Source organism: Pseudomonas jilinensis, assembly GCF_003586265.1.
Lineage (GTDB): Bacteria > Pseudomonadota > Gammaproteobacteria > Pseudomonadales > Pseudomonadaceae > Halopseudomonas > Halopseudomonas phragmitis.
Map to the genome: position 1 here is coordinate 1 of NZ_QJSA01000015.1, position 57671 is coordinate 57671.

Below are 57671 nucleotides of genomic sequence, written 5' to 3' on the forward strand. Positions count from 1 at the left end.
GATGAAGGCCTGACCTTGAATCTGCCAGGCGCGGGCCCGTTGTTCCCAGGTTTCACGAGTAATGCCGGTCATGCAGTCAACCTCTGAGGAGTGGCTAAGGCGTTAGAAACGCTCAAGAAAGTCCGCCAGCAGGCGCCGGCAGTTGTCCTTATTGTCCGCCGCACGTAGACCGATTTCGGCCCGCATGCGCTCGGGCAGATCACCGGCGGTGGCGAGAAACTGCTGGCCTTGCGGACTACTTCGCCAGTAATTGGTCCAGGTATCGAACATCGACACAGTGATTTCCGGGTGGAACTGCACACCCAGCGCCCGTCCCTGGCGGAATGCCTGCGGGGCCAGATCGGTTTCAGCCAGCAAGCTGGCGGTCGCCGGCAGCCGGAAGGTATCGAAGTGAAAATTCAGCCATGGCCCAGGATGTTGCCACTCGTCGCGGACCAGACACTGCAAAGGAGTCCAGCCGATCTCAGCTTGGCGATTGCGCACAGCTTGCCCGCCCAGAGCCCGGGCCAGGATCTGACTACCAAAACAGATCCCTAGAGTAGGCACTCCGTATCCCTGGACCCGTTTCAACCAGGCCAGCTCTGCAGCAAGCCAAGGCAAACTCTGATCGTAAGCCGACTCAGGACTGCCCAGCACCAGCAGCAGATCGAGGGTTTCCGGGGCCGGCAATGGATCAGTGACCTGGAGCAGTTCCAGATCAATTCCCTGCTCAGCCAACAGCTCGGGAAGCGTCCCGGCAACGTCACCGGGGGCGTGGAGAATGGCTACAGCACGAGAGGTTTTCATGGAATGGCTCCGGCATCGAATAAAACTTATGAAACCATATCTTATATTTCAAACCATGCCAATAGTGATGCGCATTTCTTAACAGACTCCAGCCGGTCACTACCTCTGTCTTGGTAAAAAGCCGCAAAAATCCTTGTAAAAAGCAAAACAGCTATTGAAAGATATAAAACCATATTTTAAATTGAAATCACTTTCTGGTGCCTGAACCAGCCTCGGCACCACCCCTAAACCTACGGTCAGCCACACCAAACAACCAGGCTGAACCCGTTAACGGAGGTGTTGAATGTCTACCGCTACCCCGTCGTCAACCGATGATGCACCCTATCTGGATGTGGCCAACCCGGCATTCTCTATGCGTTCGCCTGAGGTGCTGGCCGCTCGGGAAAAGAGCTGGTACGCCCGCACACCCTACGGCATTGCAGTACTGCGCTATGACGAGGTTAACAAGCTGCTACGCGACCAACGTCTGCGCCAGGGCAGTTATGCTTGGCCTGCTCACAATAACGCCACCGGCAGCTTTTCCGACTGGTGGATGCGCATGCTGTTGAGCAAGGAAGGTGCCGATCATTCGCGCCTGCGGCGTCTGGCCAACCCGGCCTTTTCTCCAAAACTGGTCAAGGCCCTGACCCCAGCATTTCAGGAAATCGCCAACGAGCTGATCGGCGATTTCATAGCCGACGGTCAATGTGAGTTCGTTTCACAGTTCTCAGAGCCCTACGCCACCCAGGTCATCTGCACCCTGCTCGGACTACCACGTAGTGAATGGAAGGCTCTTGCCAAGCTTGCCTCGGATATGGGCCTGGCGCTGGGAGTGACCTTCAAGCGTGACGAAGCCATTATCAACGCCGCCACTGACCGCCTGTTTGGTTATGCCGAACAGGCGGTAGCCAACCTCAAGCGCCAAGGCCTGGGCGAGGACTTTCTCAGCAGCCTGGTACGTGCCAATGAGGAAGACAAAAATGCGCTCAGCGATCAGGAGCTGTACGACATGATCGTGTTGGCTATCTTCGGCGGCATCGATACCACCCGCAACCAGATCGCACTGGCCATGGATACCTTCATCCAGCACCCCGAACAATGGCGTTTGCTAGGCGATGACCCCGAACTGGCCCGGGCGGCGGTCGAAGAAGTCATGCGGATACGCCCGACCGTAACCTGGGTAACCCGAGAGGCTCTGGAGGATTTCAGTTATCAGGGCCTGGGAATCAAACAGGGCACCACCGTGCATCTGTTCAGCCAGGCCGCAGGCACCGACCCACGAGCATTCGATAATCCCGAGTTCGACATCACTGCCAAGCGTTGCCCGCACTTCGGTTTTGGAGCCGGCGCTCACCATTGTATCGGCCACTTCATCGCCCGCGGCGACATGACAGTGGCCTTGGCGTTGCTGGCGCAACGGATGAAGAGTCCGCGCTACAAGGGAACCCCCGAATGGTTGCCGGACAGCGGCAACACCGGCCCAATCAGCCTGCCGATTCAGTTTGATCCGGTACCGCAGCCATGAGCTCGCCCAGCATTGCCATTGTGGGCAGTGGTCCCTCTGGCTGCTATCTGGCTCAGGCGCTGCGCAAGCACTGGCCAGCCAGCCAGGTATGTCTGCTCGACCGCCTGCCCGTCCCCTACGGCCTGGTACGCTATGGGGTGGCGCCCGACCACCCCGGCACTAAAGCAGTAACTCGCCAGTTCGACCGGTTGTTCGAGCGTGAAGGAGTTCACTTTATTGGCAACCTCGAGGTTGGTCAGCATCTGCCGCTCGCCACACTGCGCGCCGCCTTCGATATCGTAGTCTTGGCTACGGGCCTGTATGCCGACCGCCAGTTGGGGATTCCCGGTGAGCATCTGCCCGGTGTCTACGGTGCCGGACGCCTGACCCGACGCTTCAACGACCACCCGGATGAAGTCGGCTTCCAACCCGAACTGGGCCAGCGCTGCCTGATCATCGGTAACGGCAATGTCGCCATCGACGTCCTGCGTCTGCTCAGCAAAACGGCAGAGGAATTCGGCGGCTCTGAGGTTTCTGCCCGCACGCTGGCCCACTTTCAGCGCCAACCGCTGGCGCGGATCGATATCGTTGGCCGCTCCGCGCCTGATCAGGCCAAGTTCGACCCGGTCATGCTGCGTGAACTCGCTCAGTTACAGCAGGTACGTTTTGAAATTCAGACCAAGTATCTGCACTGCGACAGTGACGACAGGCTGGCCCAGGCCAAGATCGAAGCCTTGCGTTTGCTGGCTGAGCACAACCCCAGCCAGCCACCGCGCCGCACAATCGCCTTTCACTTCGGCTGGAGTCCTGAGCAGATCGACGGTGAGCAACGGGTTCAAGGTATGCGCTTTCGGGCCAGCGCCAGCCGTGACGAGACCCTGCAGCTAGCCGCCGACAGCATTATCACTGCAATCGGATTTGCCGAACATGATGGTCAGGCCTTGAGTCAGCAACACCTGGCTGGCCAGCATGCTAATCCAGCTCACGGCCGGCTTGAACCTGGACTGTATTGCGCCGGCTGGTTCAAGCGTGGCCCACACGGCACCATTCCGGACAACCGGCTCGACTCCCGGCAAGTTGCCGACACCATCATCAGTGACGCTGAACAACTACCAATGGGCAAACCCGGGCTTGATGCCCTACCCAGAGAACTGTTGCAGCACTGTACCGATTACGCCGGTTGGAAACGCCTGGATGCCGAGGAGACCACCAAGGCTCCGGCCAACCGTCTGCGTCAAAAAATCAGCGACCTGGCACTCATGCTGGAGATTGCCCGCCCCACAATGACTGGAGAACAGCAGCCATGAAGATACTGGTGATTTACGGAACCGAAACCGGCAACGCAGAAATGGTCGCCGATGATCTGGTCGATGCCCTGAGCCAGGACTTTGAATCCAGCGGCCATGACATGGCGCACTTTGATCCGGCTACAATAGCCACCGATGACGTGCTGATCGTGGTCTGCTCAACCTACGGCGATGGCGAATTGCCCAATTCTGCACAACCTTTTTTCCAGCATCTGGACAGCCAGGCTCCGGACTTGACTGGAGTGCGTTTTGCTACGTTCGGGCTGGGCGACAGTTTCTATGAAACCTTCAATCGGGGAAGTCAGATCATTGCCGACAAGCTGGCCACATTAGGTGCCTGCGAATTCGGTCAACGAGGCGTACATGATGCCTCCAGCGGTGAGTTGCCCGGCGAGATAGCCCTGAGCTGGCTCAAGCAGACGCTGGCGGAACTTTGACCACGTAAAGCCGCGTCCGTCTTTTTCTACCAGAGGCTTGAGCTACTATGAGTCACACCGAAAATCGCCCCTTGCAGCTATGCATTATCGAAAACGGCTTGGTACCGGAGGAATTGCAAACCCGCTTTGCTTCCTACCCAACCATGATCGAGCAGTGGTTGTCCCCGGCCCTGCCCGAGGCCCGTTTCAGCCAGGTATCGGTAGTGCGTGGAGAGCCGCTGCCAGCTCCCGAGGCCTTCGATGGCTATCTGCTGACCGGTTCCAAACACAGTGTTTACGAGCAGGCTAACTGGATGCAGCGGCTGATCACCTTCCTGCAACAGCTGAAAACCCTACGTAAACCAGTGTTCGGTATCTGCTTTGGTCACCAGATAATGGCCGACGCCTTCGGCGGTCACACCCGCAAGGCCGAACAGGGCTGGGGGGTCGGAGCTCAAGCATACCGGGACAATGGGCACGGGCCAGGAGCTGGTGCCAACCTGATCTTCCATCAGGACCAGGTTGTCGAACTGCCTCCCGCAGCCCAGGTGCTGGGCGGCTCAGATCATTGCCCAAACGGCGTATTGGGTTACTGTTTTCCAGCGTTATCGGTGCAATACCATCCCGAATTCAACCCGGACTATGTCAGCGCTCTAGCCGAGCGCTATAGCGGCAATCTGATCAGTGCCGAGGTTGCCGATCATGCTTTGACGTCTTTGCAACAACTGTGCATCGACAACCAGCGCGTTGCTCGCTGGGCCGCGCAGTTCTTCCGCCAGCATGCACCTCAACCCTAGATTAAACCTATTAGACAGAATCTTTAAATAGCTCAAATTATTCTCCTTGGCCGGCCTCCCGCTTCATCGGGGCCGGCTTTTTTATCTCTGCTGCGCACCCACCTCTTTTAGATCCCATATAAATCAATCCATTCTGCGGACATCCAGAAGAAAATCGACAAAACCCGAAATTTATATTGAAAACTATAAACCCATATTTTAAATTTAAATTGTTCCTGCCGCACATCACTGCTCACAGCCGCGCAGGACCCACAACATGATTCGCCGCATTCGCCTTGCCCATGCCGGCGTCAAAGGAGAGTTCACATGACAGCGTTAGATCTGCATCGAGAACACAACACCAGCTCGGGAGTTGCCGAAGACCTGGCCGCGCGTATTCGTGATGCTGGTGTCGAGTATCTGTACTATCAGGTGGTCACACTGACCGGCCGGGTCATCGCCAAAGTAGTTCCAGCCAAGCATCTGCTGCGCAATCTGGACAAAGGTGTCCAGTTCCACCGCACCGCGATCTCCGACCTGCAAAGTACCCGTGAAGGGGTCCTGCTCGGCGGCGGCGCCCAGGCGGCCGAATTCACCGCCATGCCCGACGCAGGCAGCTTCAATGTACTGCCCTGGGATCGTTCACTCGGCGCGTTCTTCTGCCGCCTGTACGAACCGGAGCACCGCCCGGAGATCGGCGGCCAGACCCTGGCCACCGACCCGCGGAGCCTGCTGATCGACAGCCATCGGCGCTTTACCCAGGATACCGGACTGACCCTGAAAACCGGGTTGGAGCCGGAAATGTCCTGGCTGGGCAAGGATCTGGAAGTACACGTCCGCCCAGGTGCAAGCCCGGCCTACCATCTGGGCAACCTGGAACTGATGCGACCAATCTTCAAGAAGGTCATGGAATACGCCAGCGCCATGGGGCTGGACATGATCGAAGGTGATTACGAGGATCCCGGGCAACTGGAATTGAACTGGATGTTCGATGACTGCGAACTGACCGCCGACCGAATGATGACCTATCGTCTGATCTGCCGTCAGGTCGCTCGCGAGATGGGCGTTCAGGCCAGCTTCATGCCCAAGCCGACCACTGGCAGCATGGGTAACGGCTGTCACCACAACTTCAGCCTCTGGCGCGGTAACCAGAACGTGCTGGCTGAGTCTGGCCGGCGCGACCTGCACCTGACCGATACCGGCCTGCATGCACTCGGTGGCGTACTCAAGCACGCCCCCGGCTCGATGATGATCATGGCCTCGACGGTCAACTCCTACAAACGCTACTGGGATGCCGGGCTGTTCGCCCCCAATTGCGTCAACTGGGGTATGGACAACAAGACCTGCACCGTTCGGCTGTCGGCCAACGGCCGACTGGAATACAAGATCCCCGACGCCAGTGTAAACCCCTATCTGTCGCATGCCCTGTTGCTGGCCGCCATGCGCGATGGCCTGGAAAACCGAATCGAGCCCGGCGCTCCAGACAACAGCAACAGCATCCCCAGCGCCCCTGACCCTGCACGGATCCTGCCGAAAACCCTGGGTGACGCAATTCAGGCCTTCGACCAGGACCCAGTGATCCGCACTGCCCTGCCCGCCGATATGGCTCAGCTCTATCGTGACCTCAAGGCTGATGAGTGGGCCCGGTTCTGTTCCTATGTCACCGACTGGGAACGCAAGATGTATGTGGAGTACCTGCCATGAGCCCTCCCTTCCGTGTGATTTGCGCCGACCTGCCCGCTCCGCCGCTGTTCTGGAAGGACGCCGACGGCTACCGGCATGGCTACGAGTCCGATGTCGCCCGCTTGCTGGGCACCAAGCTCGGCCAGGAAACCCGCTTTGTCTACCAGAACTGGGCCGATTTCTATCCGGCCCTGGAAGCCGAGACCGGCGACATTCTGCTCTGCGGTCAGGGAATCTCCGAGTACCGCAAAAGCCTGGCCGATTTCAGCGAGCCCTACGCTGTTTTTGATGAAGCCGTCATGGTGCTGCGCGGCAGCCCGATCAGCAGTCCCACGGATCTGATCGGCAAGCGCGTCGGAGCCATCGCCAACAGCCTCAATATGGCGCTGGCAGAAACCTTCAACGGCTGCATTACGGTGCCGTTCGCCGGTGACTCCGAGGACGTCTTGGGCGATATGGTCAAGGCTCTGCGGGCCGGCAGCATCGATGCCTTCGTCGATGATGACGTCGCGCTAGTGCCACTGGCCGAAGAGGTCGATCTGGCCATTGCATTCACCGTGCCCAGCAACAACGCCTGGGGCATTGCGGTCCGCAAGGGGGCCCCCGAGCGCTTGACGGCGGTCAACCAGGCCCTGGCCGAGGTCAAGCGCAGCGGTGAGCTGCAGGCCCTCTGGCACAAATGGATGCCCAGCCTGAGTTATCCGTTCTGATGCTCATTCCGGCCTGCCGCCCGGCAGGCCTTACTGTCACGCGCCGGGCCTGACCGGCGCGCCCACTCGCGAGGAGAGACCATGAAAAAAACAACAACCTGCCTGTGCTCCGCCTTCATCTTCGGCACCGCTCTCACGGCTAGTGCAGAGTCCTTTGACACCCCACTTGGCAGCATTGATGCCAGCATGAGTGTGACCCTGGCCAGCGACTATATCTGGCGCGGCCAGTCACAGACCGCCGGAGCTGGCGCGATTCAGGGCAGCCTCGACTTTGCCCATGAGTCAGGGCTCTACATCGGGGCCTGGGCCTCGAATGTCGATGCCGACACCTTCGGCGCCAGCATCGAGATCGACTACTACCTGGGTTTCGCCGGCCAGCTCAGCGACAACCTCAGCTATGACCTGGCCTGGGCGACCTATACCTATCCCAAGGCTGGCGGTGCCGCCAGTGTCGATGAGATTCTGGCCAGCTTCAGCTTTCAGGGCCTGACCATCGGCAGCAAGTACGCTTATGAGCCCCAGAGCGCTCTGTATACCTATGTCAGCTATGCCTTCGAGCTGCCCTATGATCTAGGCCTTGAGCTGCATATGGGACACACAGACACCAAGGATCCGCTCAATCCGCCGGCCGACAATGGCAAAACCTACCGTGACTGGGCCGTAACCCTGGGCAAAACCCTGCTGGGACTGGAGTGGGCTCTGATGTACTCGGACACCAATCTCAAAGGTTCGACCTGTGCCGCCTGGTACGGCAAGAGCCGCTATTGCAACGGCAATCTGACCTTGTCGGTATCCAAGGGCCTCTAAACCAGCAGTGCCTGTGGTCCGCCGCACCAGGGCGGACCATAAGCGTGCAGCCCTGGTGCGGCAACTCTGATAGACTGCATTCCATCCGAAGACACAGATGGATCTGTCTGAGCCCTTCGGGCAGGATGATCACACAAGGCTGCACGCACCATGAACGGAAAATCCACTCCCAACGCTGGCTCCTTCATGCGCCTTCGTCAGGAAGGTCGAACTGAAGAAGTTGTTCGACGCCTGATGGAAGCCATTGATCTGGGCCTGTATTCCGAAGGCCAGCAACTGCCCAGCGAAAGCGAGCTGGCCATGCAGTTCGGCGTCGCCACAGTCACCCTGCGCGAGGCCTTAGCCTATCTGCGGCAACGCGGTGTGATAGAAACCCGACGCGGCCGCAACGGCGGCAGCTTCGTCTGTAATTCGGTAGAAATTCCCGCCGACATACTGCTCGACCAACTCAACGAACTCAGCACCATCGAACTGCGCGACCTCGGTGATGAACACGTTGCCATCGCCGGTACCGCCGCACGCCTGGCAGCCAAACGCGGCACCGAAGAGCACCACCAACACCTGGCTCACTACATCGCGGCCTTGGGCGAAGCCCAAAGCCGGCGCGAGCGGCGCCGGGCCGATGCTCGCTTTCATATTGAGGTGGCTGCAGCCTCGCAATCGGTGCGCCTGACCCATGCGGAAATTCGCCTACAGGCGGAAGTCGGTGAGCTTCTGTGGCTGCCATCAGCTTCAACACCAAACCCCGAAACAGTGCAACAGGAACATCAGGCCATTCTGGATGCCATCATCAGCGGCGATTCAACGCTGGCTGGAGCCTTGGCTGAAGCACACGTCAACCGGGGCATCAAGCGCCTGATCAGCCTCAAACTGGAGCTTTTATCCTCTGAGACTGAATGATTGGCATAACCCTTGCCTGCTATTTTTTGACCAACATCAAAAATCTCCCGCCTGATCCCGTTATTTCCTCGGGAAACCTCACTAGGTCAGGCACAGCGAGGGTTAAGGCCATGGCCGAAGACGCACTCAACCGCGAACTGCAGGACTGCATCTCACGGATCGACGTTTCCATCAGTAACATCTTCGCCCAGATCGACATCCTGGCCCGAGAAGTCTGTGCCATCTGGCAGCAGCAAGGCTCACCCGGCAAGGCACCTGCTGCACGCGACCTGAAGTCCCTGCGACCACTGATCGATAGCCATCTGGCAGCCCCCAGAAGTTGCCTGCAAGGTACAGGAGTGGTGCTTGAACCTAACGTGCTACAGGATCAGGAGATGTACTGCGAGTGGCGACACCTGACCACCAACGGTCGCATCGCCCCACTGGATCTGAACTTCAACCGCAGCAGTGACAGCTACTACAATTACCGCGACATGCCCTGGTTCACCCGCCCGCGCAGTACTGGCCAGCGGGTTGTCATCGGCCCCTATATCGACCTCTACGGGCAGGACACCTATATTCTTACCTTCGCCCAGCCGCTGAATGTCGACGGGCGCTTCATCGGCATTGCCGGGGCCGATATCGCCCTCGGTCGCTTCGAGCGCATTCTGGTCTCTGGGCTGCTGAAAATGAGCCATGAAGCCTTCATTGTCACCGATGAAGGCCGGGTAGTAGCAGCCAACACTGCAAACTGGACTGCCGGCGAGCTGGCCCGGCATGCCATGTCGCGTAGCGAAAATCACTGCACGGTCGTTGACCTGGGTGAGCAGGCTTCACACTGGGCACTGGTCCAGCGTCCCTGTATCCGTCAGTTAGCGGGCGCCGCCTGAGTTCCTCACCGGCCAATCAACGGTAGCTTAGTGCTACCGTTGTTACCATAAAGTATTACATTAGCTTATTAAGGTTACACTCTGTAACAACCGCTTCTGCCGCCTCTGACCCCATCGTGGGGCAAACCCATACCATCACGCACAAACCCGGGGCAGTATCTCCCCACGCCAGAGGGCTTAGAAGCGCATTAGAGTCACAAAAACAAATACATTTAAACTCATATGAAATATGGCACGAGCCGTGCTTGTAATAAAGCAGACCCACGCGGACCGCCTCAGGCCGGCACGGGTTCACACCACCGATAGGCCAGACCACAGAAGACAAAACCGCCTATGGAGCGCGCCAACAGGCGCAGGAAAACCGGTACCGCAGCTCGGATCGAGTACTGGTTATGCCTGCCCAGCGCCCTTCAGGACCATTGCTTGAGAGGACTTCCCATGAAAAATCTGCGTCACTTTATGCCAGAAAGCTGGAGCCTGGTGTTTTCCGCCTTCGCCGCCGCTTACGGGGTCGGCCTGCTGGCCTTGCTAGCCTTGCCGTTTCTGATCAGCGCCGTGATGAGCGACCTGGGTCTGGATGAAGCCCAGGCAGGCTTTCTATTGTCGGCCGAATTCATCTTCACCATGCTCGCCTCACTATTCATAGCCCCAATCATGGGTCGAGCACCACGCAAGACCATTGCCCTGATTGGCGCCAGCATTGCTATTACCGCCAATCTGATCTCGGCAAGCATCACCGATGCCTATCTGCTCACCGCTTTGCGTTGCGTTGCCGGTATTGGCGCCGGCTTGGCACTAGCCTGCGGCAACGCTTGCGTCTCCAGCGCCCGCGACCCGGACAACGTTGCAGGCTACATGAACGTTCTGTTCGTTGCTTTGATGATTGTAGTAATGCTGGCCTTTGCCAGCGCTATGGCCAGCAGCGGTCTGGCTGGACTGTACTACGCAATGGCCATAACCCAGGGAGTGATGGCTGTGCTGATCCTGAAGATGCCGCAACGGGCCAGTGTCGAGCATCACACTCATCACCATCACGCCCCCAACAGCAAGCTGCTGTCCACCGTAGCAATCTGCATGATGGCCGCCATGTTTTTGTTCTCAACCCGTGACACCATGGGCTGGGCGTTCGTCGAGCAGGTCGGTGTACGGGTCGGCTACGACGGTGAAACCCTGGGCATGCTGTTCTCGCTGCAGGCTTTTGTCGGCCTGATCGGGCCGCTGCTGGCGGCAATCATCGGCAAGCGCTTCGGCATGAGTACCCCGGTGATCATCGGTATCCTGCTGTGTGGCGCCTCAAGTCTCGGCTATGTTCTGGGTGAAGCCTCGAAAACCATGTACACCATTGCGGTGATGATGATTGCGGCCACCTATTTCTACACCCTGGCCTACCTGACCGCACTGGCCGCCTCGCTCGATCGAGAAGGCCGGGTGGTCGCCGCCTGCGGCAGCTTCCTAACCCTGGGTATCGCGGTAGGCCCGGCTATCTCCGGCATGCTGATCTCGATTGGCGGCTATACCCTGACCGGTTGGGCTATTGCTGTTACGGTCATCCTCACTCTGCTGGCTGTCTCGGTGCCACTGGCCCGCGCCAAGGAGCGCCACAGCGCTGCTCTGGCCGCTGCAGCAGGCTGAGCCAACAAAGCTCGGTGCCTTCCCCGGCACCGAGCTACCGGCTAATAGCGCCGGGCCTGTCCCCACAACACCAAACCAATCCCGCCCAGAGTCATGGCCGATACCAGCAGCAAACGCAGGCTGAGGCTTTCCGCCAGCAGCAGACTGCCAAGCAACGCGGCGATGACCGGCACGCTGAGCTGTACACTGGCGCCCTGGATGGCACTCAGGCCCTTGAGCGCGGCATACCACAGCGCATAACCCAGCCCCGAGGTCAGCGCCCCTGACAACAGCGCGTACAACAGCCCCAGCCCATCGACCTGCCAACTCCCGGCAAAGGCCAACAGCATCAACACCCCTAACGGAGTGGCGCGGAGAAAGTTACCGGCGGTGCTCGCCAGCGGATCGCCAGCGCGCCGACCAATCAATGAGTAGCAGGCCCAGGCCAGCCCGGCCAGTACCATCAGCAGGGTGCCCGACAGCGCCGGCGCACTGCTGCCAGGCAACAGCCACAACCCGAGTCCCAGCGCCGCCAACGTCAATCCCGCGGCCTGCAATCGAGTCAGCCGCTCCCCCTTGAGCAGCCCCCAGCCACTCATGCCAAGCTGTACCGAACCGAACAGAATCAGCGCACCGACCCCGGCATCCAGATGCAGATAGGCCAACGAGAACGCCCCAGCATAGACGAACAAGGCCAAGGCCCCAGACCAGTTGCCCTGGAGCGCCATCCGGCCGCTGCCAAAACGCAGCAACAGCAGCAAAATCACGGCCCCGGAAGCCAGTCGCAGGGCGGTAAAACTGGCGGGATCGATGGCCGTATCACGTAGTGCCAGGCGGCACAGCAGCGAGTTGCCGGCAAACGCCAGCATGGCCAGGGCGGTCAACAGCAGGGTGCGATAGGACAAGACAGGCATTGGCTACTCCGGCCAGCAAAGCCCCGACCCTAACCAGTCGGTCAGCAGCGCTCAATCCCTCTTTAGGCTAAGACCAGATGCCCGCCTCAGTCATGAGTTGCTCCAACGCCTGACAGCGCTCTGCATCGGACATAACTTCCACCCGTCGCGCCTGCTCGCCACTGGCAAAGCCGCACAACATAGGGGCACCAGCTACATCACTGACATCCACCAGCGAGTCAAACACTGGAGGCTCTTCGGCAGCCAGCATGAACCCCCGTCCTGCCGGCCAGGCTTGACGTTCGCAATGAAAGAAGGTCTTACTGACACAGCCCGAACCGATCCGCCTCAGCGCCTGGCGTACCGGGGCCGGCAACTCCGGCTGAATGCGCAGGCGCTGGTCCCGCACCGGGCCCACTGCCGTGGCGACAATCACCGCATCGGCCGACCAAACCTCACCCTGCTCGCAATGGACCAGCCATTGCCGCTGAGCCGACTCCAACTGCAGTGCCCGCTGGCCGAAGCGAATATCCAGCCCTGCGGCCAGCTCGCTGACAAACTCGGACAGCCCACCGGTAATCAGTTGGTTGCTCCCCGCCAAATGGAAATCCTCGGCCCGGTGCCGGGTACTCAGATCAGCCAAGGGGGCCGAAACCAGGCTGGCATATTCCAGACGCAACCAACTGTTCAACACCAGCCGCTCGACCCGATCACAATCGGCCAGATCAATGGCCGTCAGACTGTCTCGCAAACAGGTATCCGCCGCTGACGGCTGTTGATCCAGTTGCTGCTCAATGCCAGCCAACCGTGCCTGCAAGCGCTCGTACAGGAGAGGCTCCAGCCGGCCCTGGCCCAGGATATAGGTATTGGCATAATCCCAGGATCCAGAAGCGATATAGCTCACCCGCTCTGCCAGGGGGTGACCCTGCTCGCCATGCAACCAGGCGCCGCCCAACGGCAGCGGCATGCCCAGACGGCTATCACAGCGGGCCCGCCCTCCGGCGTGCGGGCCAGCCTCCAGCAGGCGAACCGCCACACCAGCCCGGTGCAAGCTGCGCGCCGCCGCCAGCCCAGCCAGACCGGCACCGATAACCAGCACCGAAGCAGGCCCGGCCAGACCACTGGCAAGCACCTGCCGGGCCGCCCGCTCGCCACTGAAGAAAGCGCCATGCAAGGTGCCCGGCCCGGCCGCCCATGTGTATTCACCGGCCAGCCAGAGCCGCGGCGCGATCTCGCCAGCCAGCCGCTCCCGATCAGCCGGCGTGCCGCCGGGACGCAGGTACGAATACACCCCGGCAAAATCCGGGTTACGGTTCCAATCGGTACTCAGCACCCCGAGAATCCGTGGTCGAGGGAACCTGGGCTCAGAATAATTCACGTTGCATCAACCAGTTATCGCCCCGCCAGGCCTGAAATTGCTCCATAACCTGCCAGCCGCGCCGGACGTAATAGTCGCGCAGGTCATGGGTGTGCAGGTAAATCCGTTGATAGCCCTGGCGGCGTGCCTCGGCCATGATCGCCTCGATCAGCCGTTCGGCCAGGCCCTGACCTCGAACCTGAGGCTGCACATAGACGCATGCCAACCAAGGCCCCAGCTCTGGCCGCTCGGGCAGATCATCCCGCGCCAAGGCCGCGCCACCCAGCAACCGCTCGCCCTCAAGCGCCACCAGTGCTGGCCAGTCACCGTTGAGCTGGCCGGCGGCGAACTCCTGCTGCCAGTCCGTCAGGCTCTGGCTGGCAAACTCATAATCAAACTGTGCATGCAGCCAGGCGGCCAGCGTCGGGCAGTGCTGCATATGCTCGCGCAACCAGTGCAGTTCAATCATCGACACCCCCAATCAGTTCCAGCAACTGCGGCAGCCAGTGCCCCGCCGGTCCCTGCAGTGACCGCTCGCGCTCGGCCCGCGGCGCGATTGAGTCAGGGTTAACGTGCACCAGCCAGGCACCGGAGGCCAGGGCGTGCTGGGGAATATGAGCTGCCGGATAGACCTGCCCGGAAGTGCCGACCGCCAGCAGCAGGTCGCATTTGCCAGCAGCATCCAGCGCCTGCTCGAAGGCGCCGTCCGGCAGCATCTCGCCAAACCACACCACCCCGGGACGAATCCAGCCCCCACAGAACCCGCACTGTGGCGGACTGATCCGCTGCCCTTCCACCACCTCGGCCAGCACGTCATTCGACAACGGATGAGGCCGGGCACAGTCGAAGCAGCGGGTAGCACTGAGGCTGCCATGCAGATGAATAACATCGCGGCTGCCGGCCCGTTCATGCAGATCATCGACATTCTGGGTCACCACAGTCAACTGCTCGACCCGCGTCGCCAGTGCTGCAATCGCCCGATGGGCCGGGTTGGGCTGGGCCTCGGCGACCTGTCGCAGGCGCCACTGGTACCAGCCCCAGACCAGATCCGGCTCAGCGGCAAAGGCCTCGGCCGTAGCCATGCTGGCTGGATCGTAACGCGCCCACAGTCCGCTCAGCGCATCTCGAAAGGTTGCGATCCCACTTTCAGCCGAAACCCCTGCTCCAGTGAACACCACCGCTCGACGCACCCGACGCATGGCCGCCAGCCAATCCGGGTCCATTGCCTGCCCCATCATCCGTTCACCTCGCTGCTGGCCGGTTTAAGCCGACGACCAATAACCATTACACTGTACGAGCATACCGCAGAGCCGCCGGGAGAACCCATGCAGGTTGAACTGATCGAGATCCGCGACCACATCAGCCGTTTCCCTCCGTTCGATGAACTGCCATCCGACACCCTTGACGAAATCGCGCGTCAGGTCGAGATCGGCTACTTCAAGGCTGATAGCGATATTCTGGTCTACGACCAGAGCATTCACGACCTGTACTTCATCCGCAGCGGCGCCGTCGAAGTGCACCGACGTAACGGTGAACTCTACAACCGCCTGGGTGAGGGTGACTTCTTCGGCCACTTCGGCCTGCTGCGTGGCCACCGGGTCCGTTACCCGGTACGCGCGATCGAGGATACCCTGATTTATTTCATCCCCGACCGGCTGTTCCGTGAACTGTGCGAGCAGTTCGACAATTTCTCCGACTTTGTCGAACTGGAGGGCGAGTCACGGCTTAAGTCGGCGGTGGCGCTGCAGGGCAAGGCCAGCGAACTGATGAAGGTCAAGGTTCGCAAGCTGATCAACCGGCTACCGGTTACCCTGTCGCGCAATGCCAGCATCCGCCAGGCCGCGCAACTTATGAGCGAACAATCCGTTTCTTCACTGGTAGTGATCGACCCGGATGCCGGCTGGCCCGATCCAGAGCGGGTGCCAGTGGCTGATCAGCAGCATCAGGTGATGGTCGGCATTCTCACCGACCGCGACTTTCGTACCCGGGTAGTTGCCCAAGCCCTGCCACCTGAAACCCCGCTGAGTGCGGTCATGTCACCCAACCCGATCACCGTACAAGCCGACGATTCAGTGTTCGAGGCCATGCTGTGCATGCTGCGCAACAACATCCACCACCTGCCGATCTTGCACCGGCGTCGGCCGATCGGAGTGATCAATCTATCAGACATCATCCGCTACGAATCGCAGAGTAGCCTGTATCTGGTCAGCAACATCTTCAACAAGCAATCAGTCGACGAACTGCAAAACCTATTGCCGGATGTGCGCGCCACCTTCGTGCGAATGGTCGGTGACGAGGCCAACGCCCACATGATCGGCTGCGCGATGTCGAGCATCGGCCGCGGCTTCATTCAGCGCCTGGTTGAGTTGGCCGAGGACCAGCTTGGCCCGCCGCCAGTGCCTTACTGCTTCCTCGCTCTCGGCTCGATGGCCCGCGACGAGCAACTGATAGTCACCGACCAGGACAACGCCCTGATCCTTGACGACAGTTTCGACCCGGTCGAACATGACGCCTACTTTTTCAAGCTCGCCAGTTTCGTCAGCGATGGTCTGGCCGCCTGCGGTTACAGCTACTGCAAGGGCGGCATCATGGCCACCAACCCCAAATGGCGCCAACCGCTGGCAGTGTGGAAACAGTATTTCAGCGACTGGATCGAGCGGCCGAACCCGCAGACCCTGCTCAACAGCAACATCTTCTTTGACTTGGACAGCGTCTGGGGCGAGGCAGAACTGGCCGAACAGCTCAAGGACCTGATCGCGGAAAAGGCCAGTCGCAACGAACCGTTCATTGCCCTGATGGCACGCAATGCCCTGAACCGGACCCCACCCTTGGGTCTGTTCCGAACCTTCGTGATGGAAAAGGATGGCGAACAAAACAACATCATCAACCTCAAGCGTCGCGGCACCGCCCCCTTGACCGACCTGATCCGGGTCCATGCACTGGCCTGCGGCTCCAAGGCGCAGAACTCGTTCGAGCGTTTAGACGCCATCGCCGCCACCAAACTGATGCCGCCCGAGGCCCTCGATAAACTGCGCTATGCCCTGGAGTTTCTGTCGATCGTGCGCATCCGCCATCAGGCCATGGATATCGAAGCCGGGCGCGAGCCGGACAACAACATCGAACCGGAGAAAGTCTCCACCGCCGAACGTCACAGCCTCAAGGAAGCCTTCCAGGTGCTGAGCAACGCCCAGAAATTCCTTCGCTTCCGCTACCCGGCCCTGCAGGCAACCCGACCGTTATGAGCGCCCAGCCAGAGCAACTGCTCGATTGGCCCAGGCGCCTGGCCAACCTGGCCGCCAGCAGCCGCGATCCACGCCTGGCCTCCTTCTATCGAGCCGGCTGCCCGGCCGCCGACTGCCCACTGGAGCAGCTACCGATGGTCGCCCTGGACATCGAAACCACTGGCCTGGACCCCAAGCGCCACGCCATTGTCAGCCTGGGCCTGGTGCCCTTCGACCTGCAGCGCATCCGTTGCAGTCAGAGCTGGTATCAGGTGGTGCGCCCCAGCACTTCGCTACATCCCGAATCGATTGCCTTCCATCGCATCACCCACTCGGAAATCGAGCAGGCACCGCCACTAAAGGCGGTACTGAGCGAGTTACTGGAACGCCTGGCTGGCAAGCTGGTAGTAGTGCACTACCGCCCTATAGAGCGCGGTTTTCTCGATCAAGCCCTGCGCCGCGAACTGGGCGAAGGCTGGCAGTTTCCGCTGATTGACACTATGGCTATCGAGGCTGAACTGCACCCGCAGCGCCAACCCGGCTGGCTGCTGCGCCTGCTGGGCAAGCAGCCGATCTCGATCCGCCTGGCAGACAGCCGCAGCCGTTATGCCCTGCCGCTATATCAGTCCCACCATGCCCTGACCGACGCTATCGCTACCGCCGAACTGTTTCAGGCGCAGATAGCCACCCATTTCGACCCGCAGCTGCCCGTCAGCCGGCTTTGGTGCTAACCCACGCCCTGTCCAGCAGGGCGTGGGGATCCTTCAGCGCCTTGGCTCGCTCAATAGTCCCTTGATAATGGCAATACAGCCAACCAGCAGCACCAGAGTAAACGGCAAACCAGTAGATACCGCCATCGCCTGCAATGCCACCAGGCCGCCGCCCAGCAGCAGGGCAATGGCCAGCACCCCCTCGATCACAACCCAGAATACCCGTTGCGGCACCGGCGCATTGACCTTGCCACCAGCCGTGATGGTGTCGATCACCAATGAGCCGGAATCAGACGAAGTGATGAAGAACACGATGACCAGCACGATACCGATAAACGAGGTCAATTCGGTCAACGGCAGTTGACTAAGCATGGCGAACAACTGCAACTCCAACGCTGCCTCCTGTACACCAGTGAAGCCATCGCCCATCAACTGACTGATCGCCGTGCCGCCAAAGGCGGTCATCCACAGTACCGACACCAGCGACGGCACCAGCAGTACAGCAATCAGAAACTCACGCACGGTCCGGCCACGGCTGACCCGCGCGATGAACATGCCGACAAACGGTGACCAACTGATCCACCAAGCCCAGTAGAAGGCGGTCCAGCCCTGACTGAAGTTGGCATCTTCGCGTCCAATCGGATTGGACAGCGCCGGCAGGTTGACCAGATAGGCCCCAAGGTTGCTGAAGAACCCGCTCAAAATCGCCAGTGTCGGCCCCACCACAATCACGAACAGCAGCAACAACACCGCCAGTCCCATATTGATTTTCGACAGCCGCTGCACTCCCTTTTCCAGGCCTGCCAATACTGAGAGCAATGCTATCGCTGTGATGCCGATGATCAGCAACACCATGGTCAGATCACCGCTCGGAATACCGAACAGATGACTCAGACCCGCCGCCGCCTGCTGGGCACCCAATCCCAGCGAGGTGACCAGGCCAAACAGAGTGGCAAATACCGCAAGAATATCTACCACATGACCAGGCCAGCCCCAGACCCGCTCACCCAGCACCGGGTAAAAGATCGAGCGCACGCTCAACGGCAAACCCTTGTTGAACGAAAACAACGCCAGCGCCAGCGCCACCACCGCATAAATTGCCCAGGGGTGCAGGCCCCAGTGGAAGATAGTCGCCGCCATACCAAGCCTTAGGGCCTCTTCACTATCGCCGGCCGCAGCGGCCAGTGGTGCCCAGTCGCTACGCAGTCCATCAGCGCCAACCGACACTCCACCGACGGCAGCGGAGTAATGCGACATCGGCTCGGATACGCCATAGAACATCAGGCCAATGCCCATACCGGCAGCAAACAGCATCGAGAACCAGCCCAGATAAGAGTAATCCGGCCGTGCATCCAGCCCGCCCAGACGCACCTTGCCTAGCGGTGAAACAATCAACGCCAGACACAGAATCACGAAAATGTTCGCCGCCCCCAGGAAAAACCAGGCCAGCTTGCTGGTCAGCCAGCCACGCAGGCTGGTAAACAATTCTGCCGCTTCGCTTTGCAAAGCCAGCGTCAAAACCACGAACAGCAGCACCGTCAGGGCCGAGATCAGAAAGACCTTGCCGTGGATATCGAGCGCAATGGTGATCTTGCCGGAGAAGTTGTCCTGACCCACCACATAGTCGGTGTCGATCAGATTGGCATCCCCGCTCGGGGCCGGAATGCCATCGAGACTGGGCGTCTCGTTGACAGCAGCGGTTTCATTCAAGGGTTGGCTTCCCATCTGAATTACTCCATTGAGGTCCGTGGCCACACAGGCACACACAAACAACGCGGCATCGCCTGACGGCGGCGCCCTGAGCGCCCATATGGGCATTGAGGTGCAGACTTCGGGATACCCAGGCCAAAGCCATGGTGTTTTCCTAGCGTCGCATTTTGATAATATTTTTCAATCAACGTGCAATGATAACCCGAAAAACGTAATCAAGGGAAATCAAGGCCTTTTTGACAATCAAGCAGAGCGCCGAAATTCAAAGCCAATCGACGCTGTTGGTATCCAGTATAGCCAAACTCACTCATGGCTCTGGCACAAGACATAGCTACGCCGCCCCGCCCTAACAACACAACAGGTTGGTTTGCCGATAAAACAGATAAAGCTATCGCAGATCAGGACGCGCGCAGAATCTCCAGCACGTCGCGCGCGGACATGCCATAGGCTTTCATCAGAGCCTTGAGTTCATCATTAAAGGCCAGTTCCTGCTTCAAACCCGCATCCTGCTTCATGGCTTCAAGCTGGGCCAGTTGCTGGGCCAGCTTGCGCTCTGCCGCACGGAATTCCGAGAGCTTGCTCATGGTTGTAAATCACCTCGACATGGACGTGAAAAGAGAATCAAATAGGGAGAAAGCCCAAGATTCTACACCAACTCGCAGGCATTGGACCTGTTCGTTATTGACGGCTAGCCTATCAGCCATGAGTCGAGCGTTTTTAACCGGACTGGCCCTGCTACTGATCCTGGGCGGCTGCGGCCCCGTCGACCCGGTCAGTCCTCAGCCATCAAGACAAACCGAGAGCGAGCGCAGCGCCAAGCGCTTTATGGTCTCAGCCGCCCACCCGTTGGCGGTCGAGGCCGGACTTGAGGTTCTGCGCCGCGGCGGTCATGCGGTCGATGCCGCGGTGGCGGTCAGCATGGTACTCGGCTTTATCGAAGCTCCAGAAACAGGCATCGGCGGCGGCGGCTTTCTGCTGCTGCACGAGCCTGCCAGCGCCACCACCCGGTTCTATGATGGCCGAGAAACCGCACCGCTGACCGCAACCCCGGAACGCTTTCAGCGCCTGGGCATCCCGTTGCCGCTGGCTCTTGCGATACCCAGCCCTGAAGCCGTTGGCGTACCCGGACTAGTCGCCCTGCTGGGCGAGGCACATGCCCGCCATGGCCGGCTACCCTGGGCTGAACTGCTGCAGCCGGCTATCGAGCTGGCCGAGACCGGTGTGCCGATGCCTCCACGCCTGCGCCAGCAGATCAACGACGACTGGTCATTACGGCTGTTTGCCGATACCCGCCACCATTTTCGCGCCCAGGCCCAGAGCGATCCCCCGCATCTGCGCAACCCGGAACTGGCGGCCACCCTGCGCCAGTTGGCCAAACACGGGCCGCATGCTTTCTATCAGGGGGCCATCGCCGAGCAGATCGTCGAGCGGCTTGAGCACCGGGCCTGGGGGCGTACCGACCTGACCCTGCAGGATCTGGCCAGCTACCAGGTGGTCGAGCGCGCGCCACTCTGCGGTCGTTATCGGCAATGGACCCTGTGTGGTGCACCACCACCCTCCTCCGGCGGCCTGACCGTGCTACAGGCGCTGGGGATACTCGAGCACTTCCCGCTACCCGACATGCCTGCGGATACGGCCGAAACCCTGCATCTGATCGCCGAAGCCAGCCGACTGGCCTTCGCCGACCGCAACCACTATGTCGGCGACCCAGCCTTCGTCAGCGTTCCAGTCCAGGCACTGCTGGATGCCGACTACCTGCGCCAGCGCGCCGACCTGATCGATCCACAGCGCGCCCTGGCCGAGATCAAACCGGGCGCCCCCGGCGTCCAGCCCTGGCTTGAGCAGGCCCAGGCCCGACCCGAGCCCGGTGGCTCCGGCACCTCGCATATCAGCATTGTCGACGGCGAGGGCAACTTGCTGGCCCTGACCAGCTCCATTGAGGCACCATTCGGCGCGCGCATGCTCAGTCAGGGCTTCGTCCTCAACAACCAGTTGACCGACTTCAGCTTCAGCCCCGAACAGGACGGCCAGCCACATCCCAACGCCGTCGGCCCCGGCAAGCGCCCCCGCAGCTCCATGGCCCCATTCATTGTCTTCGACGCCAGCGGCACACCGCGCCTGGTGATCGGCTCACGCGGCGGCAGCCGGATTATTGGCCATGTACTCAAGACCCTGATCGGCGTGCTGGACTGGGACATGGATATTCAGCAAGCAATTGCCTTACCAGCCATGGTCGAGCGCGGTCGCGGTATCGAGCTGGAAGCCGGCACCGCACTGGAGCAACTGCAACGCCCGCTGGAAGAACTTGGCCATCAGGTGCGGGTCGAAACCATGACCAGTGGCCTGCATGGCATCGAGTGGCTGGACGATCGCTGGCGCGGAGGTGCCGACCCCCGACTGGACGGTCTGGCCAGCGGCGACTGACACACACGAGTCACCAGGCACGTGCCATGCTCAAGGACAAACAGCAACATTTCCCGGAGGAGCACCTCAATGGCCACAGCAGCACCAGCATTCCCCTGGCCACCACGTAGCCAGCGACTTGACGGAGCACTGCGGCGGGTCGGTGTCGAGCTTGAGATGAACGGTCTGAGCCTTGACCATCTGACCCATCTGAGTGCCGAGTTTCTCGGTTGCGAGATACAGCGCAGCAGCCGCTATGAGCGCACCCTGCACGGTGATCCAGCTGGCGATTGGGTGGTGGAGCTGGACTTCAGCCTGTTGAAAAAGCTCGGTCGCGAGCAACGCCGGGCCAATGATCTGGGCGATGAACTGATGAACTCAGCCGAAGAAGCCCTCAAATGGCTCTCTGAAGCCCTGGTCCCTCTCGAGCTGGTCAGCCCTCCGCTGCCGCTGGATCGCCTGCACAGCGTCGACGCTTTGATCGAGCACCTGCGCCGGGCTGGCGCCAAGGGTACTGGTGATCGCCTGACCAACGCCTTTGGCATGCAGTTCAACCCCGAAGTGCCGGACACTAAACCCGCCACCCTGCTCGCCTATCTGCAAGCCTTCCTGTGCCTGCACGACTGGCTGCGTGAGCGGGCCAACATCAACTTTACCCGACGCCTGACCAGTTACGTCGACCCGTTCCCGCTGGACTATGTGCGCCAGATCATCGCTGCCGACTACCAGCCCGGGCTCACGAGCCTGATCGACGATTACCTGACCGCCAATCCAACCCGTAACCGCGCCCTGGACCTGCTACCGCTGTTCAAACATCTGGATCCACAACGGGTTCTGGCCCGTGCGGACGACGAACTGATCAAGCCCCGACCAACCTTTCACTACCGCCTGCCCGACTGCCTGATCGACCAGCCCGGCTGGGGCCTTCATCTGGCCTGGGGCGACTGGCTGGAAGTCGAACGCCTGGCCTGCGACCCGGCGCGCCTGAAGGCCTGCTGCCGGGCCTATGCCCGCCATCTGGATCAGGGCCTGGCGCGCCTGCTCGACAACTGGCCCGAGCAGATCAGCCACCACTGGCTGAGTGATACGCAATGAATCGGCCAATCGTCGCCATTACCGGCCCACGGCGCGGTGCGTTCGGCCCACGCGTACTGGTCGCCGCGGCTATCCGCCTATATGGCGGCCAGCCCGTACAAGTACGTCCCGGAGATGCCTGGGAACAACTCAGCTATCAGGCCGTGGTGATCACTGGAGGCCACGACATCGACCCGGTACTGTATGCCGCCGAGCCCGAAGTCCACCCCAAGTACGACCCCGAACGTGACGCGCTGGAAGCGGCGGTGATCGATGACGCCCTGGATCGCGGTCTGCCGCTGCTGGGTATCTGCCGTGGCGCGCAGTTGCTCAATGCCAGACTGGGCGGCAACCTGTTCCAGGAGCTGAAATCCCATCGCAAGATGACCTCAAACCGCTGGACCGTCCTGCCGCTGAAAACCCTGCAGGTTCAGGAAGGCTCGGGGCTGGCCGAACACCTGGGCACCCAGCGCTGCCGGATCAACAGCCTGCATAATCAGGCCATTGACCGCGTTGGGGCGGGTCTACAGGTAGTAGGTCGGGATCTGGACGGTATTGTCCAGGCGGTCGAGGACCCGCGCGAGGATTTTCTCATCGGGGTACAATGGCACCCGGAATTTCTGCTGTTCAGTACCCGTCAGCGACGGCTGTTTGCCGAGCTATTACGTGTCGCACGCACCCGAACAGTCTGCCAACAAGATTAAGGACATCCTATGCAACAGATCAGCCAGGAACGCTTCACCCAGCACCAGGGCAGCCAGTTCGAAGTCCTTGCTGCTCCTGACTACCCGCTTCAGCTCGAGGCGGTGAATAGCTCTACGCCCCCAAGCCCAGAGTTCGAGGCCTTTTCACTGAATTTCAGCGGACCACGGCCACACCTGCCGCAGGCCACCTATGTCCTGCAGCATGCCGAACTGGGTGAGTTGACCCTTTTCATCACCCCGGTAGCCGAGCGCGGTGGCCGTATCGAGTACGAGTCGGTGTTCGTGCGCCAGCGGGTGGCGTAAGACTCAACCGCGCGGCTGACGCTCCAGCATCAGATAGATACCCTTGTCTTCGCATAGTTGAAACCCCAGGCGCTGATACAGACGCAGCGCCGGGTTATGACGCTCGACATGAATACTTGTCACCTGCGCGCGGCTGTCAGCCTCGGCCAGTAGCTGAGCCAGCAACTGCCCACCGATGCCGCGTCCGCGCCAGTCCGGCAACAGACTGATGTCGATGACATGAAGACGCTGCGATGTGCGCTCGACATACAATCGCCCAATCACCGCTTGCTCGAGCAGAAGCAGATCGTGCCGGGCATCGGGATAGTACGTGCTGTAGTGGCGTTGCTGGGCGGTAAACTGCTGACGCAAAAAAGCATCGATCTGCGCCTGCGGCCAGCCAGTCACCGCCAGCTCCTGCTGGCGGGTACTGGCATAGATCTGCGCCAACTGTTCCTCATCGTCCGGCTGTACCGGACGAAGTTGCACGGACAGGCTCATGAACGTGGCGGGAAAATCCCCTGCAGGGCAATACAGAAGATCATTCCCAGGTATGGCTGCATGTTGTTGTGCGGCAGACTGCCGCCGCTGGGGCCAATCGCCTCCGGAGCCATCATCACATTGGCGCCGCTGGCGTTCATGATCAACTGGCTTTGCGATGCCGAGGCCAGAAACACGTCGCCCGATGGCGTGCCGTTGTTGGCCGGACGAATCGAAGCCTGCCAGGCATGACTATGGCTGGGTATTTCGCTCTCCAGCAAGGTCACCGTCTGGCTCCCGCCCACCTCACCTTGGTCGCGATGAGTAAGTCCCGGCCCCTGACCACATTGCAGCGGCGCAGAACCCTGCAGATCCGGCAGGGCAAAGGTCGATTTGCCGTCACCACCGTACATGGTACCCAGCAGTGAAAACAGTGCCGTATTCTGTGAAATCGGCATCAACTGGCCGTTGCACAGCGCCCAACCCTTGGGGGCGAAGTTAAAACCGAAAATGCGGATCTCGCCTACAAAAGGATCCATAGGTGCTCCTCAGGTCTGGCTCGGGAAAATCCCGAACAGCGAAATAATGAAGTTGACGGCCAGAAACGGCATCATGTTCTCATGCGGCTGACTACCGCCGACACTGCTCACGGTTGACTGCGCCAACGTCTGATAGGGGCCGGACGATCGATAAATGTCTATATCCGCAGCGGTACGCGCCAAAACGTTGCCCTGTGGATTGGTGCCAGTTGCCAGACTGCCCGAGGCCAGCAGACTATGGCTGTGACTCGGCATCTGCGCAGCAGTCAGGGTGACCGTTTCACTGCCCAGCATCTGGCCAAGAACCTTGCCATTGCCCATATGCACGGGTATCCGCCCGCGCAAATCCGGCAGGGCAAAGGTGTTCTGCCCGTCACCGCCATAGGTCGTGCCGATCAGCGTGAACAGGGCGTCATACTCGCTGATCGGCAATAGCGAGCCATCGCACAGGTGCCAACCGGCCGGGGCGAAGTTGCCGCCAAACATGCGGATCTCGCCAATATAGGGTGTGCTCATCGACTGCTCCTCAATTCTGGCTCGGGAAAATGCCCTGCAGGGCAATGCAGAAGTTCAGTACCAGCGACGGCTGCATGTTGTTGTGTGGCTGGCTACCACCCTGGGTCATCAGGCTATCGGAACTGAGGCTGACCGATTGCCCCGGCTGGGCATAAATCGCAGCACCGCTGATGGCCAGCGCCTCGCTGTTGGCCTGGTTAATGCCTGACAGACTGGCCGGCTGGTTTGAAGCCATCGGCAGGTGTTGATGTTGCGGCATCTGCTGTACGTTCAGAGTCACAGCCTCTTCGCCGGCCCGCTGACCCTGGGTAATCCCGCTTCCACTATGCACCGGCACCCGGCCACGCAGATCCGGCAGAGCAAACGTGGTCATCCCGTTGCCGCCGTAGGTGGTGCCCAGCAGCGCGAATAGCGCCTGATTCTGATTGATCGGCAGCAACTGCCCGTCACACAGCGCCCAGCCTTTGGGCGGAAAGTTGAAGCTGACCAGCTTCACTTCACCAAGAAAAGGCTCACTCATCGGCATACTCCTTGTGGGTTGTTATTCTCATGGTGTCAGGCAGACACTGTTGTAGGTGATGCTGCCCTCGCTATAGACAGTCGCCCCCAGGTTCGCCGCGCTGATAGCCGCATCACTGCCCTGGGCAATCAAAATCTGGCTGCCACCCTCGGCCAAAATGCCAATATCATCAAAGAAGGTCGTGGTGTGGTTGATGCTGTTGCCCTGCAGGTTGCCACACAGTGTTGCGCCAGCATTGACCCCGTTGAGCATGATCGACTCTTCATTGTTGAAGCTGGTGGTGATGTTGTTGTTGAGGATGCTGACATCCAGCCGGCCGCTGCTGGTATTGCGTGACAGGGCCACCACAGCCTGTTCAAGGCCATTGATAATGTTGTCACTGATGACAAAACGACCGCTGAAGTTGCCGGTACCCCCCCCATCACCCACCAGGCGAACCGCCACACTGGCGGCCAGGTTAGGGCCGCTGAACTGGTTGTTGGTGACACTGCCATTGACCACCGAATTGTCATAGGCCCCAAGCGCCAGACTGCTGGAGTCCAGGTCAATGAACTGGTTGTTGGCAATCAGCAACTCCATCTGCGCGGTCTGCGTGGCGGTCGCGACGATACCGGTGCCAGAGCCTGCGCGACTGATGTTCTGGAAGGTACTGCCGGCCACATCAAGCCGATGGCTGCCACTACCCTCGGCATTCAGACGGATGCCACTGCAGCAGATGCTGTCGATGCCGGAACCGAAAGCAGAGCCAAAGGTGGAATCACGTACCGTGATGTCAAAGCCTGCACTGCCATTCAGTGCGGCCGCAAAGAGTACCGCCTGATCATTGGTCAGCGCATTGGCATTGCGGAAGGTCACGCCATCCATATTCACAATGCTGTTACCCGACGAGTTGCTAACCCACAGACCATTGCGGGCATAGCCATCAAAGAGCACGTTGGTCAGCGTCAGGCCGCCGACGATGTTGGTTGAGGTACGCGTCATGGTGATGCCGTCACCTGCAGCATTGAGGATCTGGCCATTGCTGAAGGTAAAGGCGTTGGCGCCCGCGGTCAGTCCGGACAAGGCAGCCGCATCCACAGCATGGCTGCCTGTGCCGGTGACAATCATGCCGTTAAAGCGTGCATTGACGGTATTGGTCAGGACAATACCCGATCCGCTGGTACCACTGATGGTGCCGCCACTGCCAACAGTAGTCCCCACACCGGTCACATTGATACCGCCCTGCAAGCCGGTATTGGTCAGGACGATGCCGTTGGTGCCACCGGTGGAGCTGATCGAGCGGAAATTCAGGCCGCCAGCGCCAATGGTGGTATTGGCGACGTTCAATGCCGTCGAGTTGGCGTTGGTCGTGATGGTATTGGCACTACCCAGCACTTCCAGTGTGCCCGCATTACTGACGCTGAAGACAGTGCCGCTGCCATTGACGTTGACGCCGTTCAAACGGGTAGTGCCGGTATTGTTGGACAGTTCAATGGCCGCACCTGAGGCCGTGCCAGTGCGAGTAATCTGACTAAAGCCCGAACCAGATACAGCAGTACCCACGATGCGTAACGCCGGACCGGATGTAGAGCTGATCCCGGTTCCCGCGTTGTTGACGATCAGGTTGCCGGTATTATCTGCGTTAAAGGCAAGACCGGTGCCGGTGTAGTTCAGATTCAAGGCATCAAAACGATAGCTGCCGGTATTGTTCTGCAGCGTCAACAGGTTGCTGGCCGAGCTACTGCTCGCGCTGACGTTACCGATAATCACATTGCCACTGCTGTTGGTGATATTGACGGCACTGCCGCCACCGGAGATCACTGCGCTGACCAGATCCAGATTAATGCCGCCAGCCCCTATAGCGACCGAATTCAGCGTCAGGCCCGGCCCCGAAGCAACGTTCAGACTACCGTCGAGAATGGTTAGGCCGGTGGTGGCGGCAAAGAATGCGCTACCCAACTGGCTGTTGATATTCAGCTCCGCAAAGCTGGCTGCGCCGGTATTGCCACCAGCACCATCCAGTATCACGGCATTGCCACCAGCGGAGTCGAAGCCGCTAATATTCACCGTACCAAAACTCAAATTGCCAGCACTCTGATTCTGCGCCCGGATCACACTGTATCCGGCCCCGGTCTGTGCCGTACTGGTGATATTGCCGAAACTGATCACCCCGCCACTCTGACCAGCGATATCCACCAGACGATTGCTCTGGCTGGCCGCCACAATATTGAAACCACTGGCATTGACATTCCGCGCCCCCGCACCGATGTACAGTGCGCCACCGGAGAAACTGCCCAGCGTGCTGTTACCCAGATTGATGGCACCGCTACTGGCTGTGGTGCGGTCGATATCAAACAGGTAGTGCGCGGTGGTCCCAGCCAGGCTGACGTCGGTCAGAGTCACCGGAGCGACATTGCCGTTCAGGGTCAGTGCGGCAGCGCCGTTGGCATTCAGACTGGCCCCACTGACCTGCAACTGGCCACCTGTGGTGTTGCGCAGACGCATCCCATGCCCACTGAGAACGCCGCTGCCGGCCTGCAGTAGCAGGTTGGCGTCACCGCCATCCAGATTGAGCAACTGGCCACTGACATTGATGCTGTTGTCACGAATGACCACATTGCCGCCGGCATTGACCAGATTGAACAGGTAGCCGCTACCAGCCAGGAACTCGGCCTGCTCCACGGTCAGGTTGGTGAAGCTGTCGCCATGCAGACCATGCACACCGCCACCGATGCGCAGGTGGCTGATGCGGTTGTCGTTTGCCAGGGTGATCACGTTACCTGTGGCCGTGGACAGCAGCGCGGCACCATTGCCGGTGGGATCCTGGATATCGATGGCGCCGAAGTCGCCAATCAGGTTCGCCGGCGCCTCATAGCCAAAGCTGTTGCCGTTGCCAAAACCGCTGACTACCTGGCCGTCGGAAAGCTTGAAACTGTTGTCGGCCAGGCCGAAGAAATCAATTACGCCACCGTCGTTGATGAACACGAACGTGGTCAGCTCGCCGGTATCCGCACGGGCCTGCGCAGCAGCCACCGTGGCGCGGTTGTTGATGCTGCTGCCATCGCCCAGGCCGGTGGCATTGGCAGCGACAAAGAACAGCTCGCCGAACTGCCCCGCCTTGCCTGGGAAGCGGAAGTCACCACTGAAACTAACGCCGGTAAAGTCGTAACTGCCCAGCGTTGCATCCAGTCCCAGACTATCCATAACCACCGCACCAGGATTGGCAACGATGCTGCCGCCACCGAACACAAAACTGGCATTGGCACTGTCATCGGTGTCATCGGTACGGCTGAACTGCACGCCGGTACCGGTAAAGTTCTCCAGGGTGCCGCCATTGGTCACGGTTATGGTGCCACCAGCGTTGGTCAGGTCGATCGCGGTCACACCGCCGCCCACGTTCAGGGTGTCGGCGCTGAAGGTGCCGCTGAACCCCTCGAAGTCCACCCCGGTGCTGGCAATGGCTTCAATATTCAGACTTCCAAAGCCAATCGCGCCGGTGGCGCCGCTCAGCGTCACCCCGTGGTTGCCGGTGGTGTCGATGATGGTAGTGCCGAAGTTGAAGTTGCCGTCGGAGTCGCTAACCACAATACCGCTGCCACCGGCATTGGTCACAGTGGTGGCCCCGATCGTGATATCACCCGAGATCTGATCGATCAACAGACCGTGGCCGGCGGCATCGGTGGAGGTAATACTGGCGAAGGTAGAAGCCATGGTCACCGGGTCGATATCCAGGGCGGTGCCATTGGTGGTGTTGATGCTGCCAGCGGTGTTGCCGAACAGGAATTCCTCGCTGCCGCCCTTGTCCGCATCGCGGATAAACAGGCCCGTACCACCATCGTTGCCGATATTGAGTGTGCCGAAGCCGATGCTGCCCAGCACATCATTGAGCCACAAACCGTGACCACTGATATTGCTGGGGTTGATGAGGTCACCAATGCTGGTGTTGCCACCGGCCACCTGCTGGATGCCGGCAGCATCGGGATCGGCGTCAAAGATGGCATTGTCGACCAGCAGACCGCCAGCGCCGGTATTGATGGTGTTGCCGTCCAGACTAGTGATGAACAGCGTACCGGCCCCGGCAGTGCCGTTGAGTTCCATACCCGCGCCAGTGCCCGCGTTCACTGTGTTGCCATCCACCGCCAAACGCAGATCGCCCGCGCCGGTTTTGCGCAAGTAAATGCCCCGGCCCAGGGTGTTCACGGTGAGATTGTTGAGACTGACCGTGCGGCTGGCCAGGTCGCTGTTGACCACCTCAATGCCGGTGTTGGCCAGGGCGCCGCTGTTACCCAGAGTGAGGTTGTTCAGGGACAGGTTGGCGTTGTTGGCCAGAATGCCGCCATCGGTGGTGCCATTGATGCTGCCGCCGTTGATGGTCAGGGTGCCGCTGCTGGCGACGGCATTGCCCACCCGCAGGCCGTAGGCACTGGCACCGTCCACGATCAGATCGTTGATGGTGACCGCGCCACTAATGTTGTTGGCCAGCACACCCGAACCACCGAGATTACTCAGACTGGTGGTGCCGTTGAGGTTTACAGTACCGGCAATGTTCAACAGGGTCAGGCCGTGGTTGGCGCCGGTGGTGGTGTTGGTGGTCAGACCGTTCAGGGTCACGCTGGCACCGGCACCGATATTGTGGATGCTGCTGCCGCGGCTGTTGCTGTCGGTCAGGATGCCATTCAGGGTTATGCTGCCGCCAGTGATAGCGGACAGGTTGCCGATGCGCACCAGATAAGCGCCGTTGCTGTTGGTCATGTCGCCACTGAACAACAGGGTGCCGCTGGTGCCATCGATCGTCACGACCCCCTGTTCGGACGAGTCGCCGGTGTGCACGAGGTTGGCGCCGATGTTGATATCACCGCTGACGTTATCGACCAGCACCACGCTCTGGGTGGCCGAGTGGGTCCAGGTGCCGCCGGTGGCGTTCACCGTGCCGCTGTTGTTAGCCAGGCTCAGGGTGCTGGCACTGGGGGTCTGGACATTGATGTTGTTCAGGTTGACCGTACCCGTGGCCGTTTGCTGCTCGATGCGCATGCCGAAGCCGCCCAGATCCAGGGTGTTGCCGAAATTGCCGTTGTTGAAGGTGATCTCGCCACTGTTCTGGATCAGGGTCAGCGCCCGGGTGCCGCCCTGAATGTCCAGGTCATTGAACACCATATCGTTGGTGTTGCCCTGGATATTGATGCCGCGGTTGCCCGCGCTGCTGATCTGCACCTCGTCCATCTGCAAGGTGCCGCCGCTGGTGGCTTGCAAGTGAATGCCGTGGGCCAGGACACCGGCGCCACTGGCGCTGGTGGAGCGCACCGAATCCAGGGTGATACCGTCGTTATGGATCACCACATTGTTCAGGTTCAAGGCCTGGCCGTTGGTGGTATGAATACGGCTGGACTGGTCGATACCCAGGGTCAGACCGCCACTGGCAGCCAGGCCTCGGCCCAGGCTGGTGACCAGATCCAGGCCACCGAAGTGCACCGCGCCACTGCCACTGAGGGTCACGGCGTTGTTGCCCACACGGTTGAAAGCATCGATATCCACCGCGCCAAAGTTGAGCGTGCCGCCGCTCTGGCCAGCCATGCGGATCACATGATCTGAACCGGCATGGCCGTCACTGGTGATGTTACCCAGGCTGATGGTGCCGCCACTCTGGCCGTTGATGTCGATCAGATGTGCGCTCAGATTACCGGCGTTGAGGTTGAAGCCTCCGGCGTTGATATCCCGAGCACCGGCGCCGATGTTAAAGGCCCCACCGGCCAACGCACCGCTCTGGGTGACATTGTTCAGGGTAATGGCTCCGGTGCTGGCGCCGCCCTGATCAATGCTGAACAGGTAGTGGTTGGTGGCGGAAGACAAGCTGGTGTCGTTGAGCGTGACTGTTGCGACGTTATTGTTCAGCAACACCGCTGAGGCACCATTGGCCTGCAAACTGGCGCCACTGACCTGCACACTGCCGCCAGTGGTGTTGCGCACCTGCAGGAGGCCGCCGCTCAGCACCCCGCTGCCGGCACTGAGCAGCAGATTGGCGTTGCCACCGTCAAGGTTGAGCAGCCCACTGCCCGTATTTACATCATTGTGACTGAAGCTCAGCGTGCCACTGGCATTGCGCAGGTCGAAGGTAAAGTCATTGCTGCTGCCAAACACGCTGTTGCTGACACTCAGGTCGCTGAAACCATCGCCAAAGATGGCGCTGCTGCCACCGGAGAAGGCAACGTGGCGAATCTGGTTGCCATTACCGACGCTGATGATATGGCCGGTGCTACTGGTCAGTACCGCAGCACCATTGCCGGTCGGGTCTGAGATCGACAACCCGGCTGGCACGCCGATGATATTGATCGGAACTTCCAGGCCGAAGCTGTTGCCATTACCGAAGCTGCTGACCACCTGACCGTCCGACAAGGTGAAGCTGCCGCCAGCCAAGGCGCTGAAATCGACCACATTACCGTCGTTAACGAATACGAAGGTGGTAGCCAGCCCGGTGTCGGCACGCGCTTGCGCGGCGCTGACCGAAGCCAGATTGCTGACACTACTGCCATCGCCAGCCCCACTGGCATTGGCGGCAACAAAATACAGATCCCCCACTTGCCCAGCAGACGGGTTGAAGCGGAAATTACCGTTCAGCGCCACGCCCGTCAGATCGTAGGTACCCCGTGTGCTGTCCAGCCCAATACCGTCGAGTACCACGGCAGCACCGCTGGCGGTGATGCTGCCCCCGCCGAAGATGAACAGTGCGTCAGCACTGTCAGCCAGATCATCGCTGCGACTGAACTGGATACCGGTTTCGCTGAAGTTTTCCAGCACGCCGCCCTGAGCGATCTGGATAATACCGGCGGCCCGCGTCAGGTCGATGGCCGTACGTGCGCCATCAACATCCAGTCGGCTGGCGTTGAAACTGCCGGAAAATCCTTCGAAATTGACTCCTGTAGCGCCGATATCTAGCAGGCTGACGTCGCCGAAACTGAGCTCACCACTGGCGCCGTCCAGGCGAATACCGTCCAGGCCGGTCTGCTCGATCAGGGTCTGGCCAAAACTGAAGTCGCCGTCGGAATTGATCACCACAATGCCGTCGCCACCAGCATTGATCACCTGGGTAGCGCCAATGACTATCGAGCCTGAGATGGTATCAATGAGAATGCCGCTGCCAGCCGCATCGGTTGAACGCACGCTGGCAAACTGCGAGTCCATGGTGACAGGGTCGATGTCGATGGCGCTGCCGCCCTGAGTATCGATACTGCCGCCGCTGTTAGCGAAGGCGAAGCTGCCGCCCTTGCCTTCAGCATCGCGGATGTACAAACCGGTGCCGTTGCTGTTGGCAATATCCAGCGCCGACAGCGCAAGATTACCGAGCACATTATTCAGCCACAGGCCATCGCCCTCGATGGCGCCCAGATCAAGTGGATTACCGATTGCGATATCACCACCGGCCACCGACTGGTAGCCGGCAGCCAGCGGGTCGGCATCAAAGATCACGCTCTCAAACAGCATCGCACCGCTACCGGCACGGACAATCTGGTTGCCCTGCAAGGCGGTGACAAACAGTTCGCCACTGCCTGCACTGCCGTCTACCCGCACAGCGCTGCCATCGGCACCGATGCGGCTGTCATTAAGTTCCAGCCACAGATCGCCACTACCCTGGTTGTCGACACTCAAACCATGACCGCCGGCATCCACCTCAAGCTGATTGAGGCGATAGCGACGCGTGATGGCATCGTTATTGATCAGCACGATGGCATCGTTATTGATCGGGTCATTGCCGCCCACTCGCAAGGCGTTGATCAGTATTTCGGTATTGATCGCCACAATCGCCTGGGCGGCATCATCAATGCTACCGTCCTCGATCGTCACCTGCCCATTGTTGGCTGCCAGCGAGCCCATCGTCAGACCCGCGCCTGCGATACCACTGAGCGCCAATTGGTCAAAGCTCAGGGTGCCGTCGATCCCGTCCAGCACGATGGCATCTCCACCAGCCCCACTGATGCTGGTCACACCGGCAAAACGCAGATCACCCTCAAGACCATTGACCAGTACCGCGTTACCAAGCAGGTTTCCGGCCTCCAGCTGAATTTGCAGGCCACCGACGCTGACGTTTTGCAGATTGAGCGCCACACCCTGCTGCTGATCGAGGTGCACCGGCTGGCCAGCACTGAGACTGACACCTTCGGCGCGCAGGCCGTTACCCGCGCTGACCGTCAGCGACAGGCTGTCAAAGGATACGCTGCCAGCACCATTACCCTGCAGACTGATGGCCTGCCCACCGGGGCTGTTGTAGCCGCTGATCTGAACATCAGCGAAGCTCAGACTCCCGCCGCTCTGGTTAGTGCTGATGATCACACTGGCTGCGCCGGAGCCACTGCTGAGCAAATTGCCCAGCGCGATGCTGCCACCGCTTTGCTGGTCGATGCGTACCAACGGCGCCGTTCCGCCGGTGGCATTGATGGCAATGCCACCGGCCAGAATGTCGCGCGCGCCACGGCCAATATCAAAGGCTGTGCCGCTGTTGCTGTCCAGGCTGCCGGACAAACTGATACGGCCAGTGCTGTCGCCGCTGAAGGTATCGATCAAGAAGGCGGTATCGCCAGCCTGGCGATTGATCTGCAACTGACTCAGGCTGATGTCGGCAGCATTGTTGTCGAGCGTTACTGCCGCCCCACCCTGGGTCGCCAACTGCGCCCCCTGGATGCTGATGCTGCCACCCAGAGTATCGCGAATGCTTAGTCCCTGGCCCTGCAACAGTCCGGAGCCGACACTGATGTTTACCTCGGCGTCACCACCGTCGATGCGCAGTAGTTGGCCGGTGCCGACGATATGGTTGTTCAGCAGATTGACACTACCGCTCATGCCGACCAGCGCCAGCGCCTGATCATAGACACCACTGATCTGCGTGCCGAGCAGGCTCAGGCCGCTGTGGCCATCGGCGTAGACCGCACTGTTGCCGTTGCCGACCAATTCGACGTGGCTGATCAGACTGTTGCCGGCGGTACTGATCACGCTGCCGCTGTTGCTGGTCAATTGGGCCGCGCCGTTGCCGGTCGGGTCGAGCAGTTGCGCACCAGCGATATCGCCAATGATATTCAGCGGCACATCCAGCCCCAGGCTGTTGCCATTGCCAAAACCGGTAATCGCCTGCCCGGCCGACAATTGGAAGGTTCCACCAGCCAACCCGGAGACATCGATAACGCTGCCGTCGTTGACGAATACGAAGGTGGTCGCCAGGCCACTGTCGGCGCGTGTCTGGGCGTCGGCAATACTGGCCAGATTGGCCGTATCACTGCCGCTGCCATTGCCGGTGGCGCTGGCAGCCACGAAGTACAGATCACCGATCACGCCAGCATTGGGGTTGAAACGGAAATCACCCTGCAGGTCGACACCGGTGAAATCGTACAGGCCCGAGAGCGGGTCCAGGCCGATGCCGTCGAGCACGAAACCACCCGGACCGGCGACGATGCTGCCACCTCCGAAGCGGAACTGCGCGTTGGCGCTGCGCGCTGTATCATCGGTATTGCTGAACTGCACACCAACGCTGCTAAAACCTGTGATATCACCACCGTCAACGATCTCGATCTGCCCGGTCGCGGCGGTCAAATCGATGGCCGTCACGCCCCCTTCGATATCCAGACGCTGAATCACAATATCGGTGCTGCTGTCTTCCAGGTTCAGGCCGACATTGGCGCTGTCACGAATCTGCACCGCGCCCATCTGCAACGATCCATTGCCGCCGCTGATGCGTATCCCGTCACTGCCGGCCTGCTCGATCAGCACCTCTGCGAGATTCAGCTCACCGGCAACGTCTTCAAGCTGCACACCATATCCGGCGGCAGCGCGCGAGGTCAGGCTATCGAGCGCCAAACCGGCACTGCCCACACTCAGCGATTCCAATCGCAGCGCGCTGCCCCCATCGCTGGCCAGGCTGTTGCTGCCGCTCAGCGACAGGCTGCCGAGCTGACGCGCCACGAAGGCATCGCCGGCATTGATGGCGATATCCACCCCACCAGCCAGATGCACTTCAGTATTCGGGCTGGCATCCAGAAAAACACCACCAGACGCACCAGTAGCGCGCACAGGCGCATCGACCTGCAACGAACCGCCGGTCATGTTGCGCACATCCAGCAGGTTGCCCGCCTGGCTGCGCTCCAGGCTGCCGGAAGCGAAGTGCACATCGGCATCGCCACCGTCGATTTGCAGCCCCGAGACCTGCATCTGTGTCAGCTGCACGCGACCGCCGACCGCATTGAGCTGCAGATCACCTACGCGGCCTTGCGTCAGGCTCAGATCACTGACGCCATTGGCGATCAACCCGCCATTGAGGTCGACTCCGGAAATGCGCGCGTCATTACCGCTGACCGTCAGCCCGGTATCCAGCTGGGCACGCCCCTCAGGCGCACTGAAGACACCGGTCAGGCCTGAGGTGGTCGAACCACGCACAGTGATACCCGCTCCGCCGGACAAGACCCGCAGGCTGTTGGCCGACAGGTTGCCTCCTTCGGCGAAGGCTCCGCCGCCGGCACTCAGCACCAACAGCCCGTCATCCTCGACCAGATTGTTCAGCGCCTGGGTCAACCCCGCCGGATTGGCCGCCGTACCGTCACCGCTGGCCCCGGCCTGGGCATAAACTACTCGGCCGATGGCCTGACCATCTTCGTAGACCGCCAGCTCGTTGACCGCCGGCAAGGTTACCGAGCCCACTTTGCGCGTGCTGTCGATCGCCACCACGTCAACATCGCGCACCGGCTGGGCAAGCATGCGATCACGCTGCCAGTCGCTGCCACTGCGCTGTGCACTGCGGCTACCGCCACCGAGCGGAATGTTCAAGCCCACACTGACGTAACTGTTGGTGCCACGCACTCCATCATTCTGCCACTCAGCACCCAGGCTGAGGCTGGCGCCGGCCTTCAGGCCATCCAGCGGCGCCTGCCATTGGGCGCGCAGACGCGGCCCCTCGACAGCACGAGCGCCACTGGCATCAAACTTGTAATAGCCGGCATAGACGGCCACATCATGGGCAATACCGGGTATGTGAAAGCCCAGCTCCAGATCATGACCACCGAGCGAGCGCTCTTCGCGCTGAAAGGTATTCTGAATCACGCCATCGGCGACGAAGGTCAGTTGCGAGTCGATCACCTGCAACTCAGCATCACGCACCTCGGTATCGGTGAACTGGCCACCAACAGATGCCGAACGCCGGCCTACGGGAACGTAACGATTGACGCGAGCGCTGTAGAGCGCGCTCTGCACTTCAAGCCCCAACGTGGCCTGACGAAAACGGTTGCCCTCACGGCTGTGCAGATGATCGTAATAGCCATACAGGCCGAACAGCAGCTCATCATCAGCCTCCCAGCGGAACCCCAAACCGAGGTTATATTCCTGAGAGGAACGATCATCGGCGCGTCCGCGCAAGTCGGCAAACAGAAGATGGTCGGGGTTTTGAGTCAGCGGCAGCATCAGCCCGAGGGTGGCGATATTGCGCTGATTACCGAGTTTGATTTCCTGATACAGCTGCGGTGACCAGTAGGCCATGCGCTGTTCGATGTCGGCCAGGGCATCGGCCATCTCTGTGGCCTGAGCCATCGCTGGACCACAGAGGCCGAGCAACCAGTAGTACTTGAGGGAACTGCCGTGAAATGCCTTGCCCGCCATACCTCATCACTCCCTGACCCACGGATCATCCCTGCCAGCCCTTGTACGTGAATACCGCACACGTGACGGATCTGATCGTTGTTCTTATTACGGCGCAAACCTGGCGCCCATTCTTGGGGCGAGAGTATAGCCTATCAATGTCAGCTTGACAGCAATTGGCAGCCTGAGACCTGACTGGAGCGATCCGGGCCCGCGAAGACCCGGACCACTCCTTGCAAGTCACCCTCGCAGCTGTTCCAGAACCTGGTTCAGAACACGAACGCCCTGGCGTTCACTCGACCTTGATGTGCCGGCCCTGGGCTGCACCGGGATGCCGTTTAGGCAACTCTATTCTCAGCACACCATCGCGATAGCTGGCCTTGGCGGAATCCGCCTCCACCTCGGCCGGCAACGGCACAACTCGACGGAAACTGCCATAGGCGCACTGCATGACCCGCCAACGTCCCTCACTGGACTCCTGTTCGAAACGCTTTTCGCCCTTGACCACCAGGCTATCACCCAGCACCTCGATCACCAGGTCATCCTTGTGCATACCCGGCACTTCCAGGCGCACCACCAAACGCTTCTCGTCCTCGAACAGATCGCCACCGAGCATCGACCAGCTCTGGGTTGGCAGGTAGTGTTCATCATCGACCGAGGCGGCGCTGGGCATATCGCTCTTGTCGCCGGGGTGAAACGTGGTCAGGGCGCTGCCGGCCGAGCGGGTCAGATGGCGCCAACCCTCGGCCACCGAGTCCCACAGTGCCGAAGCGCTGTCTTTGATATATCGCATGTCCATGGAGCACCTCCTCAGACCGGTTCGATGACAATTCGGCGTGGCTGGGCCTGGGCCAGCTTGGGAATGCGCAGATGCAAGACCCCCTGTTCCAACCGGGCACTGATAGCGTCACGATCAAGTTCATGCGACAGGGTGAAAACCCGCCGGTAACGCGGCACCTGCCATTCAACATGGCTGGCTTCCATGGCCTCAGGGGTTTGCAGACTGATTTCGCCAGCCAATGTCAGGGTGTCACCTTCAACATCGATTTGCAGTTGCTCTCGTCTAACGCCGGGCATATCGGCCAGCAAAGTGATGCCCTCACTGTCCTCAAGCACATCAACCGCCGGGCTGATAGCCGGCAAGCGCGCAGTTTCTACCCCTTGCAGCGCCTTATCTTTTGCGGAGTTCATCACACACCTCCTCACTGAATACTGATACGCCGGGGCTGAACCTCCACCCGGCGCTGGATGCTGACATGCAGCACACCATCGCGGCAGCGGGCACTAACCCGTTCCGGATCGATATCGTCAGGCAGGCTGATGACCCGCCGGAAACGTCCGCTGAAGCGCTCATCAAGATGGCTGTTACGTGATGTGTCGGCTGGATCGTGCACGCTGGGCCGCTCGCCAGAGAGGGTCAGAACTCCCTTTTCCAAGTGCAACTCCAGCGTCTCTGGCGCCAGGCCAGGCACAAAGGCAAAGATTTCTACAGACTGCGGGGTAACCCCGGTATTGATAGCGGGAAACCCGCCGCGTCCCACACCGCGAATGGCCGGTGACCGCTCGAAGGCTTCCTGCATACTGCGCTGCAGGCGATCGAATTCGGCAAACAGGTCACGCGGAAACAGTGTCTTGTTCATGACGACTCCTCCTGTGGCTGATAACCAAAACGACAGCAATGACATTCTCGGGATTATCGCGACACTCAGTATTGATCTAGGGCAAAAGCCATGATTTTCAAGCCCCCCTCTCGCACAATCACGCCGCGCCGCCTACCATGCGAACAATCTCCGCACACGGGCTCAATCATGCTGTTCAAGGAAAAGCTGCTGCTTTCCAACTGCGACTCGGTACGCGGGCTGTCCGGCCCCGAGTGGCGCAAGCGTTTTCTCACCGGCCTGGCCTTTGCCGATGGAGTGGTGTTGTCACCCAACACGCTGATCGACAATGCCGAAGTGGTTCAAGCCCTGAGCCAGCAGAACGTGATCAAGTACCTCAACGAAGAAGGCAGCGGCAAACTGGTGATCCGTGGTTTCAACCTCAGCCAGTACACCAGCCTGCTCGATTACTACCAGGCACTGCCGGACAACTTCATTATTTCCAGCCTGCCCGGCGCACCGAGCAAAGGCCAGCTCAGCAGTCAACAGCAGCACGAGTTGCTACACCGCCTGCAGCGCCTGCAGCAGGCCCTGGGCGAAGTCAAACCCAGACTGGAAACTCTAGTGCTGGCGCGCGAGAGCCTGCGCGATGAGATTTTTCGCCGGCTCGACAGCCCCGACGCGGTCGGCCAGGTCTTCGAGTCCGATGGCGAACGCACACTGTTCATGCTGCGCGGCCAGCAATGCATTTCCCGCTCGGACTGGTACAGCCATGCCCAGGCGTTTTTCCATAGTCGCGGCCAGGACGCCTTCGCCCGGTTTCGCGCCGAGGTCATCGACCCGGCCTACAACGCGCTGTTCGCTGTCCCCAACGAGGGCTTTCTGCAGGACAACATCCGCTTTCTGCAGGGTGTGCCGGAAGCCGTGCTCGACTCGGGTATCGCCTTCAAGGCGTTGCGCCGCGAGATTGAACTGATTCAATACCCACTCAAGGTGTTCAACTTCATCTCCAGCCTGGGCGCTGGTGAAGTCGCCCGGTTCCTGACCGATGAAGCGCTGAACTACCTGGAGGACAAGATGACCGATGTCGGCGAAGGTTACCTGACCCGACGCAACTGGTTCGGCATGTACCCACGTCTGCGCCAGTTTATGGGCCTGGAGATCAAATGAGCACGCAATACGAAAACCCCTGGTTCCGGGTAGTGCGCGAAGACGGCTTCCACTGGGTAGTCGAGGATGGCGCGCGCAACGGTGCCGCCGTACTGGCCATTGTCGATGAGCACGAGGTAGCGCTGGTGCAAACCCGGCGCCCGGCCCAGGGGCATCGGGAAGCTCTGGAGATCCCGCGCGGCTATGGCGAGCCGGGCGAAACCAGCCTGGCCTGCGCCTGCCGCGAGCTGCGCGAAGAAACCGGCTACCAGGCCCGCCCCGAGCAACTGACTCGACTTGGCCACTACCAGCCCAACAGCGCTATTCTGGCCTCCAGCGTCGAACTGTATCTGGCCCGCCTGAGCGCCAGCGACCGGGTCGGGGAGCATGACAGCGAAGTAACCGGTGTGATCCTGCTACCGCTTGAGACGTTACGCCAACGCCTGCTCGCCGGTGAACTGAGCGACGGCTTTACCCTGGCGGCGCTGGCCTACTACTACGCCGCTCAGCTCTGACCGGCCGGCTCCAGCGCCAGTCCGCTGATCCGTCGTACCCGGGTGCGCACCGCCTCCTCGAACACGCCCTCGCGGCTTTCCAGCAGGCTGAACTGGGCACTGGCGCGGGTGATTGCGGTATACACCAGCTCTTTGGTCAGCACCGGGTTGCGCGCCGGCGGCAGCAGCAGTGCGGCATGGGCAAACTCCGAGCCCTGGGACTTGTGGACGGTCATGGCGAACACGCTTTCGACATCGGGCAAACGGCTGGGCAGGACAAAGCGAATGCCCCCGCTACCATCGTTGCGCGGGAATGCCACCCGCAGCGCCTCACGCTCGGGCTCAGCGGGATTAAGCGCCGGCTCGCGGATGCGCAGGGCAATGCCGATATCGCCATTCATCAGCCCCAGGCTGTAGTCGTTGCGGGTCACCAACACCGGCCGGCCCTCGTACCAGCCATGCTCGCCGGCCAGCAAGCCGCGCCGGCACAATAGGCTGGCGACCCGCTGATTGACCGCCTCAACGCCCCAGTCGCCCTTGCGCACCGCGCACAGCAGCTGGAACCGATCAAAGGCCTGCAGTACCGATCTGGCCCACTGCTCCCAGGCCGGATCGCCACCGCCGACCTGCGCTCCCGGGCGCCCCTGGCGCAGTTGCTCAAGGTAGCCGGCATAGCCGGGCAGGCCGCCCTCGCCCAGCACCAACGCAGCAAAGGCCGGGTCACCCGGGCCTTTCAACGGTCGGCTGCGGATATCACTGAAGCCGCCGCGGCTCAGCAGTTGCCGGGCCTGTTCAGCGTCACAGCGATTGACCGCCCGGGCCAGCTCGCCAATCCCGCTGTCACGACCAAAACGGTGAGAGTGACGCAGCATCGCGGTCTGCTGCTCCAGTGCATGAGTATCGGCCTGCCCTTCGAGCAATCCGGCCTCGGCCAGCGACTGGCCACTGACCTGTTCCAGCCAGGCCCGGGTCTCAGCGCTGTACCAGCCGCCGTCGGCGCGCCGACACAGATCGCCCAGTACCGCGCCGGCCTCGACCGAGGCCAGTTGGTCCTTGTCGCCCAGCAGAATCAGCCGTGCCTGCTCGGGCAAGGCGGTGAGCAGGCAGGCCATCATTTCCAGATCGATCATCGACGCCTCATCGACCACCAGCACATCCAGCGCCAGCGGGTTGCCGGCATGATGGCGGAAGTGACGGCTGTCCGGCAGACTGCCGAGCAGCCGGTGCAGGGTGCTGACCTCGGTCGGGATCGCCGCCTTGACCGCCTCATCCAGTGCCAGCGCACCGACCTGCTGACCAATCGATTCGGTCAGGCGCGCGGCAGCCTTGCCGGTCGGCGCGGCCAGGCGGATGCGCAGCGGCTGGCCGACCGCCACCGCCGGGGTCTGGAGCAGACCGAGCAGGCGCACCACGGTAGTGGTCTTGCCGGTGCCAGGGCCACCGGTGATGATGCTGAAGCGCCCACGCGCAGCCAGCGCGCAGGCCAGCAATTGCCAGTCCGGGCGTTGCTGGCTGGTGGCAAACAGCTGTTGCAGACGCGCCGGCAGGTCAGCCGTCTGGGGCAGCGGCTGGCCCAGGCGCCGGCCCAGACTGTCGACCACCTGGCGCTCGTAATGCCAGTAACGACGCAGGTACAACCGCTCGCCAACCAGCACCAGCGGCCGGTTGCCCTCGGCCGGCTGCCGGCTGTCGACCAGCGCACTGGCGGCCAGCGCCGAGCGCCAGTCGGCGACACTCAGCCCGCCGAGTACTTGCGAGGGCAGCAGAGTATCGCTGCCGGTCTCACCATCGGGTGGCAACGACAGGGCGAAGTCCGGCTCGCTCAGGGTCGCGGTCAGATCCAGGCAGACATGCCCATGGCCGAGTTGGTGACTGACCAGGGCGGCGGCCAGCAGCACCCTGGGGTCCGCCTCGGGCTGCTGTTCCAGCAGCAGCCCGACCAGCGCCCGGTCCAGCGCGCGCAACCAGCCATTGCTCTGCCAGCGATCAAGCAGCGCCAACAGGGCCTGGCTGTCATGCAGCGGCACCGGGACCGGCGGGGTGGCAAACAGGTCAGCCTGTTCGGATTGGCGCTCAACCATCGACAGCCTCCAGCGTCTGGCCGGCAAACAGCCGATCCAGGGTTTCGATCAGGGTACGTGGCGGCTTGGCCTGCCAGAGCCCGCCGCTGTCCGCCTCGACCCCACGCACAAACCAGTAAATGGCACCGCCGACATGGCGGTCATAGTCGTAATCCGGCAACCGGGCGCGCAACTGCCGGTGCAAGGCCAGCAGATAGAAGACGTACTGCAGGTCGTAACGGTGCTCGAGAATGCTGCGCTGCATCGCTGCCGGGGTGTAGTCGGCCGGCCCCTGGCCGAGCCAGTTGGACTTGTAGTCGAGTACCCAGTAGCGGCCCTGATGTTCGAACACCAGATCGATAAAGCCCTTGAACAGGCCATTCAGGCGCTCGGCGGCCAGTTGCGGACGGGGCTGGGTATCCAGGGTCTCTGCGCAGACCAGGGCATCTATCTGCCGGGCATCGACCCGCTCGGCGCTGAACATGAACTCCAGCTCGCTCTGGTAGGTTCCCGGCAACAGATCGGCCAGCGCCAGTGGCTGATCCGGCAGCAGACCGGGATGGCGCAGCAGTTGCCCCAACCAGTCGCTCAGACAAGCACTCCACTCGCCCCAACCACGGCGCTGACAACGCGCCGCCAACAGCTCATAGCCGCGCGCGGGCTCGGCCAGACGGGCAAAACCCTCACGTCCGGCCAACTCCAGCAGCCCATGAATAAAAGTGCCCGGCTGCGGGCCGCGCGGGAAGCGGTGGATGGTCGGCGTCTCACCCGGGCGCAGCGGCACAAAGCGGTTGCTGCGCTCGTCATCGCCCAGATGCTCGGACAACGCACTATCAGGCGCCTCGCTACCGCTGACCAGGGCGCTGTAGGAGCCGATCCACCAGTTCTGAAAGCGCCGGTGCACGGGCTGGCGCTCGCGTAGTTCAGTCTGCGCCGGCTGCGGCGGCTGGTACACCTGGGCTTGCGGCTCAGGCGCCGGCAGCACCTCGATCTCACCGGGCTGCTCCCAGGCGGCCAGCCAACGCGGCAGCGCCGCCGACTCCGGCAATGGCTGACCACCGGCGAGCAGCCAGGCAACCGCACTACGGTGCAGGGTCGAGGCCTTGCCCTGACCCTTTTTCAGGTCGGCCAGCCCCAGCCAGCAGGCGTGCCGGGCCCGGGTCAGGGCCACATACAGCAAGCGCAGATCCTCACCCAGGCGCTCATCGTCGGCCCGGCGCAGGGTCTCCTCATCCGGCTCGAGCACCAGTTGGCTGCGCACGCCATCGTGCACCCGCAGCGGCTGACGGCCATCGACCGGGCGGCAGTCGGCAATGAACGGCAGGAACACCAGCGGATATTCCAGCCCCTTGGACTTGTGGATGGTCACCACCTTGACCAGCTCGGCATCGCTTTCCAGCCGCAGCACCTGCTCGTCGGCGGCGCTGGCACCGGGCTGCTGGATCTGCTCGGCCAGATGGCGGATCAACGCCTGTTCACCATCCAGCTCACGGGCGGCGCTTTGCAGCAGTTCGGCCAGGTGCAGCAGGTTGGTCAGCCGGCGCTCGCCATCACCCAGTTGCAGCAGCCGGGCCGGCAAGCCGAAGTCGTGCAGCAGCCGATGCAACATCGGCAGCACGCCCTGGCGCAGCCACAGCCGACGGTAATCACGGAACTGGTCGACACGCTGCTCCCAGTAACGCTCATCCTGATTCAGCCGTTCCAGCTCGGCCCAGCTCAGATTCAGGGTCGGGCTGGCCAGCGCGGCGCGCAGCAAGCGATCATTGCCCGGCTCGCTGCAAGCGCGTAACCAGCGCAGCAGGTCACGGGCTTCGAGACTGTCGAGCACCGAGTCCTTGTCCGACAGATAGACACTGCGCACCCCGCGCTCGGCCAGCGCCTGACGGATGTACTGGGCCTCGCGGCCGGTACGCACCAGCACCGCCATATCCGCCGGTTTGACCGGCACCAGCGTCTCGCCACGCCGGAAGCCAGCAACGCCGCGCTGGCCGGCCTGCAGCAGTTCGACCATGGCGCTGGCGCAGCGTTCGGCCATGCTCTGACGGTAGCTCTCGGCACTGATCGGCGTCTCGCCGGGCAGATACCAGGCCGTCAAAGCCGCTGCCGGGTGGCCCTCCAGGGTCCATTGCTCGCTCCGTCCCTGGGCCTGGACCGGCAAAAACGGCAGCGGGTTGTCAGCCGCCCGACGGAACAGGAAAGCCCCGCGCGGGTTGTTGGCTTCGGCCTGGCTAAACACCCGGTTGACCGCCGCCACCATGTTCTGGCTGGAGCGATAGTTGGTGTCGAGGTTTTCATGCCGGCCCGCGGTGGCGCTACGGGCCTGCAGGTAGGTGAAGATGTCGGCACCACGAAATGCGTAGATCGCCTGTTTCGGGTCGCCGATCAGCAGCAGGGCACTGTCCTGATCATTCTCGGCAACCCGGTAGATGGCGTCGAAGATCCGGTACTGCAACGGATCGGTATCCTGAAACTCGTCGATCAGGGCAACCGGGAACTGCTGGCGGATCACCTCGGCCAGACGCGCCCCGTTAGGGCCTTGCAGGGCAGCGTCCAGACGGCTCAGCATATCGTCAAAACCCATCTGCGCGCGGCGGCGCTTTTCCGCCTCGAAACGCACGGCGACCCAGGCCGCGGCATGGCGCAGGGCCGGTTGCTGGGGGCCGGGCAGCTGTGCCAGCGCCTGACGCAGCTGCGGCAATTGCCGCAGCGCCGGATGGGTCGGTGGTGCGCCCTGTTTCCAGGCCTCGTCCAGCCCCTCTTCACTGAGCCGGTTCCAGGCCGCCTCCGGCAAGGCTAGTTCGACCTGCTGCGGATCGCTTGCCCACTGCCGCACCAGCTCAAACCAGGGTGCGTAGTAGCGCCGCTGGAGCTTGCGCCCATCGACCAGCTTCTGCGCCACCCCCTGCTCGAGCAACAGCTCCAGCTCGTCAGCCCAGGCCAGCCAGGGCGCCTTGAGTTCCGCCAGTTGCCGGGCCTGCTCAGCCAGGGCCTGATCGATCAGGCCCTGCAAGCTGGGCTCGGCGCCAGCTGTGGCCGGCTCGCCGAGCAGCGGCCGCAGCACCTGCAACAGTTGATCCGGGTGCTGCCAGTGCTGCGCCACCCAGGCCAGGGCCTGAGCCTGCAACGGGTAACAGTGCAGCCGCCAGTAGTCCCGGGCCACCTCGGCCAGCAGCTCGCGCTGATCGGTTTCCAGACTCTGCTCGAACAGGCTGCCACTGTCGAAGGCATGCTCACGCAGCATGCGCTGACACCAGCTGTGGATGGTCGAGACTGCCGCCTGATCCATCCACTGGGCCGCGATCTCGAGCTTGCGGGCGCAGCTGGGCCACTGCGCGTCCGGGATCTGTGCGCGCAGGCTGGTGATGATCGGGTCGGGCTCGGGCAACTCACCACGAAACGCCTGGGCGGCCTCGACCAGACGCGCACGGATGCGGTCACGCAGCTCCTGGGTTGCCGCATCGGTGAAGGTCACCACCAGAATCTGGCAAGGCAACAGCTCGCGGGGAAAATCAGCCGCATTGCCCAACCCCAACACCAGACGCAGATACAGCGCCGAAATGGTGAAGGTCTTGCCGGTGCCGGCACTGGCCTCGATCAGGCGGCTGCCACGCAGCGGGCAGCGTAGCGCCAGCGGCAACTGTTCAGTACTCATTGATCAGCCTCCCCGGTACTGCTGAACTCCAGCCAGCCATCCTGCTGCGCCAGTGCCAACGGCTGATACAGCGCCTGGGCCCAGCGCTCGAAGGCGCCGGTCTGCAGCAGGCTGGCAAAATCCGCATAACTGCGTTGCAACGCCACGCTGCGCTGCACCTCGCCCTGGCTGAACCCCGAGCCCTCGTAAGCCTCGCGCGCCTTGTCCAGCGCCTTGTGCTCGTCACGTTCGGTCAGCCAGGCAAACGCGCTGACCGGCGCCACCGGCAGCGGCTGACGCAGGCCCTCAAGCCAGGCCCCGAGCCAGTCGCTGACGATCTCCCGGGCCCGCTGCGGCTCCAGCGCCAGCATCTGCACGCTGGCATCCACACCAATCAGGCAGGTGGTCAATGGCTGGCCGCTGGCGCTGGCCACCACATGCAGACACAGCGCGTTGAGCAAGCGCCGCCAGCGCAGACTCGGACGCTTGCCCTTGCCATCGAGCAGTCGCCCGGTTTCCAGTTGCAGGACCAGCAGGCCTTCCAGTTCGGATGAACGGCGCACCCCACTAAGCCAGTCCTGCAGTACCAGGCCCGGCACCTCGACCTGCAGCGCCAACGGCTGTTCCTGAAGCTGATCCCACAGTTCCAGCTGCTGGCGATAGCGTTGCAACTGCTCGCCTAACGGCTCGACCAGTTGCTGCCGGGCCAGTTCGGCAAAGCCGGCCAGGGGCAGTTGGCCACGCTCGGCAAGACGGGCGGAGCCCTGCTGCAGCAGGGCCTGCCAGTCGGCTTGCGGGCCACCGGCCAAGGCCTGTTCCAACAACCACTGACTGAGCTGATGCTGTTCCAGCGCATTGAGCCCGAAGGGTTCGTCATCGGCATTGCCCAGCTCATCATCACGGAACCAGACCTTGAGCCGTTCGGCAAAGAAGTGTTCGACCGGCTGGCGCAACAGGCGTTGCAGGTCGGCCAGGCTGATCGGTGCCTGCGGCGTCAGCGGCGCCAGCGCCGCTTCGGCGCCTGCCGGCGCAACCTGGTCATGCAGCCGACACCAGTCACGCGCATAGCTGAACAGCGCCGGGTCGCTGCCATCGAAATAGCGGCGGCTGAATGGCTGCAATGGGTGTTCGGTGGTCAGTTGCGCCAGCAGATCGCCGCTGTCGCAAGCGGACCAGCCACTGGCCAGATGGTCACGCAACTGTCCGATCAGCACCGACGGCGGTCGCTCGCTGTTGTCACGGATACTACGCCCGACCCAACTGACGTGCAGGGCATCTCGTGCCGAGAGCAGCGCCTCGAGCAGCAGATAGCGATCATCCTCACGGCGCGAACGATCACCCGGGCGGTAATCGTTGCCCATCAGGTCAAAGTCCAGCGGGGGCTGGGCGCGCGGGTAGTCGCCATCGTTCATGCCCAGCAGGCAGACCCGGCGAAACGGGATGGCGCGCATCGGCATCAGGGTGCAGACATTCACCGCGCCAGCGAGAAAGCGCTGGCCCAGTGCGCTCTGGCCGAGCGTCTGCAACCAGGCCTCGGCAACCACGTTGAGCGGCAACGGCTGCTCCAGGGCCACGCCGTCACACAACTCCAGCCAGTGCGCCAGCCCTTCATGCAACTGCGCCAGCAGTAACTGGTCCCGGTCGCTGGCCGGACTGAAGAAGTCCTCCAGCAAGGCCCGCAGCCGCTCACCCCAGACAGCGGGAGCAGCCGGCGTGCGCAGCGCCTGCTCATGCCGGTCCAGGCATTGCAACAACTGGTCGAGCGGGCCAACCAGGGCGGCATCCAGCCCACCGACTTCGTCATAGGGTTCGATACCGGCCCAGGCCTGGCTGTCGCCCACGGCATAGCCGAGCAACATCCGACGCAGGCCAAAGCGCCAGCTGTTGGCTTCCAGCCCGGCCGGCATGCCCAGCGCTTCACGGCGCTGGCGATCCAGCCCCCAGCGAATTCCAGCGCCCTCGATCCAGCGTCGCAAAGTCGGCAGGTCAGCCTCGCTCAGCGCAAAGCGCTGGCGTAGCGCGGCGACATCCAGCAGGTCAAGCACTTCGCTGACCGGCAAGCGGCTGTCGGGCAGGCCCAGCAGGTGCTCCAGGGCGATCAGCAGCGGCTCGCGGCCACGCTGGCCCTGATCGGCCAGGGTGAAGGGAATGTGTCTGGGATCGTCCACGCCATATTGGCCAAAGACCGCCTGAATGTGCGGCGCATAGGCATCGACATCCGGCAGCATGACGATGACGTCGCGCGGCTTCAGGCTCGGATCGCGGCCAAAGGCATCGAGCAACTGATCATGCAGGATTTCCACCTCGCGCTGGGCGCTGTGGGCGACATGAAAACGGATCGAGTCGTCTGCCTGGCTATCCACCGCTGGCCAGTAGCTGCGGGTTTCCGCCAACGGGCGCAAGTCGAGAATATCCAGCTGCAACTGCTGCAGCAGGCGCTCGCCGGACGGCGGTTCAAACAGGTCGACCCGCCCGCCGTTGATGGCGGCAAAACGGGTCTCGTAACTGCCGCGCTCGTCGTGCTGATCGAGCAGGTTGATGTAGTCGCGCCCCTGTTTGCCCCAGGCCGCCAGCAGCGGGTGGGCATGCTGGTGCAGACTGGCATCGTCCAGTTGCACGGGAGTGCCCGGACGGCGCTGCTGGCGCTGGTACTGATGGCGCAGCAGATCCTGGTCGGCAACGATGTCGCCCCAGTAATGCTGGCAGGGGTTGAGTACCGCCAGCAGTACCTGACTGAAACGCCCTATGGCGGCCAGCGCCTCCAGGGTCTGGGCCGGCAGCGAGGAAATACCGAACACGATCACCCGGCGCGGCAGCGCGCTCGGACGCTCACCGGCGGCCAGCAACTGCTCGATGAAACGCGGATGAATACCGGCGCGGCTGTCGCGCAGCCGCTCGACCCCGACGTCAGCCAGCACCGCCCGCCACAGGGCCGGCTGCCAGCGCTCCTGGGCGCTCAGTTGGCGGTAGCCCTCGCGCGCCAGCGCTATCCGATCCTGGCCGCCAGCCCAGTCATTCAGCCAGTCGGCGCGGTACACCTGATACTGATCGAACAGGTCAGCCAGGCGCTGCGCCAGTTGGTAGCACTTGCGGCAGTCCTGGTCATCGGCGAGAAACTGCCGCAGCGGGGCGAAATCCGGCTGTTCGAGCAGGGCCGGGAGCAGGCGCATCAGCCGCCAGGTCAGTGGCTGTTTGTCCAGCGGCGAGCTTTCTGGCACCGCTTCACGGCCAAGCACCCCGCGATAGGCCTGCCACAGAAACTGCGCCGGCAACTGCACCTCCAGCGCCGCGGCAATCCCACAGCCGCCCTGCTCAGGATCGGCCGCCAGCGCCATCTGCAGCCACTGGGCAATGCCATTGCTCTGCACCAGCACTACTTCATTTTCCAGCGGTGCCAGCGGGTGCGCACGCAGCCAGTCGACCATCAACTGGCGCAGGCTTTCCAGGCGGTTGCCGTGGATGATCATCAGGCCGGGTGAAAGGCGGTCGGCGTCCTGCATGGCGGATCCTGGTCGAATGCGGTTGTTGTCGGCGATAGTATCAGGCTGCCTGCGACAGGTCAGGTCGCAGTGCCCCGTCCGCTGCTGCGCAATCTGCGCCGATTCGGTTTATCCTTGGAGCCTGCAAGGGAATTCACTGTTACGCAAGGATATCGCATGTTGCCCCGTTACCTGACACTCGCCCTGATCGCCAGCCTGGCCGCCACCGGTGCCAGCGCCGATGACCATCCACTACTCAGCCGCTTCCCGGGCGCGCAGCTCAAGGGGCACGAGTCCATCGCCTATGAGCACGTCGCTCTGCCACAGGCAGCGGCCGATGCACCCGACACCGAACCACTGGTGCTGGTCGGCGACCTCAGCCGGCATACCTACGAAATCGGCAACGTCTCCACCCTCAAGGTCTGGGAAAACTATCAGGCGGCGCTACAGCGGGCCGGCTTCGAAATCCTGTTCCAGTGTGAGCGCGAGGCCTGTGGTCCGGGACGTGACGTCAAACGCATGGCTGATCCGCTGGCGGTCAGTGGCAATGTTTACAATTTCTACCGCAACCCCTATTACCTGCTCACGCGCCAGGACAATATTCACCTGGCCCTGTTCATCGGCGGCCATAACGACCGCGTGAGCGTGCAACAGGTGATTGTCGAAACCGTCGCGCGCGATACCGACCTGATCAGCCTGGATAGCGACTATCTCAACCAGGCCGACGACAGCGCCCTGCCCGAGATCAGTGCCGAGCAGCGGGCCGAAGACCATCCACTGCTGTCACGCTACCCCGGAGCCCGCGTGCGCAATCGCGAACGCCGCGACTATGAGCAGTTCATCCTCCCGGCCCCGCCCGGCAGTGCCGCCGAGCCGCTGCCACTGGTCGGCGACCTGACCCGGCACTTCTACGAAGTGCGCAATGTCTCGACCCTGAAACTCTGGGACAACTATCAGGCCGCACTGGAGAACGGCGGCTTCGAGCTGCTCTGGCAATGCCAGCGTGACGCCTGCGGCAATCAGCGCGAGCGCAAAGCGCTGGGTGACCGGCTATCGCTAGAGGGCAATGTCTACAACTACCACTCCGCCCCCTACTACGCGGTCTATCAGCGCGACGGCAGCCAGGGCCCGGTTCACGTAGCCCTTTACATTGGCGGGCATGCTGACCGGGCGGCGATCCAGCAGGTAGTGATCGAGGGACGCGGGCGCGCCGATGACCTGATTCAGGTGAACGCCGAAGGGCTGTACCGAGACCTGCAGGAAGCCGGCAAGGCGTTGATCTACGGCATCCACTTCGATACCGACAGTGCCGCCATCAAGCCCGAATCGGCTCCTACGCTGCAAGCCATTGCCGAGTTGCTGGGCCAGCATCCAGCGCTGCGCCTGTATGTGGTCGGGCATACCGATGATACCGGTAGCGAACAGCACAACCTGCGCTTGTCTTCGGCCCGGGCCGAAGCGGTAGTCAAGGCTTTGAGTAGTGACTACGCAGTGGCCGCCAACCGGCTGCAGAGCGCGGGCGTCGGCCCCTATGCGCCGGCCGCCGGCAATCTGGATGAGGCTGGCCGTCAGCGCAACCGGCGGGTCGAACTGGTACAGCGCCTGCCCTGAAAAAGCGGGGCGGCGCGCTGGCCCTGGGCTCAACCAAGCACAGTGGTGCTATACCTGACTGCCCAGATAGCGCCGCTCCCAGGGCGTGATTTCGTCCATGAAACTGGCCAGCTCCAGACGCTTGGTGGCCAGGTAACCGTCGATGAACTCGTCACCGAACAACTGCCGCGCCAGTTGGCTGCGCTCAAGCCGATGCATGGCCTCAGGCAGGGTATCGGGCAGGGTCAGCGCGTCCGGGGCCTGAAACACCCCCTGCACCGCCGCACTGGGCGTAAGCTGCTGGTCAATCCCGTGCAGGCCAGCGGCCAGGCTCACGGCAATCGCCAGATAGGGATTGGCGTCACCGCCCGGCAGGCGATTCTCAACCCGCCGCGCCGCTGGCTCACTGGCCGGAATCCGCAGTCCGGCCATGCGGTTGTCACTCGACCAGCACAGGTTGTTGGGTGAGGCGTAGGTGTTGCAGAACCGCTGATAGGAGTTGATGTGCGGCGCCATCAGCAGAGTCAGCTCACCGAGGCAGGTCTGCAACCCGCCCAGGTAATGCTCAAACTGGGCTGTGGGCCCGGCATTGCCAAGATCGGTAAAGATATTGCGCCCGGTCTGATCCACCACACTCTGATGCACATGCATCGAACAGCCCGGCACACGCGGCAACGGCTTGGCCATGCAGACGGCAATCAGACCATGCTTGAGCGCTACCTCATGCAGCAGATGCTTGAACAGGAAGGTCTGGTCGGCCAGCAGCAGCGCATCGCCATGCACGAAATTGATCTCGAACTGGCTGATACCCATCTCGTTCATGAAGGTATCGCGCGGGATGCCGAGCGCGGCCATGCCGGCCTTGAGTTCCTCGAAGAACGGCCGCAGACCGTTGGCCGAGCTGACGCTGAAGGCCGAAATACCCGGCTCACGCCGGCCATCCAGACCAACCGGGGCCCGGAATGGCTGGTACTCGTCGGCCTGGCGCTCGAACAGAAAGAACTCCAGCTCGGTGGCTACCACCGGTTGCCAGCCTCGCTCGGCATAGCGCTTAAGCACTCGTGCCAGCAGCGCCCGGGTCGACAGCCCTGAGGGCCGGCCGTCCAGCTCCACTGCCTCACAGACCGCCAGCGCGCGCGGCACCTCAGCCCAAGGCAGCACATGCACCTGCTCGGGCAGGGCCTGCAATACCAGGTCACCATCGTCGTGACCATAGAACTCCGGTTCCGGGTAGCCGCCCATCACCGCCTGCAGCAGCACGCCCCGGGCCAGTTGCAGCCGACGCCCGGCCAGAAAGCCCTCAACGGTCATTACCTTGCCCCGCGGGATGCCATTCAGATCGGGGGTCACACACTCGATATCGGCTACCCCAGCCAGGCGCTGGGACAGAGGGACAATCAACTGCGGGGAATTCATCAATGCTTGCCTTATGCTGCATGCCGAGTTGGCAACCAAACGATGATACCCCAAGCCCGCCGACTACGTCGCCTGCCCCCTCTGTGCAGAACATTCTCGACAAAACGCAGGAGCTGCCTTACTCTCAGCACCATGAACGAACGTTCATTCATAAAAATAACAGGACATCACCATGCGTCATACCGGCAAACACCTGACCTTCCTGCTGCCCGCAGTGCTGCTGCTCAGCGCCTGCCTGAGTGGGGGTGGCAGCAGCAGTCGCGCCCCCAGCCCTACCCCTCCACCGAACAATGACCCAATACCTACGGTCAACTATCTGAGCGCCATCGGTATTGGCGTCAGCGATCTGGACGCCGCAGTCAAACTCTATACCCAGGGCCTGGGCATGCGCGAACTCAAGCGCCTGCAACGCGACAACCGCCACGAGGTCATCCTTGAGTCGGCCGATGGCCGGGGCTCGCTGGTAGCTCTGATGAGTTTTACCGACGGCATTGGCCGCAACGTCCAGCAAAATCCGGGCAAGCTGGTGTTCTACGCCCGCGACCCCAACACCTTCGCGGCACAGTTCAACGCGGCTGGCGGGCGCATTACCCTGCCGCCGATGCCGCAAGCCGCCTTTGGCGGTGTGCTGGTCGGCTTCGGCCGGGATCAGGACAACAACCTGATCGAAATTGTCGGTGACGACAGCGCCAATCACTCCTATTTTGGCGCCTTTGGCCTTGGCGTCAGCGATCTGGAAGCGGCGCGGGATTTCTACACCGAGGTGCTGGGACTGGAGCAGAGTCTGTTTCTGGAAATTCCCGGTCAATACGATGAATACATCCTTCAGTCTCCGGTGCCCGGCGGCTCGGCCCTGGTGCTGATGCACTGGACCAACGACAGCGTGCGCAACTACAGCGACAACCCGATCAAGCTGGAATTCGCCTCATCCGACCCGCAGGCTCTGGCTGGCGCACTGGAGCGCAGCGGCATGGCCATCGAACGCACCCCCGCGCCCAGTGCCGAACCCGGCCTTGAGAACCAACTGGTGGGCTACAGCAGCGATGCCGACGGCAACTTGCTGGAACTGCGCCAAGGCATCCGTGGTTATCTGGGCGGCGCCGGCATCGGCACCGACGACCTTGATGCCGCCCTGCGCTTTTACACTGAAGGCCTGGGCATGCATGAAGTCACTCGTCGCAGCCGCACCGACCGCGACGAAGTAGTACTGGAGTCAGCCGACGCACGGGGCTCGCAACTGGTACTGATGCAGTTCACCGATGGCGAGCCGCGCAACATGCGGCGTAACCCCGGCAAGCTGGTGTTCTATGTCAGTGACCCCGAGCAGACGGCGCTGGACCTGATCGCCGCTGGCGGCCTGGTGACGCTGCCGCCAAGCTTCCAGCCCGGCCTGAATGTGGTGGTTGGCTTTGGTCGCGACCCGGACAACAACCTGATCGAGCTCGTCGGTAGCCCGGCAGCGGTACAGAGTTACTTCGGTGCCTTCGGCATCGGGGTCAGCGATCTGCAGGCGGCCCGCGACTTCTACGTCGACACCCTGGGTCTGCGTCAGGTGCTGTTCCTGCCGATTCCCGGCCAGTATGACGAATACATTCTGCAAGGTCAGGGCGGCTCGGCATTGGTACTGATGCACTGGACCAACGCAGTCCCACGCAACTACACCGACAACCCGGTTAAGCTGGAATGGCGCAGCATGTCGCCGGATGGACTGATCAGCGGAATCGAACAGGCGGGAGAGCGGGTGGTTCAGACCCCGAACTCCGACGACACCCGCGACGATGAGCAGGTGGCCTATGCCAAGGATGCCGATGGCACCTTGCTGGAGATCTTGCCGGCGCCCTGGGGGCGCTAGCAGGGGCATCAGCCACTCAAGCCAAAGCGCTTGAGTGGCTGATGAAGTAGCGTTTCAGAAACTCAGAGCCCGGTCACCCTGCTCGTCCTTAATCCGGGTCGGCAGACCCATCTCATTGAGCAGGTTGATAAACGGCTTGGGATCGAGTTCTTCAACGTTGACCATCTTCTGCACATCCCAGCTGCCATTGGCAATCAGGATCGCCGCAGCGACTGGCGGCACACCGGCGGTGTAGGAGATACCCTGACTACCGACTTCCTGGTAGGCCTCGGCATGATCGGCAACATTGTAGATGAACACTTCCTTATCCACCCCGTCCTTCTTGCCCTTGACCACGTCGCCAATGCAGGTCTTGCCGCTGTAGTTCGGTGCCAGTGAAGACGGATCAGGCAATACGGCCTTGACCACCTTGAGCGGCACCACTTCCAGCCCTTCGGCGGTCTTGACCGGCTGTTCGGACAACAGTCCGAGGTTCTTCAGCACGGTGAACACATTGATATAGTGCTCGCCAAAGCCCATCCAGAACCGGATGTTGGGCACATTCAGATTCTGCGACAGTGAGTGCAGTTCGTCATGCCCGGTCATGTAACTGGTCTGCGAGCCAACCACCGGCAGGTCGTCGGTACGCTTGATCTCGAACATGCTGTTCTGAGTCCACTGGCTGTTCTGCCAGGACCAGACCCGCCCGGTAAACTCGCGGAAGTTGATTTCCGGGTCGAAGTTGGTGGCGAAGTACTTGCCGTGGCTACCGGCGTTGATATCGATGATATCGATCTCATCGACACTGTCGAAGTACTCGTTGACCGCCAGCGCCGCATAGGCATTGACCACACCCGGGTCGAAGCCGACGCCGAGAATCGCGGTGATGCCCTTCTCTTCGCAGATCGCCTTGCGCTTCCATTCGTAGTTGGCGTACCACGGCGGGTTTTCACAGATCTTGTCCGGCTCTTCGTGAATGGCGGTATCGAGGTAGGCGGCACCGGTTTCGATGCAGGCCTGAAGTACCGACATATTGATGAAAGCCGATCCGACATTGATCACCAGTTGCGACTGTGTCTTGTCAATCAACGCCTTGGTGGCCTCGACATCGAGCGCATCCAGAGCATGGGCTTGCAATTCACCGGCAACCTTGAGGCTGCCCTTTTCCCTAACGCTGTCGACGATCTGCTGGCATTTCTCCAGCGTGCGCGAAGCGATATGGATATTGCCCAGCACATCGTTGTGCTGGGCGCACTTGTGTGCGACCACCTGGGCCACACCACCGGCACCAATAATCAGAACGTTTTTCTTCATTTCTCTTCCTCGAAACGCCTCCTTGGACGGGCTGGGAGCGAGTAGTGGGATAGCCTCAGGAGAGGCTGCTGACAAAGTCTTCGAAACCGAATTCCCTGACCAGTTCGATGCTGCCATCCAGTTGGCGCACCGCAATCGCCGGCATTTGCACGCCGTTGAACCAGTTCTTCTTGACCATGGTGTAGCCAGCAGCGTCGATAAACGACAAGCGGTCACCGACCTTCAGTTCACGATCAAAATTGAACTCACCGAAGATGTCTCCGGCCAGGCACGACTTGCCGCACACCATGTACGGGTACGGGCCATCGCAGGGCTCCATCTTCGCCGGTTGACGATAGATCAGCAGGTCAAGCATGTGCGCTTCGATCGAGCTGTCGACGATCGCCAGTTGCTTGCCATTGAACAGGGTATCGAGCACCGTGACTTCCAGCGAGGTGCTCTGGGTGATAGCAGCCTCGCCGGGCTCCAGATAGACCTGCACGCCGTAACGCTGGGAAAACGCCTTGAGTCGGGCACAGAAGGCATCGACCGGGTAACCCTCACCGGTAAAGTGGATGCCGCCCCCCAGACTAACCCACTCGACTTGCTCCAGCAGCGCGCCGAAACGCTCTTCGATCTGATTGAGCATCTGGTCGAACAGGGCAAAGTCACTGTTCTCGCAGTTGTTGTGGATCATGAAGCCGGAGATCTTGTCGATCACCTTCAGCACCTTGTCAGCATCCCACTCGCCCAGGCGGCTGAACGGCCGCGACGGGTCGGCGATGATGAATTCGGAACTGGAAACCCCGGGGTTCAGGCGCAGGCCGCGCACATGGCTGGCCGAAGCCTGCTCGAAGCGTTCGAGCTGACCGATCGAGTTGAAGATGATCTTGTCCGAATGCGCCAGCACCTCTTCGATCTCATGATCGGCATAGGCGACGCTGTAGGCGTGGGTTTCACCACCGAATTTGAGCTTGCCCAGCTTGACCTCGTTGAGCGAGGAAGAGGTGGTGCCGTCCATGTACTGGCTCATCAGGTCGAATACCGACCAGGTGGCGAAGCACTTTAGGGCCAGCAGGGCCTTGGCTCCGGACTGCTCGCGCACGTACTGGATGATGTCCATGTTGCGCTTGAGCTTGCTCTTGTCGATCAGGTAGTAGGGCGTCTGGATCAATTCGGTGTTACCTCCTGCGGTTCCAGGCTCCGGGTACCCCCGGTTTTTCGAGAAAGCGCGCGATTATAGAGTAAAGGTCGCCACGCTTCGAGTAAAAATACCCCATCATCTCTCAAGATCCGTCAGCCTAACGCGCATTCAAGTCAGTTTAAAGACAGACACCCTTGCGAAATACCAAAAACGCATTAAATCAGCAACATGAATGCATTAGACCTATTCAGCTATACACCTATAGTAGATCTGACACCCCCTCAACGGAGAACAACAATGTCCAACTCCCTGCCCCGCCAACTGGGCCTGGGCCTGCTCGGGCTGGCCCTGAGCGGTGCCAGCCTGGCCGCGCCGAAACCAGCCGAACCGACCACCGCCACTGCCAACAGCGCCGTGCTTGAGCAACTGCCGTTTGCCGACACCCGGGCCTTTGACGACGCCCGACGGGGCTTCATTGCCGCGCTACCGGATGGTCTGGTGGTCGATGGCAGTGGCCGTACTGCCTGGAACATGGCCGCCTATGCCTTCCTCGACAAGGAACAGGCCCCAGCCACGGTCAACCCCAGCCTCTGGCGCCAGGCCCGGTTGAATGCCATTCACGGTCTGTTCGAAGTGGTTGAAGGCA

General features: G+C 61.5%; 41 protein-coding genes and 1 pseudogene (1 of these 42 running past the window's edge). 21 read left to right on the top strand and 21 right to left on the bottom strand.

Going from position 1 to position 57671, the window contains the following annotated elements; genetic code table 11:
• Positions 1-102: 102 nt before the first annotated feature.
• Complete coding sequence (locus C2846_RS15410) at positions 103-786, bottom strand: type 1 glutamine amidotransferase (protein WP_080048537.1); 684 nt, start codon at positions 784-786, stop codon at positions 103-105.
• 283 nt (positions 787-1069) lie between these two features.
• Here C2846_RS15410 and C2846_RS15415 point away from each other — a divergent pair, with 283 nt between their 5' ends.
• The 10 genes from C2846_RS15415 (at position 1070) to C2846_RS15460 (ending at position 11369) form a co-directional block, all read left to right on the top strand.
• Positions 1070-2290, top strand: coding sequence for a cytochrome P450 (locus tag C2846_RS15415; protein ID WP_119701887.1), 1221 nt, complete (start codon positions 1070-1072; stop codon positions 2288-2290).
• Positions 2287-3576, top strand: coding sequence for an FAD-dependent oxidoreductase (locus C2846_RS15420; RefSeq protein WP_119701888.1), 1290 nt, complete (start codon positions 2287-2289; stop codon positions 3574-3576). The genes C2846_RS15415 and C2846_RS15420 overlap by 4 nt, the downstream gene beginning before the upstream one ends.
• Positions 3573-4013, top strand: coding sequence for a flavodoxin domain-containing protein (locus C2846_RS15425; RefSeq protein ID WP_080048539.1), 441 nt, complete (start codon positions 3573-3575; stop codon positions 4011-4013). Before C2846_RS15420 ends, C2846_RS15425 begins: the two co-directional genes overlap by 4 nt.
• Positions 4014-4060: 47 nt before the next feature.
• Positions 4061-4789 (top strand): type 1 glutamine amidotransferase, encoded by a 729-nt coding sequence (locus tag C2846_RS15430; protein ID WP_165443841.1) that lies wholly within the window; start codon positions 4061-4063, stop codon positions 4787-4789.
• A gap of 306 nt (positions 4790-5095) precedes the next feature.
• On the top strand, positions 5096-6472 hold the full coding sequence (locus tag C2846_RS15435; RefSeq protein ID WP_080048540.1) for a glutamine synthetase family protein: 1377 nt from the start codon (positions 5096-5098) through the stop codon (positions 6470-6472).
• Entirely contained in the window at positions 6469-7161 is a 693-nt protein-coding gene (locus C2846_RS15440; protein WP_080048541.1) for a substrate-binding periplasmic protein, read from the top strand. Before C2846_RS15435 ends, C2846_RS15440 begins: the two co-directional genes overlap by 4 nt.
• 81 nt (positions 7162-7242) lie before the next feature.
• Complete coding sequence (locus C2846_RS15445) at positions 7243-7968, top strand: TorF family putative porin (protein WP_119701889.1); 726 nt, start codon at positions 7243-7245, stop codon at positions 7966-7968.
• A 150-nt stretch (positions 7969-8118) separates the two neighbouring features.
• Positions 8119-8868, top strand: coding sequence for a FadR/GntR family transcriptional regulator (locus C2846_RS15450; protein ID WP_080048543.1), 750 nt, complete (start codon positions 8119-8121; stop codon positions 8866-8868).
• 110 nt (positions 8869-8978) lie between these two features.
• Entirely contained in the window at positions 8979-9737 is a 759-nt protein-coding gene (locus C2846_RS15455; protein WP_119701891.1) for a cache domain-containing protein, read from the top strand.
• A 438-nt stretch (positions 9738-10175) separates the two neighbouring features.
• Complete coding sequence (locus C2846_RS15460; RefSeq protein WP_080048545.1) at positions 10176-11369, top strand: MFS transporter; 1194 nt, start codon at positions 10176-10178, stop codon at positions 11367-11369.
• A 41-nt stretch (positions 11370-11410) separates the two neighbouring features.
• On the opposite strand, the gene C2846_RS15465 is transcribed toward C2846_RS15460, so the two are convergent.
• The 4 genes from C2846_RS15465 to C2846_RS15480 all read right to left on the bottom strand — a co-directional run bounded on the left by C2846_RS15465 (position 11411) and on the right by C2846_RS15480 (position 14836).
• Positions 11411-12253 carry a DMT family transporter gene (locus C2846_RS15465; RefSeq protein WP_080051594.1) on the bottom strand — a complete coding sequence of 281 codons (843 nt, stop codon included), beginning with the start codon at positions 12251-12253 and terminating at the stop codon, positions 11411-11413.
• Positions 12254-12329: 76 nt separating this feature from the next.
• Positions 12330-13574 (bottom strand): flavin monoamine oxidase family protein, encoded by a 1245-nt coding sequence (locus C2846_RS15470; RefSeq protein ID WP_165443842.1) that lies wholly within the window; start codon positions 13572-13574, stop codon positions 12330-12332.
• Positions 13575-13605: 31 nt separating this feature from the next.
• On the bottom strand, positions 13606-14067 hold the full coding sequence (locus tag C2846_RS15475; RefSeq protein ID WP_119701893.1) for a GNAT family N-acetyltransferase: 462 nt from the start codon (positions 14065-14067) through the stop codon (positions 13606-13608).
• A complete protein-coding gene (locus C2846_RS15480; RefSeq protein WP_119701894.1) occupies positions 14060-14836 on the bottom strand; it encodes an SIR2 family NAD-dependent protein deacylase in 777 nt (258 codons plus the stop codon). The genes C2846_RS15475 and C2846_RS15480 overlap by 8 nt, the downstream gene beginning before the upstream one ends.
• An 87-nt stretch (positions 14837-14923) precedes the next feature.
• On the opposite strand from C2846_RS15480, the gene C2846_RS15485 reads away from it, so the two are divergent.
• Together C2846_RS15485 and C2846_RS15490 are read left to right on the top strand one after the other, a co-directional pair.
• Positions 14924-16840, top strand: a complete 1917-nt coding sequence (locus C2846_RS15485; protein ID WP_080048548.1) for a DUF294 nucleotidyltransferase-like domain-containing protein — start codon at positions 14924-14926, stop codon at positions 16838-16840.
• Positions 16837-17550 carry a 3'-5' exonuclease gene (locus tag C2846_RS15490; protein ID WP_080048549.1) on the top strand — a complete coding sequence of 238 codons (714 nt, stop codon included), beginning with the start codon at positions 16837-16839 and terminating at the stop codon, positions 17548-17550. The genes C2846_RS15485 and C2846_RS15490 overlap by 4 nt, the downstream gene beginning before the upstream one ends.
• A 33-nt stretch (positions 17551-17583) precedes the next feature.
• Here the strand turns inward: C2846_RS15490 and C2846_RS15495 are convergent, their stop codons facing one another.
• Both C2846_RS15495 and C2846_RS18685 read right to left on the bottom strand, forming a co-directional pair.
• Positions 17584-19254, bottom strand: coding sequence for a BCCT family transporter (locus C2846_RS15495; RefSeq protein WP_119701895.1), 1671 nt, complete (start codon positions 19252-19254; stop codon positions 17584-17586).
• Between the two features lie 395 nt (positions 19255-19649).
• Positions 19650-19823 (bottom strand): annotated as a pseudogene (locus C2846_RS18685) (transcriptional regulator); the annotation flags it as partial.
• 118 nt (positions 19824-19941) lie between these two features.
• Between C2846_RS18685 and ggt the strand changes: the two are divergent.
• The 4 genes from ggt to C2846_RS15515 all read left to right on the top strand — a co-directional run bounded on the left by ggt (position 19942) and on the right by C2846_RS15515 (position 23723).
• Positions 19942-21663 carry a gamma-glutamyltransferase gene (gene ggt / locus C2846_RS15500; protein ID WP_165443844.1) on the top strand — a complete coding sequence of 574 codons (1722 nt, stop codon included), beginning with the start codon at positions 19942-19944 and terminating at the stop codon, positions 21661-21663.
• Positions 21664-21732: 69 nt separating this feature from the next.
• On the top strand, positions 21733-22737 hold the full coding sequence (locus C2846_RS15505) for an amidoligase family protein (protein ID WP_119701897.1): 1005 nt from the start codon (positions 21733-21735) through the stop codon (positions 22735-22737).
• On the top strand, positions 22734-23420 hold the full coding sequence (locus C2846_RS15510) for a gamma-glutamyl-gamma-aminobutyrate hydrolase family protein (RefSeq protein ID WP_119701898.1): 687 nt from the start codon (positions 22734-22736) through the stop codon (positions 23418-23420). Before C2846_RS15505 ends, C2846_RS15510 begins: the two co-directional genes overlap by 4 nt.
• 9 nt (positions 23421-23429) lie before the next feature.
• The gene (locus tag C2846_RS15515) at positions 23430-23723 is read left to right on the top strand and encodes a DUF6916 family protein (protein WP_119701899.1); all 294 of its coding nucleotides are present in this window, start codon (positions 23430-23432) and stop codon (positions 23721-23723) included.
• A gap of 3 nt (positions 23724-23726) precedes the next feature.
• On the opposite strand, the gene C2846_RS15520 is transcribed toward C2846_RS15515, so the two are convergent.
• From C2846_RS15520 to C2846_RS15555, 8 genes are all read right to left on the bottom strand, one after another.
• Positions 23727-24191: a GNAT family N-acetyltransferase gene (locus C2846_RS15520; protein ID WP_205890246.1), complete on the bottom strand. Its 465-nt coding sequence runs from the start codon at positions 24189-24191 to the stop codon at positions 23727-23729.
• Between the two features lie 8 nt (positions 24192-24199).
• Complete coding sequence (locus tag C2846_RS15525) at positions 24200-24721, bottom strand: phage tail protein (protein ID WP_080048557.1); 522 nt, start codon at positions 24719-24721, stop codon at positions 24200-24202.
• Between the two features lie 9 nt (positions 24722-24730).
• Positions 24731-25237: a phage tail protein gene (locus tag C2846_RS15530; RefSeq protein ID WP_119701901.1), complete on the bottom strand. Its 507-nt coding sequence runs from the start codon at positions 25235-25237 to the stop codon at positions 24731-24733.
• A 10-nt stretch (positions 25238-25247) separates the two neighbouring features.
• Positions 25248-25757 carry a phage tail protein gene (locus C2846_RS15535; protein WP_119701902.1) on the bottom strand — a complete coding sequence of 170 codons (510 nt, stop codon included), beginning with the start codon at positions 25755-25757 and terminating at the stop codon, positions 25248-25250.
• Between the two features lie 27 nt (positions 25758-25784).
• The gene (locus C2846_RS15540; RefSeq protein WP_119701903.1) at positions 25785-37361 is read right to left on the bottom strand and encodes an inverse autotransporter beta domain-containing protein; all 11577 of its coding nucleotides are present in this window, start codon (positions 37359-37361) and stop codon (positions 25785-25787) included.
• Between the two features lie 271 nt (positions 37362-37632).
• Positions 37633-38139: an Hsp20/alpha crystallin family protein gene (locus tag C2846_RS15545; protein WP_080048561.1), complete on the bottom strand. Its 507-nt coding sequence runs from the start codon at positions 38137-38139 to the stop codon at positions 37633-37635.
• A gap of 11 nt (positions 38140-38150) precedes the next feature.
• Positions 38151-38531 (bottom strand): Hsp20/alpha crystallin family protein, encoded by a 381-nt coding sequence (locus C2846_RS15550; protein ID WP_080048562.1) that lies wholly within the window; start codon positions 38529-38531, stop codon positions 38151-38153.
• An 11-nt stretch (positions 38532-38542) separates the two neighbouring features.
• Entirely contained in the window at positions 38543-38980 is a 438-nt protein-coding gene (locus tag C2846_RS15555) for an Hsp20/alpha crystallin family protein (RefSeq protein ID WP_080048563.1), read from the bottom strand.
• Positions 38981-39148: 168 nt separating this feature from the next.
• Between C2846_RS15555 and C2846_RS15560 the strand changes: the two genes are divergently transcribed.
• Together C2846_RS15560 and C2846_RS15565 are read left to right on the top strand one after the other, a co-directional pair.
• Positions 39149-40108 (top strand): hypothetical protein, encoded by a 960-nt coding sequence (locus C2846_RS15560; RefSeq protein ID WP_119701904.1) that lies wholly within the window; start codon positions 39149-39151, stop codon positions 40106-40108.
• Positions 40105-40602 (top strand): NUDIX hydrolase, encoded by a 498-nt coding sequence (locus tag C2846_RS15565; protein WP_080048565.1) that lies wholly within the window; start codon positions 40105-40107, stop codon positions 40600-40602. Before C2846_RS15560 ends, C2846_RS15565 begins: the two co-directional genes overlap by 4 nt.
• On the opposite strand, the gene recD is transcribed toward C2846_RS15565, so the two are convergent.
• The 3 genes from recD to recC are packed head-to-tail and all read right to left on the bottom strand — an operon-like array spanning position 40593 to position 49772.
• Positions 40593-42662 (bottom strand): exodeoxyribonuclease V subunit alpha, encoded by a 2070-nt coding sequence (gene recD / locus C2846_RS15570; RefSeq protein WP_119701905.1) that lies wholly within the window; start codon positions 42660-42662, stop codon positions 40593-40595. The genes C2846_RS15565 and recD overlap by 10 nt on opposite strands.
• On the bottom strand, positions 42655-46293 hold the full coding sequence (gene recB / locus C2846_RS15575) for an exodeoxyribonuclease V subunit beta (protein ID WP_119701906.1): 3639 nt from the start codon (positions 46291-46293) through the stop codon (positions 42655-42657). The genes recD and recB overlap by 8 nt, the downstream gene beginning before the upstream one ends.
• The gene (recC, locus tag C2846_RS15580; RefSeq protein WP_119701907.1) at positions 46290-49772 is read right to left on the bottom strand and encodes an exodeoxyribonuclease V subunit gamma; all 3483 of its coding nucleotides are present in this window, start codon (positions 49770-49772) and stop codon (positions 46290-46292) included. Before recC ends, recB begins: the two co-directional genes overlap by 4 nt.
• A 156-nt stretch (positions 49773-49928) precedes the next feature.
• Between recC and C2846_RS15585 the strand changes: the two genes are divergently transcribed.
• Entirely contained in the window at positions 49929-51362 is a 1434-nt protein-coding gene (locus tag C2846_RS15585; RefSeq protein WP_119701908.1) for an OmpA family protein, read from the top strand.
• A gap of 48 nt (positions 51363-51410) precedes the next feature.
• On the opposite strand, the gene C2846_RS15590 is transcribed toward C2846_RS15585, so the two are convergent.
• Entirely contained in the window at positions 51411-52757 is a 1347-nt protein-coding gene (locus C2846_RS15590; protein ID WP_080048569.1) for a glutamine synthetase family protein, read from the bottom strand.
• A gap of 172 nt (positions 52758-52929) precedes the next feature.
• Here C2846_RS15590 and C2846_RS15595 point away from each other — a divergent pair, with 172 nt between their 5' ends.
• Positions 52930-54609, top strand: coding sequence for a VOC family protein (locus tag C2846_RS15595; protein WP_119701909.1), 1680 nt, complete (start codon positions 52930-52932; stop codon positions 54607-54609).
• 54 nt (positions 54610-54663) lie between these two features.
• On the opposite strand, the gene C2846_RS15600 is transcribed toward C2846_RS15595, so the two are convergent.
• Positions 54664-55902 carry a saccharopine dehydrogenase family protein gene (locus C2846_RS15600; RefSeq protein ID WP_080048571.1) on the bottom strand — a complete coding sequence of 413 codons (1239 nt, stop codon included), beginning with the start codon at positions 55900-55902 and terminating at the stop codon, positions 54664-54666.
• Positions 55903-55957: 55 nt separating this feature from the next.
• Positions 55958-57055: a carboxynorspermidine decarboxylase gene (gene nspC, locus C2846_RS15605; RefSeq protein WP_080048572.1), complete on the bottom strand. Its 1098-nt coding sequence runs from the start codon at positions 57053-57055 to the stop codon at positions 55958-55960.
• A 267-nt stretch (positions 57056-57322) separates the two neighbouring features.
• On the opposite strand from nspC, the gene C2846_RS15610 reads away from it, so the two are divergent.
• A protein-coding gene (locus C2846_RS15610; protein WP_080048573.1) for an alkyl/aryl-sulfatase crosses the window boundary here: on the top strand, positions 57323-57671 show its beginning. 1619 nt of this gene lie beyond the right edge of the window; the window shows 349 of its 1968 coding nt (coding positions 1-349); the start codon lies at positions 57323-57325; its stop codon lies off the right edge, out of view.

Excerpts from the sequence above, each read along its gene's own strand:
- C2846_RS15420 (WP_119701888.1), top strand. The coding sequence starts at position 2,287 with ATGAGCTCGCCCAGCATTGCCATTGTGGGCAGTGGTCCCTCTGGCTGC.
- C2846_RS15490 (WP_080048549.1), top strand. The coding sequence starts at position 16,837 with ATGAGCGCCCAGCCAGAGCAACTGCTCGATTGGCCCAGGCGCCTGGCC.
- C2846_RS15495 (WP_119701895.1), bottom strand. The coding sequence starts at position 19,254 with ATGGGAAGCCAACCCTTGAATGAAACCGCTGCTGTCAACGAGACGCCC.
- C2846_RS15535 (WP_119701902.1), bottom strand. The coding sequence starts at position 25,757 with ATGAGTGAGCCTTTTCTTGGTGAAGTGAAGCTGGTCAGCTTCAACTTT.
- C2846_RS15425 (WP_080048539.1), top strand. The coding sequence starts at position 3,573 with ATGAAGATACTGGTGATTTACGGAACCGAAACCGGCAACGCAGAAATG.
- recB (WP_119701906.1), bottom strand. The coding sequence starts at position 46,293 with ATGAGTACTGAACAGTTGCCGCTGGCGCTACGCTGCCCGCTGCGTGGC.
- C2846_RS15555 (WP_080048563.1), bottom strand. The coding sequence starts at position 38,980 with ATGAACAAGACACTGTTTCCGCGTGACCTGTTTGCCGAATTCGATCGC.
- C2846_RS15460 (WP_080048545.1), top strand. The coding sequence starts at position 10,176 with ATGAAAAATCTGCGTCACTTTATGCCAGAAAGCTGGAGCCTGGTGTTT.
- C2846_RS15585 (WP_119701908.1), top strand. The coding sequence starts at position 49,929 with ATGTTGCCCCGTTACCTGACACTCGCCCTGATCGCCAGCCTGGCCGCC.
- C2846_RS15595 (WP_119701909.1), top strand. The coding sequence starts at position 52,930 with ATGCGTCATACCGGCAAACACCTGACCTTCCTGCTGCCCGCAGTGCTG.
- C2846_RS15545 (WP_080048561.1), bottom strand. The coding sequence starts at position 38,139 with ATGGACATGCGATATATCAAAGACAGCGCTTCGGCACTGTGGGACTCG.
- C2846_RS15565 (WP_080048565.1), top strand. The coding sequence starts at position 40,105 with ATGAGCACGCAATACGAAAACCCCTGGTTCCGGGTAGTGCGCGAAGAC.
- C2846_RS15415 (WP_119701887.1), top strand. The coding sequence starts at position 1,070 with ATGTCTACCGCTACCCCGTCGTCAACCGATGATGCACCCTATCTGGAT.
- C2846_RS15590 (WP_080048569.1), bottom strand. The coding sequence starts at position 52,757 with ATGAATTCCCCGCAGTTGATTGTCCCTCTGTCCCAGCGCCTGGCTGGG.
- C2846_RS15560 (WP_119701904.1), top strand. The coding sequence starts at position 39,149 with ATGCTGTTCAAGGAAAAGCTGCTGCTTTCCAACTGCGACTCGGTACGC.
- C2846_RS15435 (WP_080048540.1), top strand. The coding sequence starts at position 5,096 with ATGACAGCGTTAGATCTGCATCGAGAACACAACACCAGCTCGGGAGTT.
- C2846_RS15455 (WP_119701891.1), top strand. The coding sequence starts at position 8,979 with ATGGCCGAAGACGCACTCAACCGCGAACTGCAGGACTGCATCTCACGG.
- C2846_RS15440 (WP_080048541.1), top strand. The coding sequence starts at position 6,469 with ATGAGCCCTCCCTTCCGTGTGATTTGCGCCGACCTGCCCGCTCCGCCG.
- C2846_RS15450 (WP_080048543.1), top strand. The coding sequence starts at position 8,119 with ATGAACGGAAAATCCACTCCCAACGCTGGCTCCTTCATGCGCCTTCGT.
- C2846_RS15475 (WP_119701893.1), bottom strand. The coding sequence starts at position 14,067 with ATGATTGAACTGCACTGGTTGCGCGAGCATATGCAGCACTGCCCGACG.
- ggt (WP_165443844.1), top strand. The coding sequence starts at position 19,942 with ATGAGTCGAGCGTTTTTAACCGGACTGGCCCTGCTACTGATCCTGGGC.
- C2846_RS15550 (WP_080048562.1), bottom strand. The coding sequence starts at position 38,531 with ATGAACTCCGCAAAAGATAAGGCGCTGCAAGGGGTAGAAACTGCGCGC.
- C2846_RS15445 (WP_119701889.1), top strand. The coding sequence starts at position 7,243 with ATGAAAAAAACAACAACCTGCCTGTGCTCCGCCTTCATCTTCGGCACC.
- C2846_RS15525 (WP_080048557.1), bottom strand. The coding sequence starts at position 24,721 with ATGGATCCTTTTGTAGGCGAGATCCGCATTTTCGGTTTTAACTTCGCC.
- C2846_RS15485 (WP_080048548.1), top strand. The coding sequence starts at position 14,924 with ATGCAGGTTGAACTGATCGAGATCCGCGACCACATCAGCCGTTTCCCT.
- recC (WP_119701907.1), bottom strand. The coding sequence starts at position 49,772 with ATGCAGGACGCCGACCGCCTTTCACCCGGCCTGATGATCATCCACGGC.
- C2846_RS15540 (WP_119701903.1), bottom strand. The coding sequence starts at position 37,361 with ATGGCGGGCAAGGCATTTCACGGCAGTTCCCTCAAGTACTACTGGTTG.
- C2846_RS15515 (WP_119701899.1), top strand. The coding sequence starts at position 23,430 with ATGCAACAGATCAGCCAGGAACGCTTCACCCAGCACCAGGGCAGCCAG.
- C2846_RS15505 (WP_119701897.1), top strand. The coding sequence starts at position 21,733 with ATGGCCACAGCAGCACCAGCATTCCCCTGGCCACCACGTAGCCAGCGA.
- C2846_RS15530 (WP_119701901.1), bottom strand. The coding sequence starts at position 25,237 with ATGAGCACACCCTATATTGGCGAGATCCGCATGTTTGGCGGCAACTTC.
- C2846_RS15430 (WP_165443841.1), top strand. The coding sequence starts at position 4,061 with ATGAGTCACACCGAAAATCGCCCCTTGCAGCTATGCATTATCGAAAAC.
- C2846_RS15410 (WP_080048537.1), bottom strand. The coding sequence starts at position 786 with ATGAAAACCTCTCGTGCTGTAGCCATTCTCCACGCCCCCGGTGACGTT.
- C2846_RS15480 (WP_119701894.1), bottom strand. The coding sequence starts at position 14,836 with ATGATGGGGCAGGCAATGGACCCGGATTGGCTGGCGGCCATGCGTCGG.
- C2846_RS15600 (WP_080048571.1), bottom strand. The coding sequence starts at position 55,902 with ATGAAGAAAAACGTTCTGATTATTGGTGCCGGTGGTGTGGCCCAGGTG.
- recD (WP_119701905.1), bottom strand. The coding sequence starts at position 42,662 with ATGGTTGAGCGCCAATCCGAACAGGCTGACCTGTTTGCCACCCCGCCG.
- C2846_RS15510 (WP_119701898.1), top strand. The coding sequence starts at position 22,734 with ATGAATCGGCCAATCGTCGCCATTACCGGCCCACGGCGCGGTGCGTTC.